The following is a 54,957-nucleotide window of genomic DNA, read 5'->3' on the forward strand; positions in this document are numbered from 1 at the left end:
CTTCGGTCAGTTCGCTGACGTCGTTCTTGACCTTCTTTTCCCGCTTCTTACCGTCGCGTTTGCCGCGCTCCCGACGTTCGCCGCGCTGCTCGTCGCGTCGATGGCCATCGTCGTCCTGCTGATCACGCGCCGGCGCGGGAGCTGGCTTTGCGCATTGCTTGGCCAGACGCTCGCGAACCGTCGTCAACCGGTCCAGCTCGTCCAGATCGCTTTTACTGAGGCTTTCTGTCTTTTCAAGGAGCAGCGTGATCCGCCGGCTGACAGCGGTCAGCGGCTCTTCGTCCGTCAGCATGTCTTCCCAGCCACCCACGCGGATCCAGTGGTAGACGATCCGGATGTTGGGCAGGTTGAGTTGCGCCTGAATTTCCTTGGCCTTGTGACGGCGCAGGAACAGGCGTTTGGCGGCTTCTTTGACTTCGGTTGAGTAGTACATGGGCCGCAGTCTATGCGGCGAAAACGCGGAAAACGTGCAGTTAAAATCCGCGTCTCTCCTAGAAGTTGAATATAGGAGAAGCGCGAAAGTAAACCGTTTGTTGGACAGGTTGCGGCTCCCTATCTTGGGGCCTCAATCAACCGATGAGCGCAGTTCTTCCCATGCCCCGTTCCCTTGTCAGCTTCTGGAAACGCGTCGCCACCAGCGGTCCTACCGTCGATGGTCGCGTCATAACGCCCCAGGAACTGCGCGACATCGCCGAGACGTACAGCACCGCCACCTACACGGCCACCATCTGGTCCGAACATGAGCGCTGGCCAGGCTCCTACGGCACCGTGTTTGCCGTGCGCCTGGTCGAAGATGTCGAGGGCCTGGCACCAGGCCAGGTCGCGCTGGAAGCGCAGTTGAAGCCCAACCAAAAGCTGCTGTGGCTCAACGACCAGGGCGAAAAGCTCTTCACCAGCATCGAGATCATGCCCGACTTTGCCAATACCGGCCGGGCCTACCTGACCGGTCTGGCCGTCACTGACGAGCCGGCGAGCCTGGGCACCCAGGAACTCTACTTCTCCCGCAAAACCGGCAAGCCCGTGCATTACGCGGCGGCTGTCCCGTTCGGGACGATCGATGAAGACGAACCGCAAGGCGAGGTGGCGAAGCTGTTCAGCATGTTCACCGGCCTGTTCAAGCGCTTTGGCATTGAAGAGGTGCCCGCCGAAACCACCCCGCAACCCCCTACCGAGAGCAAACCCCCAATGGATGAAGCTACAGCCAAAGCGCTGCAGGCCTTGATCGAACAGCAACTGATCGTCGCCGCTGGCATTCAGGCGCTGATCGACAGCTTCGCAGAAGCCGCACCGGAACCCGACCAGGCACCGATTGATGACGTGCAGGCTGCCGTCGACGGCATCGTTGCCACCGCCGAAGAAGAGAAGCAGTTGAGCCGCAAGGGCGCGACCAATGCTGCTGTGCTCGCTGGCATGACCAAGCTTCAAGCGCAGTTCAGCGCCCTGCTGGACAAGCCAGACGGCCGTCACCTGTCGCGCACCACCGGTGCTGCTGACCCTAAACCGAAGCGGGTACTCTGACATGGCCCAGTCACTGAGCGCATACGGCGCGAAAATGTTCGCGGCCCTGCAGGTTTCCCTGGCTGAGTCCTACGGCGTCGAGCTGGCCAGCAAGACGTTCAGCGTCGAGCCTTCGATTGCCCAGGAACTCAACGAGGCGATCACCCACAAATCTGATTTCCTGCAGCGCATCAACATCATCGGCGTGACCGAGATCAAGGGTCAAAAAGTGTTCCTCGGCGTGTCGGGTCCTGTGACCGGTCGCACCAACACCAAGACCACCGATCGCGAAGCCAAGGACGCCTCTGCGCTGGATGACGACCAGTACGAGCTTTATTCCACTGAATCAGACGTCAGTCTGCCTTACGCGAAGATCGACGCCTGGGCCAAGTTCCCGGACTTCCAGCAACGCTATTCCGCCGCTGTGCAGAAGCAGATCGCCCTGGACCGCTTGATGATCGGCTTCCACGGCGTCAAAGCGGCTCCGCAGACCAACCTTCTTGAATTCCCGATGCTGCAGGACGTGAACAAGGGCTGGCTGCAGATCGCTCGCGAGCAGATCCCGGAACAGGTACTGAGCCAAGGCCTGGAAGTCGGCAAGATCACGCTGGGTGAAGGTGGCGACTATGCCAACCTCGACGCCCTGGTGCATGACACCAAGCAGATGGTCGACGAGCGTGTCCGTGATGGCGGCGATCTGATCGCAATCATCGGCAGCGACCTGCTGGCTGCTGACAAGGCGAAGCTGTACGCCAAACAAGGCGACGTGCCGACTGAGAAAGAACGCATCGAAGACGCCCAGGTCATCGCGACCTATGGCGGCCTGCCAAGCTTCAGCGTCCCATATTTCCCGGTCAACGCCGTGGTGGTCACCAGCTTCGACAACCTGTCGATCTACTTCCAGGACTCCAGCTGGCGCAAGCAGACCGTTGATAACCCGAAGCGCTCCCGCGTCGAGGATTACAACAGCCGCAACGAAGGCTATGTGATCGAGCAGCTTGAAAAGTTCGCCATGGCTGAAAACGTCGAAGTGGTGAAGGCATGAGCCTGGCACTGGCGCACAAACGCCGTGTGATCGCCGAAGGCCCAGCGGCCGCGAGCGCCGGTGCCCCGATGGCCTACTCGGCGGACACCGCGCTTTCCAGTCCCGCTAATGCCCGCAAGCACCTGAAGTTGATGGAGGACGCCTTGGCGGGCGATCTGGAGCGCATCAGCGCGATCAACAGCCGCGAACAACGGCAGATGCTCAAGCGTGACGAGCTGCTGCCCAAGTACCTGGAATACGTGCAGCGCTACCGCGAGTCTGGATTGAATTTCCCGAACCCGGTGCTGGCGTACGTCCTGGTGTGGCTTTTCGACACCGAGCAGTTCACCCAAGGCCTTGAGCTGGCCGACTTCGGCATGTCCCAGGGACAGGCGCTGCCTGAGCGTTTCGACCGCGATATCCCGACGTTCGTTGCCGACGAGGTGATCGACTGGGCCGAGGCCGAATTCAAGGCCAGACGCAGCCCGGAGCCCTACGTTTCCAACCTGTTGCCCCGCGTGGATGGCGAATGGCAGCTCTTCGAGCGCATTCCGGCTCGCTATCACAAGTTGCTGGGCTTGATTGCGCTGAACCGCCAGGACTGGCCGGTCGCGATTACTCACTTCGAACGAGCCGAACAGCTCTACGAAAGCATTGGCGTAGGGACGCGCCTGAATGACTGCCGCAGGGCACTGGCCAAAGCGCAAGCCAAAGAGAACGCCGGCAACGGCACCGAATAACCGACTACCCCCCCCCCGGCGAGAAACTGTGGATGTGAGCCAACCATTTATGGCCCTGACCCACTGAAACAGTTTTCCCGCCCCTATTTGAGCGGCCAGCAATGAGCTTTTCCGGGAAACCCACCAGCTTTGTGGAACAGGCGATCGAGAACGACGGCTTTTGGCCCGACCTCTCTGTGACTGAGTTCCAGAAGGGTTACCGCCTGCCGGCGGAGTACCTGGTAGAGATGCTGGCCGCCGATCTGACCATGGCCATGGTTGAGGTGAACACCGACCTGGCCAGGAAAAAAGCGCAATGGCAGGCCGCTGGCGTGTCCAACGTTGAATCCGCAGACACCACCGTCCTGCCAGAGCGCACCTTTCAAGCGGCCACCTACAAACGTGCCGTGTACAGCCGGGCTAAAGCCAGCCTGCTGACCCAGTTCGCCACCGTCAATCGCCGCGAAAGCGCCGAAAATATCGGCAAAGAGCTGCCCGAGCGGTCCGAAACCTTCCTCGCCTTCAGCCAGGCCGCTGTGCGGTCGCTGCAGGGCCGTGGCCGAATCACGGTGGCGCTGCTGTGATCAAGCTCAAGGCGTTGACCGCCTATCTCCTGTCGCGCCAGTTGGTCGCCCCGGAGCAGCTCGACAGCTGGACCGACCAGGTGCAGGTCGAGCTGATCTGGAAGCCCGACACCGACGGTATGCACATGGGTGACATGAACTACGGCGCGACGATCACGATCGAGCGCTTCGCGGATCACCCGGCACGTCTGTTCGCCCTGGTGGGCAGTTGGCTGGAAACCCACGACCAGGACCGCGACGGCCTGCCCAATGTGGTGTTCGACGTGACCATGCTCGACAACGACCTGGCCGACGTCGACATCAAGCTGCAATTCACCGAGGCCCAGTACCTGGCCGAGGATCTGACCGGCGAAATCGAGGCCTACGGCAAGACCTGGTCGTTTGTGCCCTTCGAACTGTGGGTGGCCGAGTCGGGTGAGGTGACCAGTCATGGCGCGTAGCACGTTCGATCTGGACATTCGCGGCATGCTCGATGCGCAGGATCTGCTGGCCCTGTTGGAACTGCCAATGCCCAAGCGCAAGCGGCTGCTGAACAACGTCGCCAAGCGCGTGCGCAGCATGAGCCGGCAGCGGATCCGCAACCAGCAGAACCTGGACGGCACCCCATTCGAAGCCCGCAAGGACACGTCCAAGGGCAAGAAGAAGATGGAAGCGGGACTGGGCAAGCTGCTCGATGTCACCCGACTGACCGGTAACGAGGCCGAGCTGGGCTGGCGCAACACCCTGACCCGCTGGGTCGCTTCGCAACAACACCATGGCGTGTCGGAGCGACGTACCGCCGCGCAGATGCGCCAGTGGAACAAGGTGCCCGAGGGCACAGCCGCCACCGAAAAGCAGGCCAAGCGTCTGCGCCGTCTGGGTTTCAAGACCCGCCAGGAAGGCAAAAAGACCCTGACCCGCCCATCCGTGGCGTGGATCCAGCAACACCTGAACTACGCCAGGGCGGGATTGCTGATCCGCGTCCTGGATGACGAACGAGCCGAATCCACGGGTGCGCAAAGCTGGGACATCAAGCTGCCTGCGCGTCAGTTCCTCGGTGCCAGCGACAGCGAAACCAGCCAGCTGGTGAACCTGGTGCTGCGACAAATCCTAACTTCACCCCGCTAACGAGGCACCGCTTTATGGCACTCGGCAAAGTCAGCGTTAACAATCTCAACCTCGGCCAAGGTGCCGTAACCGAGATCGAACGCTATTTCCTGTTCATCGGTCCCGCTGCCAAAAACGTCGGCAAGCTGGTCCCGCTGGACACCCAAAGCGATCTGGACGTCCAGCTGGGCGTTCCGGACAGCGACCTGAAAACCCAGATCCTGGCAGCGCGCAGCAACGGCGGTGATCGCTGGGCCTGCGTGGCCGCTCCGATCGCAGACGACATCACCTGGCAACAGGCGCTGGAAAGCGCGACCCGCACGTATTCGTTCGAAGCGGTCGTGATCGTCAAGCCCTCGACCACCCAGGCCGAGCTGTCGACGATGCACGTCGCCGCCACCGATCTGAGCAACAAGCTGGGTCGACGCATCTTCGTCATGGCCGCCACTGCCGGCATCGCTCCCCAGCAAACCTGGAGCGCATACGTCGTCGAGCAGAAAGCCATTGTCGATGGCCTGGCCGCGCCTCGCGTGCTTCCAGTACCGCAGCTGCATGGCAACAACCTCGGCGTGCTCGCCGGCCGTCTGGCCAACGCCGCCGTCAGCGTTGCCGACACCCCCATGCGTGTGGCCTCCGGCGCGGTCGTGGGTCTAGGCGCTGAGCCCAAGGATCTGGACGGTATTCCGCTGACCACCGCTGTCCTGACGCAACTGGACGCAGCGCGCCTGTCGGTACCGCAGATCTACCCGGACTATCCAGGCACCTACTGGGGCGACGGCAGCCTGCTGGACACACCAGGCAGTGACTTCCAGGTGATCGAAAACCTGCGCGTCGTCGACAAGGCTGCGCGCCGTGTCCGGATCCTGCTGATCCGCTACGTGGGCGATCGGAGCCTGAACAGCTCGGCCAACAGCATGGCGACCACCACGTCCAAGCTGATGGCCCCGCTGCGTGCGATGGCCAAGTCCACGAAATTCGCCGGCCAGGTGTTTCCGGGCGAGATCGAGCAGCCCAAGGACGGCGACATCGTCCTGACCTGGACGAGCAAAACCTCTGTCGTGGCCTACCTCAAGCTGCGCCCCCTCAACTGCCCGAAAGACCTGACCGCGAACATCGCGCTGGACCTTTCCGTTACGGATTCGGAGTAACCCATGGCCGCAAAAATTGGCGGTAAGAACTTCGATGTGAACCTGGGCGATCTGCTCGTTCACGTCGAGGCCGGCACCCTGGACATCACGGACAACAGCACCGTGGCCCAGACCAAGGGCGTGCCCAATGGCCACGTCGACGGCGATGTGGCTGCAGCGGGCGAACTGGAGCTGGACACCACCAACTTCAATCTGCTGATCGAGCAGGCAAAAGCGTCCGGCAGCTTTCGTGAGCTGGAGCCGTTCGACATCGTGTTCTTTGCCAAGGCCGGCGAAGAGGAACTGCGCATCGAGGCATTCGGCTGCAAGGTCCGTGTTTCCAGCCTGCTGAGCATCGATCCGAAGGGCGGCGCGAAGAACACCCACAAGGTGCCGTTCGATGTCACCAGTCCGGACTTCATCAAGATCAACGGCGTGCCGTACCTGGCTGCTGCTGAAATCGAGGGCCTGACGTAATGGTCTGCCCGTTCGATCGCGCCCAGGCCCTGGAGCAGCGGCAACGCGACCAGGCCATTGCGGCCCAGTTGGCCAAGCCGCGAGCGAGCGGGCCAAGCCTCACCCACTGCCAGGACTGCGACAAGGAGATCCCATCGGCGCGCCAGGCGCTGGGCGGCATGACCCGTTGTGTGCCTTGCCAATCCCTGACCGAAAAAGGACCGCGCCGATGAGCACCAATCAGGTGGCCCAGGACACCGCCATTGCCCTGGTGAAGGCATCGCCTGCCATCGGCGTGGCTGCCACTGGAGCGACAGGGACCGTCGACTGGTCGTCTGTGGCCTACATGCTGACCGCGTTTTACATGGTGCTGCAGATCCTGCTGCTGATCCCCAAGTACCGCCAGATGCTGCGCGACTGGAGGGTCAAGCCATGAGCCTGCGCGTCAAGATCACCACCGGCGTTCTGCTGCTCTGCAGCGGCACGTTGACCGCGTTCCTGGGCACCTGGGAAGGCAACGGCCAGAACGTGGTGTACGCCGACAAGCTGGCCGGCGGATTGCCCACCGTCTGCAAGGGCATCACCCGGCACACCAGCCCAGATCCGGTGCGGGTCGGAGACTTCTGGTCCGACGCGCGCTGCACCGAGGTGGAAAGCCTGGTTATCGCCAAGGGCCAACTGAGCCTGGCCGACTGCCTGACCAACCAGGCAATCGGACAGAACACGTTCGACGCCCTGAGCAGCCATGGCCACAACTTCGGTGTGCCGACGACGTGCGCGAGCCGTGCCGTCGGCCTGATCAACGCCGGCATGATCGCCGAAGGCTGCAGGGCGCTGGCATGGGGCTCGGATGGCCGGCCGGTGTGGGCCTATGTTACCGGTGCCGATGGCCGCAAGACCTTCGTGCGTGGCTTGCACAACCGCCGGCTGGCTGAAATGAGGCTTTGCCTGAAATGACCATCAGCCCGTTGCAACTGCTATTTCGCACCCTGTTCGTCGGCCTCGTCATTTGGCTTGCTGTCGATTGGGCGCTTGGTCGTTACGAAACCGTTGTCCAGGAGCGCGACAGCGCCATAAGCGAGCGCGATGGCTTACGCGAAGCCGCACGCATCAGCGGCGAGATGCTCGCAGCGCGTGACCAGCTCGACACCCACCACACCGAGGAACTGAACCGTGCGCTTACCAAGAACAGCGATCTGCAGCGTGCTGTCGCTGCTGGGATTGAGCGGCTGCGTGTCCACGCCACCTGCCCCGCACTGTCCGGTACCACCGGCACCGCCAGCGTGGCTGCTGCAGGATCCGCCGAACTCACAACCGACGCTCGATCGGCTTATTTCACCCTCAGAGACGAGCTCGCCCGCAGCCGGCAAATGATCTTCGCCCTGCAGGACTACATCCGCCAGGTCGTGCAACGCACGCCGGCACAACCTTGACCCTTTGCAACTCAACCTTACGGAAACACTGACATGAGCGAAGTAAACCGCAGCATCACCCTGGAACGTGGCGACAAGGAATTCACCTTCAACCTGAGCCCTCAGGTGATCACCAAGTACTTCAACGCCACCACCCAGGCCAACAAGGTCGCCCCGGCCCACAACCTGCTGATGGGCACCGTCAAGGACGAGGACAAGGCCGCGCTCAAAGCGCTGCTGGAAAACCCGATCACCACCATGACCCTGGCCGGCGCGCTGCTTGAAGAGTACTCGCCGGACGTGGAAGTGATCGTAAAAAAGTCCTCGAGCACGCCGAAGGCTTGACCCAAGACGGGCTGGGCCAGCTGCTGGCCCTGACCCACCGCTGGCTGCCTGGTGCAGAGCCCACGATCGAGGTCATGGGTACCGCCAAGTGGCTTGAAGACGAACACTGGAGACGCATGGAGATCGCCGTGGCCAACGGCATCTCCACTGCCTTTAACGGATAACCCTGATGGCTGACCGTTCCGCCCGCCTGGCTTTCATCCTGAACCTGACCGACAAGGTCAGTGCGCCCCTGGGCAAGGTGAAAACCAGTTTCAGCGACCTTGCCGCCCAGAGTCAGCAGAACATCATCCAGATGGGCGCAGGCCTGGCCGGGATGGTGGGTGCGGGCACAGCCATCACCGAATCCCTGGAACCGGCGCTGGAAGTGAACCGGGCGCTGGGTGACATGCGCGCCTTGGGCACTGCCGAGGACGCATTGGCGTCCCTCAACAGCAAAGCCCTGGAATTCTCGATCACCTACGCGGCCAGCGCCGCCGAGTTCGTGGCCTCGTCCCGCGTCATCGACGGCGCGATCAAGGGACTGGTCGGTGGCCAGCTGGCCGCCATCACCAGTTCCAGCAACCTGCTGGCCAAGGTCACGAAGGCCGACGCGGAAACCACCGGCGCGTATCTGGGCACGATGTACAACCTGTTCAAAACCGAAGCCGACAAGATGGGCAAGGTCGAATGGATCGAGCAACTGACCGGGCAGACGGCGCTGGCCGTGAAGCTGTTCCGCACGGACGGTGCGCAGCTCAAGGATGCGTTCAAGGAAGTCGGGGCGATCGCCACGCAGGCCGGTGTCAGCGTGGCCGAGCAGATGGCCGTGATCGGTTCGCTGTCCAGCACCATGGAAGGCGGCGATGCCGGCGGACGCTACAAGGCGTTCTTTGAAAACATGGGTGCATCTGCCGAGAAAACCGGGATCAAACTCACCGATGCCAGCGGCAAAGCGCTGCCGATGATCGAGATCCTGGACAAGCTGACGGCCAAGTACGGCGACCTGACCAGCGCTTCTGCCGGCACCAAGCTGATGGAAGCATTCGGCGGTGAAGGTGCCCAGGTGATCGGTGCGCTGGCCAAGGACACGGACCGGCTGCGTAACGGCATCAGCGAGCTGGGCAAGGTCCGCGGTCTGGAGAACGCCGAAAAGATGGCCAAGGCCATGGTCGATCCGTGGCAGCAGTTCGGCAAGGCCGTCGAAGCGCTGCGCATTGCGTTCGGCCAGTCGTTGATCCCGACCCTGACGCCGCTGATGGACCGCCTGGTGGGCATTGCGCAGACGCTGACCCGCTGGACGCAGCTGTTCCCGAATATCACGCGGGTGATCGGCATCACGTCACTGGTGGTCTTGGGCTTCATTGCCGCGATGTCGCTGCTGACCCTGGTGGTCGGTGTCAGCAAAATGGTCTGGCTGGGCATGCTCACGGTCTGGAAGCTGCTCAACTGGCAGGGCTTCAAGTCGATTGCCATGTTCCTGTTCCACACCGTGCTGGTCACAGCATTCGCGGCCGGTCTGGTGGTCCTGTACACCTGGATGGGCCTGGTGCGGGTCGGCATGCTGCTGTGGCAAGGCGCGATCTGGCTGGTGAACGCCGCCATGCTGGCCAACCCGGTGCTGCTGATCGTTGCCGGCATCGTCCTGCTGGCCGCTGCCGTGGTCGCGGCGGTCGTGTACTGGGACGAGCTGTGCGCGGCGCTGATGAACACCACCGCGTTTCAGTGGATCAGCGACCAGCTGGCCAGCTTGTCCAACTGGTTCGGCTCAATGGGCGGCTGGTCCGGGATGGCCAAGACCGCCTGGGACAGCATTCTGGCGACGGTAAAAGGCGCGATCAACGGCCTGATCCAGATGGCCAACAAGATCCCAGGCGTCAACATCGAGACGACGTTTGCAGATCTGCCGGAGCCGCCGAAGGTGCCGGAAGTGCCTGGTCCTGTCGTGACCCCCGTTCCGCAATTGCCGGCTGCAGTGGCTACACCTCCAGCAGGCCCAGCGTCTGGACCCAAGATGGCCTCGGCCGCACCGGTACCGGCCAGCCAGCCGCCCAAGCCGCTGGCTCTGGTGCCGGCTGCCGTCACCCGAGCGGCGCCGGCGCAGATCCCGGCGCCGAAGGTCCAGGTCTTGCCTGCGCCGCCGATCAGTGTGCCGCAACCCAACGTCCTGCCGTTCAAGCCACTGCAGATGCCGGTCCCGCAGATCCAGCAGGGTGAGCCGATCAAGCTGCCGCCGGCACCGGCCGGCCTGGCACTGCCGACCCCGGCCGCAACCGCATTGCCGGCGCGTGTCGAGAAGGTCATCCAGTTGCCTGCCCAGGCAGAGAAAGGCATCGAAGCCCGCAAGGCAGTTTCGGCCAACACCTCGATCAGTCCCACCAAACCCAGCGCCGTCCCGAAAGGAGGACTGATGCAAACGTTCCAAAACCAGAACAACGCCTTGAACCCGCATGAGCGCCAAGGCATCCGCGTGGAAAAGGTCGAGATCCACACGTCCAAACCCATGACCCCGCTGGAAATGGAAAACATGATGGCCATGGCGGTGGGCGGCTGATGAGCGAATATGTGGATCTGTTGATCATGAACAACGACCTGGTGCTCGATCCGGCCCGTCAGCCGCTATTGGTAGATGATCGCGCCTCGATCGCTCAGGACATCGCGCACCTGATCCGCGAAAGCGGCCTGCTGATCACGCTGGTGGCAGAGCGCGACCGGCTGCGTCAGCGCGACTGCATCCAGCAGATGGAGCTGCTCGTCGAGGATGACGAACGCCTGGTGCCAGGCACTGCGCAGATCGAGCAGACGCAGCCGGGTATGTACCTGGTGACCGCCACGACCGTGAAGTTCGGTCAGGTGGAGATCGCCCTATGACCGTCGACTTCAAGAAAGCCCTGGGCGATTCCGGCATTCCGACGACCGAGGCCCAGCTCAAGCAGGCCTGGGAAAAGCTCGCCGTCGAACAGGGCAGCACGCTGACCAACACCAGCGCGTACAGCCCGTTCTGGCGGATCATCACCGCCCTGGTCACCAAGCCGGTGCTGTGGCTGCTGGAGTTCGTCAGTGGCACGGTGCTGCCGAACTTTTTCGTGAAGACGGCCGGCAACCAGTGGCTGGACATGTTGGCCTGGGCGGTGAACGTCGAGCGCAAGGCGGCGACGGTGGCCACTGGTGAACTGCTGTTCACCCGCGCCAATACCGGCGGCGAACTGGAAGTACCGATCGGCACCCTGGTCCAGTCTCCGACCCTCAACGGCCATATCTATCAGCTGGTCACCACCGAGCCGCGCAGCTTTGAAGAAGGCCAGAGCCAACTGGTCGTGCCGGTCAGGGCCGTGGGTGCCGGGAGTGGCTACAACCTGGCCCCGGGTTACTACGCCGTCCTGCCTCAGTCGGTGCCTGGCATCGTCCAGGTGGTGAACGCTGCAGAGTGGCTGCAGACGCCTGGCGCGGATGCCGAGCATGACGACCAGCTGCGCCTGCGGGTTCGTAACCAGTTCTCGGCGGTCAACCAATGGCACACCGATGCGGTGTACCGGGCGATCATCACCGGGTTTCCGGGCGTGGCGGCGGATGGCGTGTACTTCGAACACGGCGCACCGCGTGGCCCAGGTAGCGCGAATGCGTTCGTGTTATTCGACGCCGGCGTGCCAGCCGACACCTTCCTTGAGCAGATCAACACCCATATCCGCGACGGCGGCAACCATGGCCATGGCGACGATCTGCTGGCCATGGCCATGCCCGAAACCCTGCACGCGATCAGCGTCAACGTCTGGCCGGTGGCCAACCTCACGGCGCTGCAGCTGCAGACGCTGCAGACTGAAGTCGGGTTGTTCATCCGTGCCGCGTTTCGCGAAAGCACGCAGAGCGATTACGCACCGACCCGCACCTTCCCCCAGTCGCGTTTTAGCTTCAGCCGGCTGACCGAAGAGCTGCACGTCCAGTTTCCCAACATCAGCTCGTTGCGTTTCGCCAATGCTGACATCGTGTCAGCGCTGACCATCCCCCGGATTCAGAGCCTGGCGGTGGTGCTGCAATGATCAAGCTCAAGCTGCCGTTCTGGCTCGAAGGCGTGGAGCTGACCAAGCTGGTCACTACCGCGCAGACCTGGTGGGAGCAGGCCACCGAATGGCTGCGCTGGCCGTACCTGCAGTTCGACGCAGACACCTGCCACCTGTCCATCCTGGAAATGTGGGCCTGGCAGCGTGACGTCACCCGTTTTACCGCCGAGCCCGAAAGCCTGTTCCGGTTGCGGGTCAAGTACGCCTTCATCAACTCCGTGGACGCCGGCAGCACTGCCGGTTTGAAACGCATCCTGGAGCGCCTCGGCGTCGGTTACGTCGAGATTCAGGAACGCATGCCTGAGCGCGACTGGGACGTCGTGCTGCTCACCCTGAGCGATTCCCAACTGTCCGAGAACCCCGACCTGTTGCGGGTGCTGATCCGTCAGTACGGCCGCACCTGCAGGCGGTACGACTTCATGACAATCACACCCGTGCGGCTTGCTGTCGCCCTGGTCGATTTCAATGACGATCAGCAAACGCTGGTCGCCAGCCTTTAGGAGCCCTCATGGCTGCAAGCATCACACTCGCCGGCGAAAAGCTGATTGCCCAGAAGCAAGCGGCAAACCTGCCACTGACCGTTGCCCGGTTCGTCCTGGCAAACGTGCCAGGCCTCAACGTCACCGGTCCGGTCAACCGCGCAGGCCTCAAGCCCCCAGCGGCGCAGATCGTCTACACCGCAAGTGTCACCCAGCAGGGCTACGTCAACCCGAACCAGGTGGTGTACAGCCTGCTGATGGGCACCGATATCGGTGACTTCGACTGGAACTGGATCGGGCTGGAGACCAGCGACGACGTGCTGCTGTCGGTCGCTTACGTGCCGGTCCAGCAGAAGCGCAAGAACATCCTGCCCGACCAGGTCGGCAACAACGTCACCCGCAATTTCCTGGTGGTGTTCGACGGTGCCCAGCAGCTGACCAACATCAAGATCGATGCGAGCACCTGGCAGTTCGACTACACCGCCCGGATGAAGGGGATCGACGAGCGCGAGCGTCTGAGCAACCGTGACATGTTCGGTCGTGCCTGCTTCTTCGGCAGCGGCCTGCAGTTGCAGCGCGTTGGCAACACGTACCAGGTCAGCCCCGGCACCGCGTATGTCGAAGGTGTGCGCCTGCAGTTGAGCGAAGCGCTGCCCGTCACCGTGCCGACCATACCCAACAAAGCGTGGCTGGACGTGGTGCTGCAGCGTGAGCTGAACGACGTCGTGGCATCCTTCAAGGTCATGTTCGGCCAGGACGCGAAGGCCGACTACACCGACAGCGCCTCGGCTCGTCACTACCTGGTACCGCTGGCTGACATCATCGGTACCAGCACCCTGGTCGACCTGCGCTCGATCGAGGCGATCGATCGCGAGCTGGTGAAGCACTTCGCGGCGCGTGTCGGTGACTATCCGGATCTGCGTGCACGCGCGACGACCAAAGATGACGTCGACCTGGGCAACCTGCCCAACGCGATCAGCGACGACCCAACTAGCAACAGCAGTGCTGTGCTGGCCACCACCCGTCTGGTCAATGCCGTGCGTACAGCGATCAACCAGGCGCTGGCGGCGATTGTCGATGGCACCACCGTTGTTGGCAGGGCTGCGCGCCTGGCGACGGCCCGAGCCATTCGGTTCAACGGCGCGGCAAGTGGCGTTGGTACCTATGACGGTGCCGGGGATACCAGCATCACGCTGACCCTGGCTGACAGCGGTGCGGCGGCCGGCACCTACACAAAGGTGGCCGTTAACGTGAAAGGTCTGGTCACCGGTGGAAGCAATCCCACGACGTTGGCCGGGTACGGCATTACCGACGCGTACAGCAAGGATGATGCGAACAGCAGCTTTGTAAAACAGGGTGGCGGGCCTGATCAACGAGGCAACCGGATCAATATTGGCTGGACCGGCACGATGCTCAAAGTCAGCGTTGACGGCACGGACATGGGCCGGATCTGGACGGAAGCTACGTTCAACCCGAACGACAAGGCCAACAGGGCAACGTCGCTGGCGGGCTACGGCATCACTGACGGCTATACCATTACCCAGGTCAACGCGTTGGTGGGTACGCGTGTCGAAGCGGACTTTATCAGCGGTGCAGGATTCGCAGCTGACAACCTCGACTTGCCGTATTTTCGTCGTCGATCTGACTCCAGCGTCCAGTATCTGCAGCGCCGTCTCGGCTACACCCCTGTCCAGCAAGGCGGCGGGCCTAGTCAGCTGGATAACAAATTGATGTTTGGCTGGTCCAGCAACGGCCTGAGGGCCTCAGTGGATGGCTCCGATCTGGGCCGGATCTGGAATGAGAGCAATTTCAATCCGAACGATAAGGCCAACCGAACCAGTTCGCTGGGCGGCTACGGCATCACTGACGCGTACACCATTTCCCAGGTCAACGCGTTGGTCGGTACGCGGGTCGAAGCGGACTTTATCAGCGGCGCAGGCTTCGCCGGCGACAACCTGGATCTGCCTTACTTCCGTCGCCGATCGGACTCCAGCGTCAATTACCTGCAGCGCCGTCTTGGCTTCAATCCCGTCCAACAGGGCGGCGGCTCGAATCAGAACGGCAACACCATCAGGCTCGGCTGGGCCAACAATGGCGCAGGCCTGCGCTTTCAAGTCGACAGCTCCGACCAGGGCCTGCTTTGGGGTGAACAGAACTTCTACCGGCCCGACAACAGCAATTTTCTGGCTGTCTCCATCACCGGCACTGAAGTGCGACTGCCTGCAGGCGGCACCTGGTGCTACTCACTGATGCACTACTACTCAGGCGGTGCCGGTGTAGTGGGCCGTAGCGGCCAGGCGGCGGGAGGAACAGTCATTTCATTCAGCGGTGGAACCACCATTTACGGCTTTGCCTGGAGATACGCAGCATGACAGATCTGAACCTTGAACTTCCCGAACAGGTTCTGCTTCCCCAAGACGAGGTTGTTGAGCAAGTGTCTGTTGTCGCGACGGTCACGTTCTCCGACGTTGCTGTGAAAAACGACGGGACCTTTGTGATAACCGTTGCTGGCAACCGTTGCCACGTAACAAAGGACTACAACCCGGCTTTGTACCAAGCCGTGCGTGACTATCTGGAGGATGGTGGACTCTCGACCGAATACGCCGAAGACATCGTCGTCCAGTCCGACCCTGCGTTGCTGGCCAGGCTGTGGATCGAGGCCAGCCTCAAAACCTCGGAGACACTGGTGTCCGAATACCGTGATGCGCGGGATCTGGGCGGTGCGCTGCCGGTCACTGCCAAACAGTTCAGCGAGCTGCTGACCTGGCGTCAGGGGGTCCGCGAGTGGCCGCAGGTCGCGGGCTATCCGATCGAGGCGACCCGGCCCGATGTCCCGGCCTGGATTCAAACGGTGCTGACCGATGGCGAATGAATGGGCACCGATCAAGCTGCAGTGGCCTGATCAGGCCACGCAGTGGATGGACCAGATGACGGCCGCTCGCGACCTGATCCAGGCCGAAATGGTGAACACCGGCCAGCGCGTCTCGATGCTGGCCGATATCGCCACGACCAGCCCTGGCCTGATTGCCGGCGCGGCCGAGTCGGTGATCAGCGCGGGACGCAGCGCGCTGGCCAGCCAGTTCGAAAACGTACCGTCCTGCATCGTCGTGACGCCGTTCCAGCACGGCATTGGCCAAGGCAGCGGCGGTCACCAGCGTTTCCTGTCCGCGCCGAACCTGCTGCAGCTGCTGGCCGACAAGTTGACCGACACGACAGACGCGGTCCGTCCGCAGGGCCAGCAGAGCGCGTTGATGCTGATCTTCCTGGCCACCCGCCTGGATCAACTGGCTGAAACGCTGGGTCGTTTCAATCTTGTTCTTCCCATGCCTGACCTCGTGCGCGCCGAACGGCGGGCCGAACACCTGGCGCGCCTGGAGCTGGAAAAGTGGGAAATGCCCAGCGCAGGACAGATGCCCCTGTGGGGCCAGTTACCGCTGCAGCGTTGCCCGATCACGAAGCTGGCCAGCCAGTCCATGGCCGGCCAACTGGCTGTGCTTGAGGGGTATGCGGCTGACAGCTCGCCCATGGCGGACCTTGCAGATCTGCAGGCGCGTAAAAAGGCGCAGGCCGAAGAGCGCAACCAGCAACTGGCCGACCTCAAAGCCCAGTTCAGCAACAGCGCCGATGACGTCTCGATCCAGTCACGCACACTCGGACCGGGTGACGCTGGCCAGCTGCGCCGCGAGCTGCTCGAGGGCGAAGCACCTGGTCACGAATGGCCGCTGTGCGCCGGCGCACTTTTGGTGGGCTCTGCAGAGGGCCTGAGCTTCGTTCGTGAACTGGTGGGCCTATGACGCTGCTGCTCAATGGCGAACAGATTATCGGTCACCGCATGAAGCTGACGGCCAACCTCAAGATCGAGGCCGATGACTTGGGCGGGCAAACCTCGGGCACCGCCAAGTCGCACAAGGGCTTCAAGCCCAAAACGCTGACTGTTGCGCTGACGATCCCCTACAAGAACCTGGATAACCTGCGCACGATCATGCGCCTGGCCGAGTCGACCGAAGGCGGTGGCCAACTGCGCACCTACCGGATCGTGAACGATACGGCCAAGGCGTTCGGGATCCGTCAGGTAACGTTCTCGGACGGCGTCAGCGCCCGTGAAGACGACACCCTGGCGCAGTGGATCGTCCAGTTCACCCTGAGTGAGAAGCTGTCGAACCCGGAAAAGGTCGAGAACCGTCGCGCCGGCAACGGCGTAACGTCTCAGTCAGCACCTGGTGACGGTGTGGCAGGCAGCGGATCGGGCACGCCCGAAGAGCTGACAGGGTTTGAAGCGGTTCTGAAGAAGGTCGACAACTACCTGGGCGGCACGCCATGAGCATGAAGCTGCATAAGGTGCTGTCGATCGGCGGCGTAGTCGTACCCCTGGTCACGGACGATGTTCGGCTGGACCTCAAAAGTCCAGGCCGTGCCACGTTCACGATCAAGGCCGGTGCCACCGTCAAAGGGCTGGTGACGCTTGATATCGGCTACAACGAATCGGCCCTGCAGCGTCACTTCATTGGCTACGTGGAGCGCTGCACGGCCACCAACGGCGTCGAGCAGGTCGTGCTGTGCCGTGAAGTAGCCGCGGTACTGGCCCAGCCCCTGCCGTTGAACTTGCGTCATGTGGATCTGCGCGCCGTGCTGGCCGACATCAGCACCAAGACCGGTCTGCGCTTCCGTGTTCCGGACCAAGCTTACACCCGCGTCCGGACACCATTTTTTTACAACCTTGCAGCCGGCTATCAGGCGATGGACAGCATGGCGCGGGTGTTCGGCATCGAGGACTTCGTCTGGCAACAGCAGGGGGACGGCGAAGTCTTCGTCGGTGCCTGGCCCGACAGCTTCTTTGGCGCTCGATCGCCGCTGCAGCTGCCGGTCAACCTGTTCGACGGCTACCAGGGCAACCAGAGCGCGATGATCGCAGCCTTACCAGGCCTACGACCCGGCGCATCGATCAACCAGGGCGAGCGGATCACGAACGTGACGCTGTCCGGCACACAGATGGCCATCAAATGGATGACGCAATAAAACGCAGTGTAGAGCGCCAGTTTCCCGAGATTTCCGGTGGTTACCACCTGCCGCGTTTCGCCAAGGTCATGGCCGTGGCCGATGCCCCGGCTAGTGCCGGCGTGTGCGACGACTTCCGGCCGCGCTTCTCGGTGGATCTGCAGGTGATGGGGCCAGACGGCGAGATCGATCCGGTATTGCCGGTCCTGGCAGGCGTACCCCTGCCCATGCCGGTGGGTGGGGATGAAATGGGGTTCTTTGCCTTTCCAGAGGAAGGCACCCAGGTGGTGGTGTGCTTCGCCTATGGCCTACCGAACAAGCCCTACATCCAAACCATACTGCCGCATGGTCTGACTTTGCCGAAGGTGCCCAAGGGCGACCAGGTGTGGCAGCACAGTGATGCGGTGCAACAACGCGTTGACGCGGACGGTAACTGGCTGCGCAAGACCGACGGAAAGATCCAGGATCAGGCGATCGAACGCGAGGTCGACGCGATGACCAACGCCGAGCGCTTCCAGAGCCACACCAGAACTGTGGATGACCACTCAACCGAGTCAGTGGGTGGGGTGAAGAAGATCGAGGCCTTGGGCGCGCTCAAGCTGCTGTCAGGCGGATCTGCCAGCCTGGCCGCCGTCGATGACCTGCACCAGGCGACCGGGCGCGATCTGAACCTGGTAGTCGGCCAGAAACATAACGCCACGGTGGGTGGCGACATGGTAGAGCGAATTCAGGGATTGCGGGAAAGCATAACCAGCGAGAGCCAGCGCCTGCAGGCACCGAAAAACTGGATTGGCTCCAGCAGTGTCAATCTTTTTCAAGCTGTTTGGGAGCTAATGGATCTTGTCCAACACATGAACAACGAGCTTGCTGCTCACACTCACGGTCCTACACCAGTGCCAAGTAATGCATCTAGATTCACAGTGGATGCCGCGAAGGCAGCGCAGCTTTCCTCACAAATTAGCTCGATAACACTTAATATCTAAAAGTGTTCAGAGATGAAACTATACAGAAATCGAAAAAGCGTAAGAGTATTCATGCATATTGAGCTTGAAGGTCCTCTGATGTAATAGAGAAGAATTCTATTCTTAAATTTGCCGCAAAATATCCAGCCTTCAAGGATGCGCCATAATTTGGCCATTCGTTGTGTATGGCTCGAACGACGTCCCCAGGGTTTGGATGGCGGCTTTTTAAGCTGGTGATCTCGATATTTTTCAGTGACTTTGAAATTTTTTCGCAAATTGCCACTACCATTTCATAAATATTATGACCTCTAATGAAAAGATAAGCATTTGCTGTATTTATTCCAGCGAAACGCACGCTTTGCTCAAAGCTACTGTATTGGTTGTCGGGAATCTTTGCTATTTCGTCAAGGATTTGCTCTGTTAGCTCGGAGATCTTTAGTTTGAACTTATCATATATGGCTGAATTTGTTAGTGGTACATCAATTTCGATGGCTTTTAAATCAGCTATTTCTTTTAAAAGATCCTGGTTAAATTTAATACCTGTCTCAGGATCGTGAATCAACGAGAATGAAATAAGCTTTATGAGTTCCAGAGTGTCGCGACCGATAGCTATTATAATCTCCGAAGGCTTTAATATTAGGTCGGCCAGTCTGCAGGCTGTTACGTTTGAGAGTGTTTTATCTGTGTGGGGAGGATGTAGGAAAGCGTTTTCGATAGAGTGAATATTTGTGTAGTAAATATGATCGCAAGGCATATCTTTCATTGGCTGGTGAAGCGAAGCTAAAAAATTGTAGTCACTGTCAAGACAGAAAATGTTGTTCTTGCCAAGCACTATCTCTCCTCTATCTTTCAGGGCTAGAAGGCGTTTGCAACCTGTTGCGATTAGACCGTCACGTGAGTCGTGATCAAAACCAATCTTCAAGTGAAATTTATATTTTTCATTGTCCTTCAGATATAAGCCCCAAAATTTCTTGTCTGCCAAGGACTCTACCCAAGCAATGACCGTTTGACGCTCGGAAGCATCGGAGTTAAACAATCTTAATTTTTCAATGTCGTGGGAGCTTATAACAAAGCCTAATTCCCTGTTTTCATCCATGTTTTTTAGCACCCATGCTAAATTTTGCCATGTTGATTACTTGTTCTGAATCTGTATTCATTACCAAAAATGGCGAATGGGTTGCAATAATGAACTGGGAGTTTGGCGCCATCTTCATTAAAGCAGGAAAAAGCATTCTTTGCCATTCAACGTGTAATGAGGACTCGGGTTCATCCATCAAAAATACGGAAGTATCTCTATAAAGATAAACCATCAGAAATAGAGATAGAAGAGTTTTCTCTCCTTTTGAAAAATTGTACCAGTCTATAATTGTGCCGTCAGCAAGCTCTAAGCATATCCTATTATTGTTCCAGATCATTTTACGGTTTGTAGACTTAAAAAATAGATTTATATCTCGGAAAAGTTCATTTTGGGAAAATAATTCTGCAGAGTTGTTGATGATGAATTGTTTGTCTATTCTTTCATGGATGTAACTTAATGCAGCTTCTTCGGTCGGTACGGCATTTTTATTTTTTTTAGAGCCTTTGAGGAACTCTTTCATCAGTTTTTTAACTGTATCTTCGACTTTTTCAACTACTGTTGCTTTTACGAAGTCTGAAGAAATAAGTTCGGAGATTAGGATGAAAAGCGTCTTGTTTAAGTTTGGCTCTTTTTCATAAACTATTTTTTCCAACTTTCTTTCGTAGTTGAAATGAATTTGGTCGTCAATGTATGCAACTACGCTAGTGGACTCTAGAAATAAATCTTCAGGTTCGCTAAGGTCATAAAGAGTTGCACCACAAAAGTTGCGGTTGTTACCACTATCGTCATTCAATGAGCCGGACTTTAGTGTTTGCTCTGTCTCCGACGAGATAAGGTTCGACGCTTTTTTGAACGTGTCCTTAAGCGAGAAGCGCTCCACCATCAGTTCGCCAATTCTTGAGGTGATTTTTCCTGCTGGAACGTTGCCTCGGTTCATTTTCAATGCACGAGCTTCCCCTCCACCTTCAAAAGCTATGTTTAGAACCCAGTCGGACGCGCTCGACACATAGTCATGATCGCGAACCAATGCAAGAGTTTCTAGGATTGATGTGATTACACGTGACTTTCCGGAGCCATTGAATCCAGTTAAGACCAAAAATGCCTTACCTTTTTCAAAGTTGATTTTTATTTCTCCTCCGATATGAGGGATGTTATATACGTTTATACTACTCAGCTTCTTCAAAGCTCTATCCTCGAGCGTAAATTAAGCAATGTTTCTAGTTACGCAATACAGCTAGCGAAAAGCGCCAACGTGAAAGTCCTGAGCATCTTACCTGCTCTCAGCGCAGCAGGAGAGTCAAATTTCCGCACCAAAGCTGCATCTGAAGCTGGCGGTGGCTAGAAAGCTCATAACGCGACACTCTCATGCCTGAGCGCATAGCGTTTATCTAGTATCTTTCCGAGCAAAAATCCGCCCTACCCCAAGGGCGGAAAATCGGCGAGGCGAAATAAAAGTAGATCAAAAAGCACTTATCCCCCTCCCGCCGACGGGCCTTGTGTCCCTTTTTTGTGCAAACCAGCGTTGGGGTGCAATCAGGGCTCCAGCCCAGGCTGGCTGTGGGCTTCCGTAGGCGTTCTTCAATTTCACAGAGCGCAAGGTTTTGAAAGGAAATGCAGCGCGTTTGCACAGCGGTGCATGGGACGGTCACGGATGGAGGATCGTTGGAGTGCCCGGTTTCATTAGGCTAAAACTCTTAAAACCTGACCTTTGGCGTATTTTAAAAAACGTGCAGGATGATTTATAGGCCCAAGACGAAACCAGCCACAACGACTGCGTGGCTGGCTGAAGCTCAACAAAGGCGGGGCTGTGTGTGACAGAACGGCTCGTTGCGCTTTTCAAATAGCTACAGATCTGCTTTGGCGAGATTGAACACAAAGCAGCGTACCGACTTGCCATCCAGCACGCTGTCGACAGGCTTGTTTGCAACGAAATCGGGGCACAAGCTCAGTTTGGTTTCTTGTTTCAACTGGTTATCCACCTTCAAACGAATGCCATGCGACTTGAAGAGCACCTGCAAACTCTTCCAGTGCAGCGCAAGCAGAGTATCTGCCTTGTGCGAATGGTTGTACGTGATACCCAGCTCATCGAGTCTGCGTAATGCTTCCCATAGCATCTCAACCTTATCCGTGGGTAATGGGTCGGCCCGGCCAACGGCGTCCAGGGCTGGAATTTGAAGCCCGAGTTGCTGCGACACCTGGGTGATCTGTTCGTGAAGTGCGGCCCGCAGCCCTCGATCTCGAGCCTTAAGTAGCTTCTCCAAAAGAGAGACCCTATGGCTTGATAGTGCTATCTGATCGCCGATGCTCAGTTGCTTGGGATAAATTTGATCTTGCATGGTGATCCTTGCCTTTGCAGTTTTGATTGAGTGATCAGCGAGTGGTGAATGTTGTTCCGACGGCCTGCAGTACGACAGCCATGTCTTCCTCAGCCATATCCAGATATGCGGCCAACATCTTCGGCGTCAGTGTACTGGTACGCTGATGCTCCTCAAGCAGCGCCACCAGGCCCTTCATCGATACCTGGACGCGCTGCAGCTTGTAAAAATCATCTTCGGTGAGGCGATAACTACTGGTCATTGAGCACCGCCTGCACTTCTAGGGCGCGGACCAGAGCCATGTGATGGTTGTAGCGTTTGAGTCTTACGGGAAGGGATGAGTCAGCATGTAGAGCGGCCAGCGCCATGCGGCGGTGCACTAGGGCTCGAATCTTGGGCGGAATGAGTGCGGTCATATGCAGTTCCTTTCTGATGGAGCTGCGGCCTCGTCGCCAAACGAGGGTGGCAGCTGTACGCAGGTTGGCGAACCGGGGAAAGGTACCCGGCAGACCCGAAGGTCTCCCACGCACAGCCGCCATAGCACGAAACTGCGGGCACAAAAAAAGCGCCTGCTGTCGTGATGGGGCGCTTGTGCGCCTTTCTATCCGGGTCGCCAAACCCGTTCGCTGAATTTGCAGCGACGCCGCAACACTACGCTTTTATCCCCGGAGAAATCAATAGCGGGCCAGCTGTATGCCATCGGTTAAGTGGAGGTTGAGAGTGCCGCATCGAGGTTCAGAAAAGGTCTTTTCCCGGTAACCCCCTCCAGACGCGTATGTGTTGTCGAAAGTGTCGGGAAACGGCCAGAACCCCCGTGTTTGCTGGGGGGCGTCACATACGGTCGGACTGTATGTGAGTGTCGGATAAGAATGCTTAAAGAAAAAATCCTTTAAAAACAGTGGGTTGCATTGGCTCTCACTTACAGTCTGAAACTGTTCGGTCTCGACACTGATCTGGCAGTCGACTTACGGTTTAGGATCTATTCTAAGATATTGATTTATAAGCGTTTTAGAGAAATTAAAATTCTCACTTACACTTCTGACGCACTTTTTAGGTATGCACCGGAAAATTTTTTTCCGTGTGTAGGGTGTGTGGCAGACATGTGCGCACACATCCTCGTGAGGCTCAATTTTTGAGGCTATCACTACCTGTAACTGGTCGAATTCAGGATGCCCGCTGGCCCTGGGAAGCGTCGTTCTGGACGGCTTATTACGTGCGTTGTTACGTGCGGGACAAAAAACAAGGGCCTGCATCGCTGCAAGCCCTTGATTTATATGGTGCCGGCACCAGGAGTCGAACCCGGGACCTACTGATTACAAGTCAGTTGCTCTACCAACTGAGCTATACCGGCGTAATGGGCTGCGAGTATATAGAGTCTGATGCGCTTGTAAACCCTAGCTGACTGATTCAGTTGAAAAAAATTGACCGCCGGTGCGGCTCGGGGTCGGGGTGCAGGACGGGGGCGGTGGTGGATGCAGGACGTTTCTCTGTGGTTTGGCGGATTAGACTGCCTGATGGCGGGTAGAAGGGCGTTTCAGCGTGCCGGTTTGAGCGTGTGACGGTGAGAGCGATTCGGCTATAACCTGCGTCGATTTTTAACCTGTTCATGCGAATCAATGACTTAGACGGTGGTGGCTATCTGGCGCCGTTCAGCGTTCAGGACGAGCTGGACGCTTTTGCGCCGTTTGCACGCTTGGGGCGCTTTGCATAGGCTTGTTCTCAACGGCCCAAGCCACTGAGTCAGGCGGCGAGGGACGTTCACTTTTCAGTCAGGGATAAAGGATTATCCGTTGAATGACACGAAGGATCGTTGCGGGACTTCGGGGATGCAGTACACCGTAGGCCGGCCATTCACTGAGAAGCGGTTTGGAGATATTGGTAACGACGTTTTGTCCGCTTGGACAGGCGTCAGGTGACAGAGAGGCTGTGCATTGCCGTCTGAATCGCATGAATGTGCGTCTGGACGCTGATGAAGTCGTCACCGAGTCGGGTACGGTCAAGGTCGCTTCGGCGGGTCTTTGATGGTCTCGATGCTTTAAAAGGATGCCCGGATCTCAGGATCCGGGCATTTTTTTGCGTTTGTATCGGGTCTGTAGCATTGCGATTGGAGTTCGGGCGGTTCTGGCCGATACAGCTGTATCAAAATGGCAGTCGGCCATGGACAGCAAGTGCAATGCAGAGAACGCCCACGCATTACGAGCTGCTGAATGTCGCTCGCGATGCCTCTCCTGACCAGATCAAGAAGGCTTATCGCAAGATCGCTCAGAAGCTGCACCCGGACAGGAATTCCGACCCTTACGCTTCGGACATGATGAGTGTCGTCAACGCGTCTCACGATGTGCTGGCCGATGCTGGCAGACGCGCGGCGTATGACGCGCAGTTGGTGGCCGATGAGCAACGGGCTCGCGAAGACGCTGCACGCCGCAGGCAGGTGCAGGCGATGCGTGGGCGTGCCGTTCATGTCTATGCCAGTGCGTCGGGCTCGGCGTCTGCTGCATCGCAGCACTCCGCCTATACCGGCCCTGAGCGTCGGGCCAATGCTTCTCCCCCACCGTCCAGAAGTCAGCGCCACGGCAGTGTGTGGCGTTGGGCGGCGGTGTTTGTGATTTTCTGCGCGGGCGGCGCGTGGATGGGGTACGACCCCAATGCTGGCAAGTCCTTCGTGCCGACCGAATCGGTGCCTGTGGTTCAGCCGTGGGTCAAGCCTGCTGTTGCGCCCGAACCTGTGGTTGAGCCTGTCAGCGTGCCTGAGAAGGCGGCAGACGTGGCTGCGTCCGAGTGTGAGGTGCCGACGGTTGATCCGATGGGCGCGCCCTGGCCGCAGAAGGCGGGCTATGTGAAAGACATGCCGACACTCAAGGACAATGGCTGGTCGCAGATCACTGTCGATAACACGGCAGGTGGTTCTGCGGTGTACGCCAAGGTCACCGACGCGGTGGGGCGTAAGGCGTTCCGGCATGCGTACATTCCGGTGGGGGCTTCGTTCTCGTTCGCCAAGATGGACGCAGGTTTGTACCTGCTCAAGTACAAGATGCTGGATACGGGCTGTGCGTTTGTCTCGGGTCGGATTCTGTTGGAAGAGACGCCAATGGGCAGCCAGATCAAGTCCAGTGCGTACAAGCTGACGTTGCGCAAGTTGCAGGGGCGCAGTGTGCCGTTTACGCGGTTGAAGGATGATCAGTTTTAGGGGCGCTTCACATTTCAGGCGTCCATCATCAGTTCGAATCGGACTCGGAGTCTCTTGGGCGGCATTCCCACGCGAAGCGTGAAGAACGATCGGCAGCAGGCGTAACTCACGCTTTGCAACGCTTTCAGGCGTGTTTTTGAAGGCTTCGTCTCTTTCTTTTGCGGGACATTTCCGAGAGAATCCCGGCCCGCTTGTGCCTTCCCGTCTGTGCTTCTACTCTCCCGTCCGTCGCTGCCCATCAGCGATGGGGTTTAGTCGCCCGTCTTCGAGTTAAGGCGCATTGCGCTGCTGTAGATCAGGTCGTTGGCCTGTTCTTTATGGCGGCTGTGCCTAGGGCACCTTCGGGTGCGCCGGTTCTTAGCTCCCGGTCGACTAACCTTCGTACAGCCGCCACCTTCATTCGTTTAGTCGCGACTCGGTGGTGGTTTCATTGATGAGAGCTAAGCATGGTCAAAGTCACCCCCGATCCACCCTCTAACACTTCCACTGGCGCACCGGCCTTCGATCAGGCCGTCGTCAAACGTGCGATGGCGTATTACCTGCCTACCCGTCGCTCCAACAACGACGCTCAAGACAACAATACCGATTACATGAATCTGGAAGCGACGTTACTGCATGCACTGGACTTTCTGCGCTGCGCCTCGGCAACCGCTTATGAACTGGGCGATGAGTTGATCGGGTCGAAACGGGATCTGGCGTTTGCTGCAATGCACATGGCCGAGATGGCCAAGGTGATGGTCGAGCGATCCTTGGAATGTGTTGAAGGATGATCAGTTGAGTCGGACGCGGAGCGTCCTGAGCGGCATGCGAACGCGAAGCGTGAAGAACCATCGGCAGCAGGCGTAACTCACGCTTTGCAACGCTTTCAGCGTGTTTTTGAAGGCTTCGTCTCTTTCCTTTGCGGGACATTTCCGAGAGAATCCCGGCCCGCTTGTGCCTTGCCGTCTGTGCTTCTACTCTCCCGTCCGTCGCTGCCCATCAGCGATGGGGTTTAGTAGCCCGCAATGAGCAAGGCATCACAACCGTGTTTCATCAGGTCCGTCCCGATGCTATGGCGGCTGTGCGCTTGGCGCCTTCGGGTGCGCCGGTTGCCTGGCTCACCGGTCTACTAACTCGTGCACAGTCGCCGCCCTTTCGTTTAGTAGCGAGAGGACAGCGATCTCATCGAAGGAGCCAGAACATGGTCAAAGTCACCCCCGATCCACCCTCCAGAGCATCCAGCGGCGCACCGGCCTTCGATCAGGCCGTCGTCAAACGTGCGATGGCGTATTACCTGCCTACCCGTCGCTCCAACAACGACGCTCAAGACGACAGTGCCGATTACATGAACCTGGAAGCGACGTTACTGCATGCACTGGACTTTCTGCGCTGCGCCTCGGCAACCGCTTATGAACTGGGCGATGAGTTGGTCGGGTCGAAACGGGATCTGGCGTTTGCTGCGATGCACATGGCTGAAATGGCCAAGGTCATGGTCGAACGATCTTTGGAGTGTGTCGAAGAAGTCTGAAATCCGCTTGCAGACCGGATCGTTTACGGCGTGTTACCCGCACGCGATCCGGTACCGCAACAGGCCCGTTTCAGAGCCCTTACTAAATCTTTATGCACAATCGCTACATAAATATTTGCGTACATGCCAATAAATGTGCAGATACCCGAACTGTGTCGCAAACCACTGTTTTTGTGGCTTCCTGACGGAGCAGGCAGGAAAAATCAGGGACTTCAGTTACTGGTGTACCAAGCTTTAACGCGCCATTCAGAATTTTCATCAACAGACTTATCCACAGGATATTCTGCGGTTTTACAGCCTCATTTGTGACCCAGTATCAGCAGGTTGCGAGGCGTAAGCGGGCGCTGACAGAACGTCCCCACGCTGACGTTATAACCCTGCTCCTGAAGATACAGCGCTCTATCGAGCACCAGCCACATCTCCAGCGGGCGTCGGAACAGGTTCCGGACCAGTTCCAGGTTGCGCACCTGAGCCAGTCGCTGCCAGCCCGCTGCCTCCCAATGCGCCCAGTTCTGTTCACCCGATAACGGCAGGTTTTTCAGTCGGGCCAGATGACGGCAGTAATCTTCATAGGGAACGTCGAGCCACGAGACGGGCAATGACGGGGTGGGCAGGTATGCATCAATGCCGCGCAGGGTGCGCTGCAGCAGATCGAAGCCCAAGCGGCGTGCCATCGAGGTGTCCCGCTGGCGGCGGACACGGGCGCCGGCGGTCACGGTCTCACTCAACGGCAATCCGAGTTCGTCACGCGACAACGCAAGCCCCGAGGCTTGGCCTTCGCGGGACAGCGGCTGGTAGTGATCGAAGCGGGTGCGGTTGTAACAGCAGGGCGCAATCGCCATGCGCTGGCAGCCGGTGTGGCTGGCCACTTGCATCAGTTGTACATGCAGGTCGCCGCAGGCATGCAGCGCGACGGGCGTGTGGTGCGGTTGCAGACAGCGCCACGCGTCATCGGCCATGACGTCCTGTTGCACATGCTCGGCATTAAGGCCTTGGCGGGCACTCAGCGTAAGGCCTGCCTCGATCAGTGCCGGGTCGCGCTCGATGCAGGTGAGTTGCTGACCGCGGCCGGTCAGGCGACGACCCAGATGGCCCTTGCCTGCGCACCAGTCCAGCCAGTGCGTGCCTGACTGCCCGGTGTCCACATGACGGGCGAAAGCTTCGATCTGCTGCCATTTACGCCCCGGCACATCGACGCTCATGCGCGGCTCGGCGGGGGCGAGTGGGTAGACGGGCAATTCGGCAACCTGACTCAGTGCAACGGCTTCGGACGCCAGTGCCGAAAACGGGAAGGGTGCGTCGAGCTGGTCCGGGTCCAGGTGCGCCGCTTCAGCCTGTTCGAGCGTACGTTGGCGCAGCCAGAGGGCCATTTCCGGGTATTGGCCTTCCCACGGCAGGTGCAGGTGGGTGAAGGGCTTGGGTCGCCATAATCCCTGATGCGCGAACAGGAAGCTGTCCAGCGCACCAAAGTGGCTGCGAAGCGTGTCGTTCTGCAGGCTGGGTTCAGAAATCATGGTCGGCGGCTTCACTTGGGAGACTGGTCGGATGAAAGCCAGCCCCCTTCATATCAGCGACCTTGGCTCGCGTCTACGCGTAACAGCTTTTCCAGCAGGCGGAAGCCCTGTACCAGCACGAACGCCATGACAAGGTAGAACATACCGGCGGCGAAGAAAATCTCGACCGGCATGTAGGTGCGCGCAATGATCGTACGAGCCATGCCTGTCAGTTCCAGCAGCGTGACGGTGCTGGCCAGGGCGCTGGCCTTGAGCATCAGGATCACTTCATTGCTATAGGCAGGCAGGCCGATACGGGCGGCGCGTGGCAGGACGATGTAGAACAGTGCTTTCCACTTCGACATGCCCAACGCCCTTGCCGCCTCGACTTCGCCGGGCGGTACAGCCTGGATTGCGCCGCGCAGGATTTCTGCGATGTAGGCGGCGGTGTGCAGGGTCATGGTGATGACCGCACACCAGAACGGATCACGCAGATATGGCCACAGCGAGCTTTGGCGCACGGCATCGAACTGCGCCAGGCCGTAGTAGACCAGAAACAATTGAACCAGCAGCGGCGTGCCGCGGAAGAAGAAAATGTAGGCGTAGGGCAGGGCGCGTACCGGCCAGTGCCGTGAGGCGCGGGCGATGCCCAGCGGGATGGCGAGAATCAGGCCCGCAATGACCGCAATGGCTACCAGTTCCAGCGTCAGGGTGGCGCCCTGTGCCAGGCGTGGCAGCCATTTGATGATGACGTCCCAGTTCATGATGCGCTCCTCGCAAAGCCGCGGGCGGCGCGTTTTTCCAGGAAGTACATGCCAATCATCGCCAGCACGGTCAGGCCCAGGTACATGATGGCCGCGACCATATAGAAGGTAAACGCTTCCTTGGTGAAGCCGACGGCGATCTGCGCATGGCGCATGATTTCCTCTAGGCCGATCACCGAGACCAGCGCGGTGTCTTTCATCAGGATCATGAACAGGTTGCCCAGGCCCGGCAGGGCGATACGCCACATCTGCGGCAGGATCAGCTTGTAGAGGATGCGCGTGCGCGACATGCCCAGCGCAAGGCCTGCCTCACGATGACCTTTGGGAATGGCCAGAATGGCACCGCGAAACACTTCGGTGGCGTACGCGCCGAAGCACAGGCCCAGCGCGATGACGCCCGCTGCGAACGCGCTCAGCGCCAGGTCCGGTTTGCCGAACACTTCACCCAGCGCGCGCATGCCGTTGACGGTGCCGAAATAGATCAGCAATACCCAGAGCAGTTCGGGAACGCCGCGCACGATGGTTGAGTAAGTACCGCCCAGCCATTGCAGGGGCTTGTAGGGCGAGGTTTTGGCCAAGGCACCGAGCAGGCCGAGTATCAGGCCCAGGCACAGGGCCGAAAGGGCCAGTTGGACGGTCATCAGCGCACCAGCCGCAAGGGCCGGGCCGAATCCGTGGAGATCAATGTTCATGGGCAGGCTTATTCAGGACAGGTCGCCGGGCCTCGAGTCGAGGCCGCGGCGGCGCTGTCGGGTGAATCAGAGAATGCTGAAAGGGAAATACTTGTCGTTGATCTTCTTGTAAGTGCCGTCAGCGATGATTTCTTTCAGGGCGGTGTTCAGGCGCTCACGCAGCGGGTCGCCCTTGCGCACGGCGATGCCGATCTTGTCGTTCTGCTCGACAGGCTCGCCCTTGAACTCGAAGTTCTTGCCCGCATCGCTTTTCAGCCATTCATAGCTGACGTACTTGTCGGCCAGCATGGCGTCAACACGGCCGGACACCAGATCAAGGAAGGCGTTTTCCTGAGTGTCATACAGCTTGGCATCAAGGATGCCCAACTTGTCTTCCAGCCACGTGGCGGCCAGTGTCGAGCGCTGTGCGCCCACGGCTTTGCCTTCAAGGCTTTCCTTGGCCTTGTCGATCGACGAGACGTCGATGGACGTGGTCTTCGGCGCAATGAATTGCAGCTTGTTCGAGTAGTACGGATCAGTGAAGTCCACGACCTGCTTACGCTCGTCGGTGATCGACAGCGACGAGATCAGGAAGTCGAACTTCTGCGCGTTGAGGGCCGGGATGATGCCGTCCCAGTCAGAGGTCACCACCTGGCATTCCGCCTTGAGCTTGGCGCACAGTGCCTGGCCAATCTCATAGTCGAACCCCACGACCTGACCGCTGGCGTCCTTGTTGTTGAACGGCGGGTAGGCCGCTTCGATACCCATCTTCAAGGTTTCGGCAAAAGCACTGGTCGTGAAAGCCAGGGTGGCCGCTGCGACCAGCAGGATCTTCTTGTACGTCTGCATGGGTGTTGCTCCGTTAGCGGTGACTCGACATGAATTGTTTGCACCTTACCGACAGCGGGTTCTCGAACACTTGCTGTGGTGTGCCCTGTTCTTCGACCATTCCTTGATGCAAAAACACGATTTCACTTGAAACCTGGCGTGCAAAATTCATTTCGTGGGTCACCAGCAGCATGGTTCGGCCTTCTTCGGCCAGCGCGCGGATAACGTTGAGCACTTCCTGAACCATTTCCGGATCGAGTGCCGAGGTCGGCTCGTCGAACAGAATGACTTTGGGTTGCATGGCCAGCGTGCGCGCAATGGCCGCGCGCTGTTGCTGACCGCCCGAGAGCTGGGCCGGGTAGGCGTGGCGCTTGTCGGCGATACCGACCTTGGCCAGCAGCGCTTCGGCAACTTCGATGGCTTCGGCCTTGCTCTGGCCCAGCACGCGGCGCGGCGCTTCGATGATGTTATCGAGCACGCTCATGTGCGGCCACAGGTTGAAGTTCTGGAACACGAAACCGATCTCGCTGCGCAGACGATTGATCTGCTTATTGTCGGCAGCAACCAGTTCGCCATTGCGCGCGGTCTTGAGCTTGAGTTCTTCGCCTGCGACCAGAATCTGACCCTGATGCGGGTTTTCCAGAAGATTGATGCAGCGCAGCAAGGTGGACTTGCCGGAGCCGGATGAACCCAGAATCGAGATGACGTCACCTTCACGCGCTGTCAGCGAGATGCCCTTGAGCACCTCCAGCTGATCGTAGCGTTTGTGCAGGTTGCGGATTTCCAGGGCGGGCGTGGCCTCAGCCATGTGGGGTCCTCATAGTGTTGTGCGCTCTTCTGCGAGGCGAGCGCCAAGCTAGCACAGCGTTCAAAAGACAACCAACTGCGCCGAACGGTGAATGTGACCGCGTTTTACGGTTTGTCGAATCGCCGCAGCAGACGGTCGCCAAATAGCAGGCGAGCGTATGAATCGAGTACCCGTTGGAGGTGGGCGTGCGCGAAAAAGGCGCGATGTTGCCATTTTTGGCCGGGTGTTGGAAGCAGCTTTTGCCGAGCGGCGACTGTCCTCATGCACCATTGATGGGCTTTTCGGTGTGATGTGTGCATTTTCGGTGCGGTAGCGTGAGTAGGTTTTGGGGCGTCAGGTAACAAATCCTACGCTATAGACCCTATTTTCAATTTGTCCACTCATGGACTGCCCGGCTACAGCCCTTGTGTTTCGTGAGCGACGTCGTTTTTGAAATATTTTGGCGTAATTCTTGCGTCAATAATAAAGAACGGCACCGTTGGTTTCTTTTTACGAGACGCATCGGTGTGCCTCGCTCGTCTTGCACAGGTGGTTTTATGAGCAGTACCGCTAACTCTTCCGAGCTCGAACAAGGGCTGAAACCTCGACACATCACCATGCTGTCGATCGCTGGCGTCATCGGCGCCGGCCTGTTCGTCGGTTCCGGCCACGCCATTGCCGAGGCCGGACCTGCCGTGCTGCTGGCTTATGCTGCAGCGGGGACGCTCGTGGTGCTGGTGATGCGCATGCTGGCCGAAATGGCTGTCGCCTCGCCTGACACCGGTTCATTCTCGACGTACGCCGACCGAGCCATCGGGCATTGGGCCGGTTTCACCATCGGCTATCTGTACTGGTGGTTCTGGGTGTTGGTGATTCCGCTGGAAGCCAACGCGGCGGCGACCATCCTGCACGCCTGGTTTCCGAACATCGCCATCTGGATGTTTACGCTGGTCATCACCTTGCTGCTGACGGCCACCAACCTGTTCAGTGTGAAGAACTACGGCGAGTTCGAGTTCTGGTTCGCGCTGATCAAGGTCGTGGCGATCATTGCGTTCGTGGTGCTGGGTGTGGCGGCGATCTTCGGCCTGCTGCCGACCAGCCAGGTCAGCGGTGTCAGCCATCTGTTCGACACGGGCGGCTTCCTGCCCAATGGCATGGGTGCCGTGCTGGCGGCGATGCTGACCACCATGTTTTCGTTCATGGGCACCGAGATCGTCACGATTGCGGCGGCGGAATCCAAGAATCCGGGCAAGCAGATTACCAAGGCCACCAATTCGGTGATCTGGCGGATCTTCCTGTTCTATCTGGTTTCGATTTTCATCGTTGTGTCGCTGGTGCCGTGGAACGACCCGCGTCTGGCGGAAGTGGGCTCGTACCAGACTGTGCTGGATGCCATGGGCATTCCCAACGCGAAGCTGATTGTCGATCTGGTGGTGTTGGTTGCGGTGACCAGTTGCCTCAACTCGGCGCTGTACACCGCGTCGCGCATGCTGTTCTCGCTGGGCAAGCGTGGTGACGCGCCTGCACTGTCCAAGCGCACCAGCAAGGGTGGCACGCCTTACTGGGCGGTTCTGCTGTCGACAGCTGCTGCTTTCCTGACCGTATTCGCCAACTACATCGCGCCTGCCGCTGTGTTCGACTTCCTGCTGGCCAGCTCCGGCGCCATCGCGTTGCTGGTGTATCTGGTGATCGCCGTGTCGCAACTGCGTATGCGTCAGAAGCGTATTGCGGCGGGTGAGCCCATCGACTTCAAGATGTGGCTGTTCCCTTGGCTGACCTGGATGGTAATTGTGTTCATCGTCGCGGTGTTGACGATCATGCTGATCCAGGAAGAGCACCGCATCGAAATCGTCGCGACCGGCCTGCTCAGCCTGCTGGTGGTCAGTGCCGGCCTGATCGTCTCCCGCCGCCGCAAGGCTTCGCGGGTCGGGGCGGCTGCGCTGGGGTGATGTGACCTGTATCTGATGGTGCCAACGCCCCGCGTTGGCACTCTGTCCAGCAAGCACCGCTGTCTCGCTGCAAACACAGTACCGTGGAAGGCAGCTTGTCGGCGATGGCGTCAGCTCGGTCGCTGATCGGTCGCATGAGAGACCCAATCCCCGGCAAGCCGCCTCCCACTATGCCCCGCGTTTGCTTCGCGACAGCGGTACTTCGAAGGCTTGGTGATCATGGGTGATCGCAAGCCCTGGTTCCCTCAGCGCATCGCCCTGGTGTCGCGCTTCATCAGCAGGTCCGACGCCATCTGGAAGTCTGCCTGGAATGCCTTGCCCTCGACCCACTCCACGGCGGTGTCTTCGTCTTCGTTGTGATGGATGGCGCGGTAGGTGATGAGCAGGCCCATCATGAAGTCGGTCGCTTCCTCTTCATCTTCTTCCGAAACCACCAGCGCCAGCACCGGGTATTGCAGGAACACCAGACACATCGCCAGTTGGCTGATGGCCTCGGCGGTCTTCATGGTGTCGAACAGGTCTTCGTAGTCGGCTGGGTCGAAACCGTTTTCAACGATGTCCTTGAAGTCGAACGTGCTCATGTCCAGTTGCACATCGTCGAACGGCTGGTTGACCAGCGCAGAGGCGAACACTGGATGCACGACATTGGTCGGTGACTTGCCCGAGCGGTTCTGCTTGGCCTTGATCTTTGCGCGCTTGGCACGTTTTTGTTGCTTGTCTGGCGAGGCCATGAGGCGGTCCTTTGTCAGGCGGTAAGGGCAATGGCGGCTATTGAAGCGCACAGAGGCCGAATAGCCAAGGCCGGGATGTTGGCAAGGCGGTTCGCCGGGCGTGTTCGGAAGGCGAAAACATAAAAGCCCGCAGGGCGCGGGCTTTCAGTGTTGTGGCAAAGCCAACAGTCATTTTTTGCCGGTTTTGGCGAAAGCTTCTGCCTCGTCCATGCGGTTGGCAAACATGTTGACCGCTTCGACGGCATCGCTCGCACCGTCACGAATCTGCACGATCACCTGTCCGGCCTGATCCGCCAGCGTGACGCCGCGGTTTGCGCCTTCCTGAGTCGCGCTCATGCTCGCGACTGCCTCGCGCGTCTCGGCCAGAATCTTGCCGATCATCTCGGCGATTTCTGTGGTCGAGCCGCTGGTGCGTCCCGCCAGTTGCCGGACTTCATCGGCCACAACCGCAAAGCCACGACCCTGATCGCCAGCCCTTGCAGCCTCGATGGCCGCGTTGAGCGCCAGCAGGTTGGTCTGGTCGGCAATGCCGCGGATGGTGTTGACGATGGCCGTGATCTGTTCCGATCGATCACCCAACTGGCCGACCAGTCTGGCGGATACGCCGATGTTTTCGGCAATCTGCCGCATCTCGCGTGCCGTTTCCTGGATCACCAGCGTGCCCTGTTCGGCCACTTTCTCGGTTTCGGCCGAGATGTGATAGGCCTTGGATGCGCCGTGTGCGTCGGCTTCCTGCTTTTCCACGCGGTCAGTGATGTCGCTGGCGAACTTCACGATCTTGTACAGCTTGCCCTCGACGTCATAGACCGGGTTGTAGGTCGCTTCCAGCCAGACGACCCGGCCATGCTTGCCCAGACGCTTGAACTGACCACCCACGAACTCACCGTGGTTCAGCTTGCGCCAGAACTCGGTGTACTCCGAGCTGTTGACGAACGTCGGTTCACAGAAGGTCTTGTGGTGTTTGCCTTTGATGTCCGTCAGTGAAAAACCCATCACATGCAGGAAGTTATCGTTGGCTGTCAGTACGTTGCCAGCAGGGTCGAACTCGCACACCGCCATGGCCCGATCCACTGCATTGAGTTTGCTGTGGGTTTCGTTTTCGAGCATGACCTTTTGGGTGACGTCGAGCGCGTACTTGACCACCTTGATCACTTTGCCCTGAGTATCGACCACAGGGTTGTAGCTGGCTTCAAGCCAGACGCTCTTTGCGTTCTTGCCTACACGTTTGAAGGTGCCGGAAATGAATTTGCCTGCCCGCAGTGATGCCCATAGATCGGCATATTCGCGACTGCGCGCCACTTCAGGTTCACAGAAGTCGCGGTGGGTCTTGCCGGGAAGCTCTTCCGCGCGATAACCCATCGCTGTTAGAAAGTTGTCGTTGGCGCGCAGAATCCTGCCATCAAGATCCAGCTCGACCACCGCCATCGATTTTTCAAGTGCGCCCATCAGTCCTTTTGCGCTATCTACTTCTGCCTTCATGGCTGCCAGTTCGTTTTTGCTTTTATTTCCGAACATAAACTGCCCCTGCTGTGGTTTTGCGTAACCCTCGTTGTCAGGCTATCGACAACACGCCATAAGGCATTAGCGGCTGTAACAGCATTTTGGACGGAAGGATGCACGCGGGATCAGCGGGGGATCCCGGTAAGACGCGGTCAGTGCCAAACGCCGGACAAAGAAAAGCCCGCGATGGGGGGAGCGGGCTTAAGGATTCACACTTGGGAGCAGCTCTACAATGGCTTATCGGCTGTGAAAACTTTGTGAAGAAAACAGGCCGTTTTTACTTTTTTTCAGGTGTTTGAACGGTGTTCGTCACTTCGGAGGTCGGCACGAAGGTTTTGGACTCTTCGGCAGCCGCTTCCTTGGACGCAGCCTTGTCTTTGGCGGCTTCGGCATTCTCTTTCGCCGCGTCGTTCACTTTGGCCTGAGCCGATTCCATCTTCTGCTGAGCGTTTTCCTGATGCGCCTGAGCATCCTGCGCTTTCTGCTCGGATTTGCTGTCACAGGCGGCGAGGCCAAGGGTGGCGGCGATGATGAGGGCGGAGGCGGTAAACTTGAGCACAGGATTTTTCCCTTTGAAAACAAATGTATGAGTTTCGAGGGGATGGGTGGGGGATTAGTTCAATGGGGTTGAGGATGGGGGCGTTTTCAGAAGCGGTGAGGGGGAACCGTTAATAAGTGGGCCGGGTTACTGACTTGGCCCTGATTCAGGCTGTTTTGATCAGGCGCTGGGCGTCGTCGATGAGTTAAGCCGCTGTCGCTTGGGCCCGGTCGGGGCAGTGTCCAGGAGAAGGGGAAATTGCAGGCAACAAATTGCAGACAACAAAAAGCCCGCACGAGGCGGGCTTCTTGTGTGTTTTCAGGTGTGCCTGGCAACACCTGAAAACGAAAGGTGGTGCCCAGAGACGGAATCGAACCGCCGACACGGGGATTTTCAATCCCCTGCTCTACCGACTGAGCTATCTGGGCAACGGGGCGCATTAAACGTGTTTTTCAGGAGGTCGTCAAGCGCGTTCTCAAAAAATATTGAATTATTACCGACGCTTACGACCTTCACTGCGTGAAACGCTTTATTTCTCGGGCGGAACGTAGCCTTCAGCCTGAGCGTATTCCTCGCCGGACAGGTACTTGTCCATTTCGGCCTGAAGGAACTTGCGGTCTTCGGCGTTCATCATGTTCAGGCGGCGTTCGTTGATCAGCAGGGTCTGGTGTTTCTGCCAGTCGGCCCAGGCTTTTTTCGAGACGTGGTTGAAGATGTCTTCGCCCTTGGCACCCGGATAAGGGGCGCGCTCGAGGCCTTCCAGTTCTTCTTTGTACTTGCGGCACATTACGGTGCGGGTCATGACGACTCTCCTGCGTTCAATACGTCGGCTGCGCGTTTGAGCAGCTTTTTCACCGGGGCGGCAAGGCCCAGGCGCGGCGGGGTGGCGAGGTTATACCAGAGCCAGTCGGCCTCGGCCACGTGATGGGCGGTCTCCTGGACCTGTACCAGCCAGGGTTCGATGCTCAACTGGAAGTGGCTGAAGGTGTGGATCAGGCCGGGCAGTTCGTGGTGCTTGCCCAATTCCAGAGCGTGTTGCGTTGCCAGATGCTGCACATCGTCGAAATGGTCGAGTTCCGGCAGGCTCCACAAGCCGCCCCACAGTCCGCTGGACGGGCGGCGGTATAGCAGAATCGCGCCGTCGCCGTTGGCGAAGATGGGCATGAGGGTACGTTTTTGCGGCACAGTCTTGCGCGGCTTGGGAATCGGGTAACGCGTTTCAAGGCCCAGCATGTGTGCCTGACAGCCGCGCTCCAGCGGGCAGAGCAGGCAACTGGGTTTGCTGCGGGTGCAGAGGGTGGCGCCCAGGTCCATCATCGCCTGTGTGTAGTTATTCACCCGTGTGTGGGGCGTGAAGCGCTCTGCCGTGGCCCACAACTGTTTGGCAACCTTGGGCTCGCCCGGATAGCCTTCCTGAGCCGTGAAGCGCGCCAGAACGCGTTTGACGTTGCCGTCCAGGATCGATGCGCGGATGCCCATGCTCAGGCTGGCGATGGCGCCAGCAGTGGACAGGCCGATGCCGGGCAGTTCAGTCAGTTTTTCGACATCCCGGGGAAATTCGCCGCCGTGTTCGGCCACGACAATGCGCGCGGTCTTTTGCAGGTTGCGGGCGCGGGTGTAGTAACCCAGGCCGGTCCACAGGTGCAGTACCTCGTCTTCCGGCGCTTCGGCCAGGGCCTGCACGGTGGGCAGGGCGTCCATGAAGCGGTCGAAGTAGTTCAGCACGGTGCTGACTTGCGTCTGTTGCAACATGATTTCCGACACCCAGACCCGATACGGCGTGATGCCCTGCTGCCAAGGCAAATCGTGTCGGCCGTGGCGGTCATACCAATCCAGAACTGCGCTGGAAAATTGCTCGGGTTGCATCGCCTGCTGGGCTCCTGTGAAACCACTCATGACCTGATGAAAGGCGCGTATCAAATGTGGGAGGCGGCTTGCCGGCGATCGGATCGACACGGTCTGTCAGGCTGATCGCGTCATCGTTTATCGCCGGCAGGCCGCCTCCCACAATGTGTTATGTGCTCACTAGCGCTTGAACAACCCTTTGAGCGCGTCCTTGAGTTCCGGGCTGACCTTGTCGCCCAGTTTCTCGTTGAGCTTGTCCTCGAGTTTTTCGCTGATCCGGTCGCCTGCCAGTTTTGCGGCGATCTGGCCGACGCCTTCGCGGTCCAGACGGCAGGCCTTGGCGCCCAGTTCCAGCGGGCCTCGGCATTGCACTGGCCACTCGATGCCGACGTAGCGCGGATTGACCTCGCAGGCCGGATCCGGCATGTCGCTCTTGTCGCCTTCGATGATGATGCCGACGCGATAGTTCATGCCCAGCACGCGCAAGTCCACATCGCCGTTGCCGTTGACGGTCAGACCGGGGATGCGCACTTTCAGGTCCGGGTTGCTCGCCACGCCGTTGCGGATGACCAGATTACCGTCCAGTTGCTGGAAGGGCGTGTCCTTGGCGCGGGGCTCGCCGGTCAGCGGTTTGCGGTTCAGCGTTGAAATACCTTTGCACAGTTGCTGCTCGAGGTTGGCGTTGACCAGCACACCGTTGTTGAGCGCGAAACTGGCGGTGCCATTGAGGCTGTCAATCAGCGCTTTCTCGCTGTTGCCCTGGCCGGTCAGGCTGCTGTTCAGCGTCAGCAGACCGCGTACCGGCGGCGTCTGGCCCTGACTTTCCAGAACGCGCTCCACCGGCAGTTTTGCAGTACGCGTTTGCACACTGATGGTCGGCAGGTCGGGACGTGCATCCAGATTGCCTTTGACCTCGAAGTTGCCGTTGTAGAGATTGCCGCTGAGTGTATCGAGCTTGATGACACCGCCCGATGCCTGAGTCTTGAACACCGCATTGTCGATGGGCAGTTTGTTCAGGGTCAGTTTGCCCAGGCTGATGTCGGCCTCGACATCCAGCGTACGCAGGCGCTCCAGCGGCAACAGCTTGGCGGTGCTCCAGGCAGCCTTGGTCGGCTGCTCGGGCAGCGGCGAGTCCCCGGCGACAGCTGCGGCTTCGCCGCTTTGCACCTCGGCTTTGCGCGCGGCCTTGGTGCCCTTGCTTTCTTCGCTTTCGGCCGGGCGGTAGCGGTCGGCGTCGAAGGTGTCGCCCTTGAGTTGCACACGCAGGGCCTGTTTGGCGAAGTCGTCTATCGCGACACGGCCAGTGAAGGTGCTGTCGTCCACTTTCAGGTTCAGGCCGTCCAGCACCACGCTGGTAGGCGTGCCGCTGAGGCGGGTGACCATTTCGACCTTGCTGAGGGCGCCATTGGCCATCGGTGGCAGTGGCTGGCCGATGTTTTCAAAGAAGGTGCGCACATCGAGCTGAGCGATGGACAGGCCGCCACTGAGCTGAGGTGTCTTGTCCAGCTCGCGGGCACGCAGTTCGCCGAGCGCGCGTAGCTGGTTGGCCGAGATTTTCAGGCTGTTCCATTCGGCGATATTGGCCGCCAGATCTACCAGCAGTTGACCTTGTGCCGAGAAGGTCACGGTCTTGCCCTTGAGCGGCTCGCCAGCGACTTCACCGGACAGGCGCATGTCTTCGAATTGATAGCGCTTGAGCACGCGGTCCATGCGCAGCTCGCCGACCAGTTCGGTCTTGGCGCGCACCACGGGCTGGTTGGTACTCAGGAAGGCGGTCAGCTTGATCGGAATGTCGGACGCTTCGCGAATCGGGCCGGTGCTCAACTGGATACTTTCTGCCGTGAAGGTCTGGCCTTTTCTGGCGTCGCTGTAGTCCACACGGGCGTTGTTGACGGTCAGGCTGTCGATGTCCAGCTTCAGAGGCTGAGAAGAACGTTCCGGCTTCGGTGCTTGCGGCGCGGGTGTCGGCGTGGCGTCCGGTGTTGCATCGGTGGACGCGACAGCGGGCGGTTTGCCGATGTCTTCCCAGTTGCCGTGACCCTGCTCATCGCGATGCAGCATCAGGTTCAGGCCTTCGACACGGATGTCGCTCATCTGCACCTGTTTGCGCAGCAAAGGCAGGACGCGGACGGACAAACCCAGCATTTGAACATCGGCAAAGGGCTGGTCGGGTGCGGTCAGCGTTGCCACATGGGTGTCGTGCAGTTCCAGTCCGAGCCACGGAAACAGGCTCCAGCCGATATCGCCATTGAGGGTCAGCTCGACGTTGGCCTTTTCACGTGCCAGTTGCCGAATCTCGTCTTTGTAGTCGTTGGGATCAAACAGATGGGTCAAGGCGAAGCCAAGAGCCACGATGATCAGCAACAACCCGAGAATAAACAGCCCCAGGATTTTGCCGAACGCTTTCATGGGCGAGTCCTTGTGTCGATGTTCAAAAATAGCCCACGAGTATACCGCTCTGAGGAGGGTCTCGGGCTTCGGATGCCTTCATGGCTGGATCACGCCCGGTGATTCAGGGCGTTGCGACGTCCAGTTGCACAGAAAGCCTGGCCGCCAGGGCGAGGACTTCGGGACACTCGGCGGTTGCCAGCAAGCGTAGTTCGCAACCCGCTTTTCGGGCCAGTTTCTGCCCTTCGCAGACTATGCGCTCGGCCACACCGCGTCGACGTGTCGGTTTGCGCACGCACAGGTGAGACAGGTGCCAGACAGTCTTGCCGCGTTCAAGTCGGGCCGCGCCCATCAGCCGGTCATTGAAGCGTCCGACCAGCAGGGCATCGTCACGCAGTGTCCTTTCAATCAACTGTGCTGCATTGGAGAAAGGCGGCAGCATATCCGCCGGTGCGTCGAGATATATCTTTTGCAGGTCTTCCTGATCCTGAAAAGTGGGCGAACTTAATAGCCCAACTAAGACCGGCATGCGTCTTCTCCCGATGTTTAATTGACTGTATCTATGGGGTCATAGATAACGTGGATTAAGTGGGTGATATTAATAACAAAAACACTGTAACAAGATGCTTATTGGCCATCAGTAAGTGATAGTCTCCGCATCTGCTGGTTCAGGTGCGTCTTTTTGTCACGTATCTGAACAACCTGCCGATAAAACAGATATGGCCGCTCGGCATGGAGTCTGTGGCGGATCAGCGGGACCATCTGCAAGCTTCACACATTGGGGTAATTATAATGAGCACAAGCACAGCATTGGGCGGCGCAGCCGCTCAGCCTGCGTTCTTGTCCAAAGAGCGCATTATCGCCAAGCCCGGTTTCAACCGCTGGCTTGTTCCACCAGCCGCACTGGCCATCCATCTTTGTATTGGTATGGCGTACGGTTTTTCGGTTTTCTGGTTGCCGTTGTCGAAAGCTGTCGGTGTTTCGGCACCCGTGGCTTGCACACCGGACATGGGCTTCTTTGCACAGATGTTTGCATCGACCTGTGACTGGCAGATTTCCATGCTGGGCTGGATCTACACCCTGTTCTTTATCTTCCTGGGCTGTTCGGCTGCCATCTGGGGTGGCTGGCTCGAGCACGCAGGTCCACGCAAGGCCGGTGTCGTTTCGGCACTGTGCTGGTGTGGCGGTCTGCTGATTTCCGCGTTGGGTATTTATACCCACCAGATCTGGCTCATGTGGCTGGGCTCGGGGGTTATCGGCGGTATCGGTCTGGGGCTTGGCTATATCTCCCCGGTGTCGACCCTGATCAAGTGGTTCCCGGACAAGCGCGGCATGGCGACCGGCATGGCGATCATGGGCTTCGGCGGCGGCGCAATGGTGGGTGCACCTCTGGCGACCTTCCTGATGGGCCACTTCGCGTCGGCTGACGGCGTGGGCGTGTGGCAGAGCTTTGTCGTGATGGCGGTGATCTACTTCATCTTCATGATCGGCGGCGCACTGGGCTACCGCGTTCCACCGACCGGCTGGAAGCCTGAAGGCTGGACCGCTCCGGCTGCCAAGGCCAAGAACGCGATGATCACCAACCGTCACGTGCACGTCAGCGTGGCCTGGAAGACGCCGCAGTTCCGTCTGGTCTGGCTGGTGCTGTGCCTGAACGTTTCGGCCGGTATCGGCATCCTGGGCATGGCTTCGCCGCTGCTGCAGGAAGTGTTCGCCGGCAAGCTGCTGGGCAACGATCTGACCTTCAGCCAGCTCAGCGCTGACCAGTTGAAAGCCATCGCCGCCATCGCTGCGGGCTTCACCGGTCTGTTGAGCCTGTTCAACATCGGTGGCCGCTTCTTCTGGGCTTCGTGCTCGGACTACATCGGTCGCAAGGCCACTTACTTCGTTTTCTTCGCACTGGGCTTCGTGCTCTACGCATCGGTTCCGACGCTGGGCCACATGGGCAGCATCGCGCTGTTCGTCGCCGCGTTCTGTGTCGTGCTGTCGATGTACGGCGGTGGTTTCGCAACCGTACCTGCCTATCTGGCCGACCTGTTCGGTACACAGATGGTCGGTGCCATCCACGGTCGTCTGCTGACTGCCTGGGCTGCAGCCGGTGTACTGGGTCCGGTACTGGTCAATTACCTGCGTGAGTATCAACTCAGCCACGGTGTTGCACGTGCCGATGCCTACGACATCACGCTGTACATCCTTGCCGGTCTGCTGGTGTTGGGCTTCCTCTGCAACCTGATGATTCGTCCGGTGGCCGACAAGTACTTCATGACCGACGCGGAGCTGGCGGCTGAACAAGCCATCGGCCACGACAAGGGTGCGAATGCGACCACTTCGCTGGAGTGGAAAGCCTCTGCGGGCAGCAAGCCGCTGGTGATCGCCGCCTGGCTGGCAGTGGGCATTCCACTGGCGTGGGGCGTCTGGGTGACCCTGCAAAAGACCGCCGTACTGTTCCACTGACAGTCTGCGAGTCCTGAAAAAGCGCGTGCACTTCGGTGCATGCGCTTTTTTTTGCCCGATTTTCGGCTTGGTGTGGCAAGACGAGAGAGGCGGGCAGGGTTAATATCCCGCAGCAGAACCACAGACCTGATCCTTGTCCGGCCTGATTTTCATTTTTAAGGAGTTGTTTGCATGCTAGCCCATGTGGAGTCGTACGCCGGTGATCCGATCCTTTCGTTGATGGAAACCTTCGGCAAGGATCCTCGCGCCGACAAGGTCAACCTGAGCATCGGTCTGTATTACGACGCACAGGGCCGCATTCCTCGTCTCGACGCGGCAGTCAGCGCGCAGCAGCAACTGGCCGAGGGCGAGCAGACCGCTTCGTTGTACCTGCCAATGGAAGGCCTCGCGCCCTACCGTCAGGCGGTGCAGACCCTGCTGTTCGGCGAGAACAACCCGGCCGTGCTGGCGGGTCGTGTCGCCACGATCCAGACTGTTGGCGGTTCCGGCGCGTTGAAAGTCGGTGCCGACTTCCTGAAGTATGCGTTCCCGGATTCGCAAGTCTGGGTCAGTGATCCGACCTGGGAAAACCATAACGCGTTGTTTGGCGGCGCGGGTTTCAAGGTCAACACCTATCCCTACTTCGATGCTCAGACTGGCGGAGTGAAGTTCGATGCCATGCTGGATGCGCTGCAGCAATTGCCTGCCCGCAGCATCGTGTTGCTGCATCCGTGCTGCCACAACCCGACTGGCGCGGATCTGTCCGTTGCGCAGTGGGATCAGGTGGTCGCAGTGGTCAAAGACCGTCAGCTGATTCCATTTCTCGACATCGCCTATCAGGGCTTCGGCAATGGCATGGACGAAGACGCGTACGCGATTCGTGCGATGACGGATGCCGGCGTCACGGCGTTCATCAGCAATTCGTTCTCGAAGATTTTCTCGCTGTACGGCGAGCGCGTGGGCGGACTATCGGTGGTCTGCGAAGACAGTGCCTCGGCCGTCAACGTGCTGGGTCAGCTCAAGGCGACCGTGCGCCGCAACTACTCCAGCCCGCCTGCTCATGGCGCGCAAGTGGTTTCCCGCGTGCTCAACTCGCCGCAGTTGCGTGACCAGTGGCTGACCGAGGTCGAGGTCATGCGTCAACGTATCCTCGACATGCGGACTCGTCTGGTCGCGGTACTGGCGCAGAAGGTGCCGCAGCACGATTTCAGCTTCATCCTCCGGCAGAACGGCATGTTCAGCTACACCGGTCTGACTCCGGCGCAGGTCGATGAGCTGAAGGACACCCACGGTGTCTACCTGATCCGCAGCGGCCGCATGTGCCTGGCCGGGCTGAACGAGGGGAATATCGACAAGGTGTGCGACGCAATCGCCAGCCTGTTCACCTGATTTCTCCCGAGCGCGGTGTCACTCTGCTCCTGACGCGATGACGTCTCGCAGCAGCGCAGAATGTGAGAGGCGGCTTGCTGGCGATTCGATTTTTCAGGTGCGGCATCAGCGACTGAACCGACGCTTTCGCCGGCAAGCCGCCTCTCACGGTCCAGCGTCTGCCGCGAGGTGTGAGAGGAGGATGCGCAGTAAATCCCCTGTCTGTCGTCTGTTTGCTTCATGCGCAGCCGTTCTGGGCCTATAATGATCGCCTTTTTCGCCCAATGATTTTGCGGAGCTGGTGATGGCCGAACGTAAGGCTTACGTCGAGCGCAATACTCTGGAAACCCAGATCAAAGCCTCGATCAACCTGGATGGCACCGGAAAGGCCCGATTCGATATCGGTGTGCCTTTCCTTGAGCACATGCTCGACCAGATCGCCCGGCACGGGCTGATCGACCTGGACATCGAGTGCAAGGGCGACCTGGAAATCGACGATCACCATACGGTGGAAGACGTCGGTATCACGGTGGGTCAGGCATTCAGCCAAGCCATTGGCGACAAGAAAGGCATTCGCCGTTATGGCCATGCCTATGTGCCGCTCGATGAAGCGCTGTCGCGTGTGGTTATCGACTTCTCGGGTCGTCCCGGCCTGCAAATGCATGTGCCGTACACCCGTGCGACCGTCGGTGGCTTCGACGTTGACCTGTTCCAGGAGTTTTTCCAGGGCTTCGTCAACCACGCCAACGTGACGCTGCACATCGACAACCTGCGTGGCCACAACACCCATCACCAGATCGAAACGGTCTTCAAGGCCTTCGGCCGTGCCCTGCGCATGGCGGTCGAGCTGGATGAGCGCATGGCCGGGCAGATGCCTTCCACCAAAGGTGTTCTCTGATGCAGACAGTTGCGGTCATCGATTACGGCATGGGCAACCTGCACTCGGTCGCCAAGGCCCTGGAGCACGTTGGCGCAGGCCGTGTGCTGATCACCAGCGACGCCGATGTGATTCGTGAGGCCGACCGTGTGGTGTTTCCGGGCGTGGGCGCGATTCGCGACTGCATGGCCGAAATCCGCCGTCTGGGTTTTGATTCGCTGGTGCAGGAAGTCAGCAAGGACCGCCCGTTTCTGGGTATCTGCGTCGGCATGCAGGCCTTGCTCGACAGCAGCGAAGAGAGCGATGGGGTGGACTGCATCGGTATGTTTCCCGGCCAGGTGAGGTTCTTCGGCAAGGACCTGCATGAAGACGGCGAGCATTTGAAAGTGCCGCACATGGGCTGGAATCAGGTCACTCAGTCGGTCGATCACCCGCTGTGGCACGACATCCCTGATCTGGCGCGTTTCTACTTCGTCCACAGCTACTACATCGACGCCGTCAACCAGCGTCAGGTGGTGGGCCGTGGTCGTTACGGCATCGATTTCGCGGCAGCGCTGGCCGACGGCTCGCGCTTTGCCGTGCAGTTCCACCCGGAGAAGAGCCACACCCATGGCCTGCAGTTGTTGCAGAACTTCGCGGCGTGGGACGGTCGCTGGTAACCGACATGAGCAAAGCCAAGGCCAAGCCACCCATCCTGACCCTCTCGCCCGAGCATGAGCAGCAGGCGATCGACAAGCTCAAGCGTCTGTTCGCGGACCGCTTCGAGCTGGAGCTGGGGTCGTTCGAGGTGGCTGAGGTGCTTGAGCTGTTCACGCGAGAGATTGCCCCGCATTACTACAATCGAGCCATTTTCGATGTTCAGCAGCACCTCAAGGAGAGGTTCGAGAGCATCGAAAGTGACCTGTGGGCGCTCGAGAAAAACTAATTTCCGGACAAGTAGGTTCCCCGATGCTGATTATCCCCGCTATCGACCTTAAAGACGGCGCCTGCGTGCGCCTGCGTCAGGGCCGCATGGAAGATTCCACGGTGTTCTCCGATGACCCGGTGGCCATGGCTGCCAAATGGGTCGAAGGCGGCTGCCGCCGTCTGCATCTGGTTGACCTCAACGGCGCGTTCGAAGGTCAGCCGGTCAACGGTGACGTGGTTACCGCCATCGCGCGGCGCTACCCGAATCTGCCGATCCAGATCGGCGGCGGCATCCGTTCGCTGGAAACCATTGAGCACTACGTCAAGGCAGGCGTGAGCTACGTCATCATCGGCACCAAGGCGGTCAAGGAGCCTGAGTTCGTGGCTGAAGCCTGCCGTGCGTTCCCCGGCAAGGTGATTGTCGGTCTGGACGCCAAGGACGGTTTCGTCGCGACTGACGGCTGGGCTGAAGTCAGCTCGGTGCAGGTCATCGACCTGGCCAAGCGTTTTGAAGCCGATGGCGTGTCGGCCATCGTGTACACCGACATCGCCAAAGACGGCATGATGCAGGGCTGCAACATCCCGTTCACCGCTGCGCTGGCGGCGGCAACGCGGATTCCGGTCATCGCGTCCGGCGGCATCCATAACCTGGGCGACATCAAGGCGCTGCTCGATGCCAAGGTACCGGGCATCATCGGTGCCATCACCGGTCGCGCCATCTACGAAGGCACGCTGGATGTCGCCGAGGCTCAGGCCTTGTGTGATCTGGAGCAGCGCTAAGCCTGCGCTGGTTCAATTAACCGGAGATTGATCCTGTGGCCCTAGCCAAACGCATCATCCCTTGCCTGGACGTCGACAACGGTCGAGTGGTCAAGGGCGTCAAGTTCGAGAACATCCGCGACGCGGGTGATCCGGTGGAAATCGCGCGTCGCTACGATGAGCAGGGCGCCGACGAAATCACCTTTCTGGACATCACCGCCAGTGTCGACGGCCGTGACACCACGCTGCACACCGTCGAGCGCATGGCCAGCCAGGTGTTCATCCCGCTGACCGTGGGCGGCGGCGTGCGTACCGTGCAGGACATCCGCAACCTGCTCAACGCCGGTGCCGACAAGGTGTCGATCAACACCGCTGCCGTGTTCAATCCGGAATTCGTCGGCGAAGCCGCGGCCCGTTTCGGTTCGCAGTGCATTGTGGTCGCCATCGACGCCAAGAAGGTTTCCGGGCCCGGCGAAACCCCGCGCTGGGAAATCTTCACCCATGGCGGGCGCAAGCCTACCGGGCTGGACGCTGTGGTCTGGGCGAAGAAGATGGAAGAGCTGGGTGCGGGCGAAATCCTGCTGACCAGCATGGATCAGGACGGCATGAAGAGCGGCTTCGATCTGGGCGTTACCCGCGCCATCAGTGACGCGCTGGGCATTCCGGTGATCGCCTCGGGCGGTGTCGGCAACCTGGAGCATCTGGCCGCCGGCGTGCTGGAAGGCCACGCCAGTGCCGTACTGGCCGCGAGTATTTTCCACTTCGGTGAATACACGGTGCCGGAAGCCAAGGCTTACATGGCCAGTCGCGGAATCGTGATGCGCTGAGCCAGCGTCGAAAAACAGACGAGCGCGCTGACCCGGTCAGCGCGCTCGTTTTCGTTTCAGTTATCGGTTGCGGGTGCGATCAGGCTGTCGACACGAGGCTCGGAAGCCTGTCCCGACGCATCTTTGGCCACAGTACACAGCGTGGCCGGAAGCAACCGGGTGCTGATGTTGAAGTTGTAGTAGACCGTCTTGTAGCCCTTCGGATCCGCGCAATCGGTCGAGTCTGGCGCGCCGAACTTGAAGGCATGGCTGGCGTGCGTTGGCAGGCTGCGGGTGAAGGCGACATGGTACTTGCCGGTGTCCAGTTGCGTGACCGTGACAGCAGGCGCAGGTGTTGCACCGGAATCCACCAGTTCCACACTGTGAATGAAGGCGTTTTCCCGCACGCCAGGCAGATCGCCTTCGTTGCCGTTGTGGCCGACGATACACAGCGAATACAAGCCGGGCTCGGTGCCGATCACTGAATTGATGTGCGCGGTGCGTGCGTCCCGTGAGCTGCGATAACCCTCCGGTTCGCGGCATTGGCTGGGGTTGCGGGTGGTCTTGAATTTGAACTGTGAGGTGTTGATGGTGAACTTCATGTCCCAGCGTGGCGCAATCACTGCGCCTTGCGCGTCGCGTTCCAGCCTCATCATGTGCTTCTGATAATACGGGTTGGGCAGTGTCACCCGGGCGTCGGTCTGCAGTCTGCAGGCCGGGAGCGAACGCTCGAAAACACCCTCGACGAAGCAGGCGTGCAATACGTCGATCGGGCTGGCGTAGGTCGTGTCGGCTGACCAGGTGGCCTTGCCATCGCTGACTTCACAAGGCGAATCGGCAAAGCAGCGGCTCTGCTCGGTGGCGCCCCGGGTGCCGGTGCCCATGATGCCGATGATCGTGTTGGTATGACGATCAATCAGAGGACTGCCGGAGCTGCCCGGCAATACGTCTTCACAGCGGTTGCGCAGGTTCGCGTTCCACGCATAGGGATGCTCGATGATGTTCACGACAGCGTCCACCTCGCAGGCAGAAAGCCGCAGCGTGTGGCCGTTGGGCGCCAGCGGAGCGCTGACCGACAGGACTTCGCTGCCCGTCTGCGCCGCAGTCCCGGACAGTTTCATGGGCGTGATGCCATCTTCCAGCAGACGCGACAGCGGTGCCTGCAACTCCAGCAAGGCGAGGTCGACGCCGCGCATGCTGCTCCAGTGGATGTTCTTCAATGGATAAACCGGACGTTTACCCGGCGGGATGTCCTTGAAGTAATTGAATTCCACATGACCTTCGATTTCCAGGTCCGTGGCCGCCTGACCGGGCTGGACATAGGTGCAATGGCCGCTGCTCAGCACATAGGCAGGTGCATCGGCATTGGCATCAGTTCGGGTATCGATCAGTACTGCGGTGCACATCCGGTTTTCCATGCTTTCCATGCGACCGATACCGTTCCAGTGATTGAAACGGCCATCCTTGTTTTCCAGCAGCACGGAAGGTGCGAACGCAGCGATGCCGTTGCCGTAATCGCCTGGCTGGGCCAGCGCAATGCTGCATACGCAGGCCGAGAGCAGGGCCAGGTACGGTTTCTTTTTTAGGCTCATTTATCATTCCTTTGATAGGCGAGGGTGTTGGGTCAGTTGTGCTGACGCGGCCTATCAAAATGCTTTTCGAATCGGTCTGTGCCGTAAATAGTTAACGGGGCCGGTTTTTGTGAGGGCGTCGATGGGATAGGTCATCGGCGGAATGTGCTTGAAAGCGACATCCACAAGTCGCGGGCTAGACAGTGCGGCAGGTTCACGGCACTCTGCCTCAGTCGTTCAAGATCGAGTGCCGGAACATGCTCAAACGTCTTTTTCTCGCACTGGTCGGAGCAGGGGTTCTGCTCAGCGAGGTCGCCCATGCTGACGTTTCGCCGGGCTACTCAATGGTTCTGCTGACCGAAAACTACCCACCCTACAACATGGCAGCGGATGGCAAGAATTTCGCTCAGGACAGCAACATCAATGGCATTGCCGTGGATGTGGTTCGCGAGATGTTCAAGCGTGCCGGTGTAGGCTACAACCTGACCCTGCGTTTTCCCTGGGAGCGGGTATACAAGCTTGCACTGGAAAAGCACGGCTATGGTGTTTTCTCCACGGTGCGTACGCCGGAGCGGGAAAAACTCTTCAAGTGGGTAGGGCCGATCGGGCCGGTTGACTGGGTACTGCTGGCATCGGCAAACAGCACGATTGCCCTGTCGAGTCTGGAGCAGGCCAAGGGTTACCAGATCGGCGCCTACAAGGGCGATGCGGTAGCCGAGCATCTCGCGCTCAAGGGCCTCGATCCGGTGGTCATGCTGCGCGATCAGGACAATGCTCGAAAACTGGTCAACGGGCAGATCGATCTCTGGGCAACGGCCGATCCTGTGGGCCTTTACCTGGCCAGGCAGGAAGGCATCACTGGTCTCAGGATCGTGCTGCGTTTCCACACCGCCGAGCTGTATCTGGCTTTGAACAAGGACACACCGCAGGACGTGGTGGATCGCCTGCAGGCTGCGCTGGATACGATGCGTGACGAAGGGCAGTTGAAGAAGATCAGCGACCGTTACTTGTAAAACCTAGCGATAGGTCCCGTCCTTGCCATGACCGGCCATGGCCTTGTTGCCACGCTGGCTGATCATTTCACGTAGTTCGATCCACTCGATACCCTGCGCTTTCAGTTTGGGCAGTTCGCGCTCAAGCACATCCAGCGTGACAGGGTAGGGGTGGCCGATGACCACGGCCGAGCCCTGCTTTTGTGCCAGTCTGATCGCGGTCTGAAGCTGCCGGGTAATGGCTTCGGCATTACGCTCATCGTCGAGAAACACATCGCGGGACACGCTGGCCAGACCGATACGTTGCGCCTGGGCGGCGGCAACTGTCTTGGCACTGGTGCGACTGTCGACGAAGAACATGTGCCGACGCTGCAACTCTTCCATCAACCACGCCATGGCAACCGGCTCTGCGGTCATGCGGCTGCCCATGTGGTTGTTGATGCCTGCTGCGTACGGCACTTTGAGCAGTGCGGCATTCAGGCGGCTTTCAAGTTCCGGCAACGGCAGTTCAGGGTGCCACGCATAGGGACCGGTTGCCGGGTCCATGGGCATGTGCAGCATGACGGTCTTGTGCGCACGGTGCGCCTGTCTGGCAAAGTCGGTGGCGTGGGGTGTGTCGGGCATGATCGCCAGGGTGACCGGGCCGGGAAGCGCCAGCGTACGGCTGTCGCGTTCGGGGTTCTGGCCCAGGTCATCGATGATCAGGCTGAGGTAGGCTTTGGCCGGTTTTGTGCTGGTCTCGACTGACGCTGCGTGGGCAGCGCCAGTGATCGAGAATCCCAACAGCAGAAGGCAGAGAATACGCATCCGTCAGTTGCCGCGCGTAATACTCAACCCCTTGAGCAGGCTGAGGGCCTGGCTGAGCTGGAAGTCGTCGTCCTGCGGACGCGCCTTGGCTGCCGCGCCGCCCTTGAGGGTCGGTTTGTCCGCGCCGCCGTTGCCGTTACCCAGGTGACCGAGCAGGTCGGCTTCCTTGTAGTTTTCGCCATCGACTTCGTTGGTGACCTTGGCGCGGCGCACCACGATGTCAGGGTTGATGCCCTGTGCCTGAATCGAGCGACCGTTTGGCGTGTAATACAACGCCGTGGTGATCTTCAGTGCGCGATCATTGTTCAGCGGCAGTACGGTTTGCACCGAGCCTTTGCCGAAACTGTCGGTGCCCATCAGGATGCCGCGTTTCTGGTCCTGCAACGCACCGGCGACGATTTCCGACGCCGAGGCGCTGCCGCCGTTGATCAGCACGACCAGAGGCACGCCTTCACTGGCGTCTGCCGGGTCTGCCGAGAAACGCAACTCGGAGTTGGCGATACGGCCCTTGGTGTAGACGATCAGGCCTTTGGTAAGGAAGTGGTCCGCCACCTGCACCGCCGACTGCAATACGCCGCCAGGGTTGTTGCGCAGGTCCAGAATCAGGCCGCTCATTTTCTTGCCGTTGTCCTTGCGCAACTTGGCCAGCGCCTTGCCGACCTCGTCGCCGGTCTTGACCTGGAACTGGGTGATGCGGATGTAGCCGTAGCCGTTCTCCAGCATCTGCGCTTTCACGCTCTTGACCTGAATGGTCGCGCGCGCCAGCGTCACGTCGAACGGGGTGCCGCCGTCGCGTACCAGCGTCAGGGTAATTTTTTCGCCGATCTTGCCGCGCATTTTGTCGACCGCTTCCTGCATGGTCTGGCCCTGCGTCGGCGCGCCGTTGATCTTCACGATCAGGTCGCCGGCTTCGATGCCAGCCTTGGAGGCCGGCGTATCGTCGATGGGCGAAACGACTTTGACGAGGCCGTCTTCCACCCCGACTTCAATGCCCAGGCCGCCGAATTCACCGCTGGTGCTTTCCTGCAGCTCCTGGAAATCTTCCGGGCCAAGGTAGGCAGAGTGCGGATCAAGGTTGCTGAGCATGCCCTTGATGGCGTTTTCCAGCAGGGTCTTGTCGTCCACCGGCTCTACGTAGGCGGCCTTGACCCGATCCATGACCTCGGCAAACGTGCGCAGCTCTTCGAGCGGCAGCGGCGGTTTGGCGTTGGCATTGGCCGGAGCGACTGCTGCTGTCGGGGCTGGCGTGGTTTTTTCGGCAGCTTGCGCCAGCGGCGCGCCGATAACGATGGCAATCGCCATGGCCAGCGAGGTGAGGCGGGACAAATGCAGCATGTCTGACGAGCTCCTACTGATATTGGTGCCGACTTATCCTTGAGTGCGGCACCATTGGGCTGGATCGCTTGGGCGACCCTGCTGACGAATAGCAAAGTACAACGCTGATGTGTCCTGACCGCCGCTGTTGCCTACGGTGGAAATCGCTTCACCGGCTTTTACGATATCGCCTGCCGACTTGAGCAGGCTCTGATTGTGTCCGTACAGGCTCAAATAGCCATTACCGTGGTCGAGAATGACCAGAAGCCCGGCGCCGCGCAACCAGTCAGCGAAAACCACTCGCCCTCCGTGTACGGCATGTACCTGACTTCCGGCCGAGGCACTGATCATGACGCCGTCCCATTTGGTCCGCTCATCATCACCGCGCGCTTCACCGAAACGTGCAAGCAATCGACCATCGATCGGCCATGGAAGTTTTCCCTTGGCCTCGGCAAAAGGTCCGCCATACGAAACACCGGCGCTGGAAACCAGCGCGCCGGGGCTTTTGACCGGGCGGCGCGGAGCGGGTTCATCGTCAGTTTTGCCACTGTTACGGGCGACGGCCTGGGCTTCACGCTGGCGTTTCTCTTCGGCTTCCTTTGCCGCCAACAGCGCTTTCTGGCGCGCCTCTTCGGCTTCGCGGGCCTGTCGGGCCAGCGTCTCCTCGATGGTCTTCAGGACCTTGGCCAGATCGGCCTGATCCTGCTGACGGGCCTGCAACTTCTGGTCGCGGGCCTTGTAGTCCTGGTTGAGTTTAGCCAAAGCCTGCTGACGCTCCTGGCGAACCTTGGCCAATTCTTCTGTCTGGCTGTCGAGGTTGCTCTTCTGAACCAGCAGTTGGGCCTGTTGCAGGTCGATGTCTTTACCGACATTGGCCAGCTGACGCAGGGTTTCATTGAAGTTGCGCAGCTGCTCCAGACGCGCCTGGCTCAGGTAGTCGTAATAAGTGAGAGTGCGGGCAAATTTTTCGGGGTGCTGCTGGTTGAGCAGCAACTTGAGGTATTCCTGGCGACCACTCTGGTAGGCGGCGCGGGCCTGAATGGCAATCAGGCGTTGTTGCTCGACCTTGGCGCTATTCAGTTTTTTTTTCTCACCGTCGAGCTTCGTCAGCTCGGCTTCGGTCTTTTTTAGTTCCTTTTGCAGGACCTCGACCTGCTTTTCCAGCTTGCCCATTTCCGTTTCGGTGGTGCGCAGGTCCTTCTGGACGCCTGTGCGTTCTTCCTGAACCTGTTTCAGGGCTTTCTGCAGCTCAGCCACATCCTGACGCGCAGCGTCTATCTGTTTTTGGGTTTGCGCACGCTCGTCTTCGGCGAACGCCGGATTGAGCAGGCAGATCAGAACAAGGGCGATCAAGGCGCGAAGCATGAGGGTGGGCGATACCGAGGAATTGTGAGAAAAAATGTCAGGCCTAGTATGCCCGGCATGGGGTACAAAAAAAACGCCCCGGTCGTACTGCTTTGGGGCCTGTAACACAAAAAACCGGCACTGCCTGATGGCCTTGTGCCGGTTTTCAGCCGGTTACTCGTTCACGAGGATCGAGTGGCCGGTCATTTCCTGCGGTTTTTCCATGCCCAGCAAGTGCAGCATGGTTGGCGCAACGTCTGCCAGAACACCGCCTTCGCGGACTTTCAGCTGGCGCTTGCCGACGTATACGAAAGGTACGGGCTCGGAGGTGTGCGCGGTGTGAGCCTGGCCGGTGTGATCATCGGTCATCTGCTCGACGTTACCGTGGTCAGCGGTAATCAGCGCTTCGCCACCGACTTTTTCCAGTGCCTCGGTGATACGGCCGACGCAGACGTCCAGGCATTCAACGGCCTTGATCGCTGCTTCCATGATGCCGCTGTGGCCGACCATGTCGCCGTTGGCGTAGTTGACGACGATCACGTCATAGCGCTGATGCTCGATGGCATCGACGATTTTGTCGGTCACTTCCGGCGCGCTCATTTCCGGCTGCAGATCGTAGGTGGCAACTTTCGGCGAAGGAATCAGGATGCGTTCTTCACCCGGGAACGGTTCTTCACGACCGCCAGAGAAGAAGAAGGTGACGTGAGCGTATTTCTCGGTCTCGGCGATGCGCAATTGCGTCTTGCCGTTGTTGGCCAGGTATTCGCCCAGCACGTTCTTCAGGCTGCCTGCTGCAAACGCGGACGGTGCAGGAATGCTGGCGGCGTACTGGGTCAGCATGACGTAGTTGACCTTTGGCTGACGAGCGCGCTCGAAGTCCTTGAAATCGTCCTCAACGAACACGCGGGTCAGTTCGCGGGCGCGGTCGGCACGGAAGTTCATGAACACCACGGCATCGCCGTCTTCGACTTTTGCGGGATCACCGATGCGCGTGGCTTTGACGAACTCGTCGTTTTCATCACGGGCGTAGGCGGCCTCAAGCCCGGCCACGCCACTGTCAGCGTGGAATTCGGCGGTGCTGTCGACGATCAGGTTATAAGCGCTGGAAACGCGGTCCCAGCGGTTGTCACGGTCCATGGCGAAATAGCGGCCGATGATCGTGGCGGTGCGACCCTTGCCCAGGCGGGCAAAGGTTTCATCCATCAGTTCCAGGGATTTCTTCGCGCTGCGCGGTGGCGTGTCGCGACCATCGAGGAAGGCGTGCAGGTAGATATTTTCAGCGCCACGTTTTACGGCCAGTTCGGCCATGGCGACCAGATGGTCCTGATGGCTGTGAACGCCGCCATCGGACAGCAGGCCCATGATGTGCACGGCTTTGCCTGCAGCAACAGCTTTGTCCACGGCGGCGCAGATGGTCGGGTTCTCGAAGAACTCGCCGTCGCGAATCGCCTTGGTCACTCGAGTGAAATCCTGATA

At 59.3% G+C, this 54,957-nt stretch carries 58 protein-coding genes, 2 tRNA genes and 2 pseudogenes (2 of these 62 only partly in view); 36 read left to right on the forward strand and 26 right to left on the reverse strand.

Features of this window, described 5'->3' with window-relative positions; genetic code table 11:
* Nucleotides 1-433 carry the start of a terminase large subunit domain-containing protein gene (locus KDX39_RS08135; protein ID WP_231659979.1) on the reverse strand. Its footprint begins 1,622 nt before the window's first position, so 433 of the gene's 2,055 nt are visible here — the first part of the coding sequence; the start codon lies at nt 431-433; its stop codon lies beyond the left edge, outside the window.
* A gap of 161 nt (nt 434-594) precedes the next feature.
* Between KDX39_RS08135 and KDX39_RS08140 the strand changes: the two genes are divergently transcribed.
* The 24 genes from KDX39_RS08140 (at nt 595) to KDX39_RS08255 (ending at nt 18,744) form a co-directional block, all read left to right on the forward strand.
* Nucleotides 595-1,518, forward strand: a complete 924-nt coding sequence (locus KDX39_RS08140) for a GPO family capsid scaffolding protein (protein ID WP_231659980.1) — start codon at nt 595-597, stop codon at nt 1,516-1,518.
* A gap of 1 nt (nt 1,519) precedes the next feature.
* Nucleotides 1,520-2,542 carry a phage major capsid protein, P2 family gene (locus tag KDX39_RS08145; protein ID WP_231659981.1) on the forward strand — a complete coding sequence of 341 codons (1,023 nt, stop codon included), beginning with the start codon at nt 1,520-1,522 and terminating at the stop codon, nt 2,540-2,542.
* Nucleotides 2,539-3,261, forward strand: coding sequence for a phage terminase small subunit (gene gpM / locus KDX39_RS08150; RefSeq protein ID WP_231659982.1), 723 nt, complete (start codon nt 2,539-2,541; stop codon nt 3,259-3,261). The genes KDX39_RS08145 and gpM overlap by 4 nt, the downstream gene beginning before the upstream one ends.
* A gap of 101 nt (nt 3,262-3,362) precedes the next feature.
* Complete coding sequence (locus KDX39_RS08155) at nt 3,363-3,824, forward strand: head completion/stabilization protein (protein WP_231659983.1); 462 nt, start codon at nt 3,363-3,365, stop codon at nt 3,822-3,824.
* Complete coding sequence (locus KDX39_RS08160; RefSeq protein WP_231659984.1) at nt 3,821-4,264, forward strand: phage tail protein; 444 nt, start codon at nt 3,821-3,823, stop codon at nt 4,262-4,264. Before KDX39_RS08155 ends, KDX39_RS08160 begins: the two co-directional genes overlap by 4 nt.
* Nucleotides 4,254-4,931 carry a phage virion morphogenesis protein gene (locus KDX39_RS08165; protein WP_231659985.1) on the forward strand — a complete coding sequence of 226 codons (678 nt, stop codon included), beginning with the start codon at nt 4,254-4,256 and terminating at the stop codon, nt 4,929-4,931. Before KDX39_RS08160 ends, KDX39_RS08165 begins: the two co-directional genes overlap by 11 nt.
* A 14-nt stretch (nt 4,932-4,945) precedes the next feature.
* Nucleotides 4,946-6,058 (forward strand): DUF2586 domain-containing protein, encoded by a 1,113-nt coding sequence (locus KDX39_RS08170; RefSeq protein ID WP_231659986.1) that lies wholly within the window; start codon nt 4,946-4,948, stop codon nt 6,056-6,058.
* Nucleotides 6,059-6,061: 3 nt separating this feature from the next.
* Nucleotides 6,062-6,514, forward strand: a complete 453-nt coding sequence (locus KDX39_RS08175) for a phage protein (protein WP_025994408.1) — start codon at nt 6,062-6,064, stop codon at nt 6,512-6,514.
* Entirely contained in the window at nt 6,514-6,726 is a 213-nt protein-coding gene (locus KDX39_RS08180) for a TraR/DksA family transcriptional regulator (RefSeq protein WP_217662020.1), read from the forward strand. The genes KDX39_RS08175 and KDX39_RS08180 overlap by 1 nt, the downstream gene beginning before the upstream one ends.
* On the forward strand, nt 6,723-6,929 hold the full coding sequence (locus tag KDX39_RS08185; protein WP_231659987.1) for a hypothetical protein: 207 nt from the start codon (nt 6,723-6,725) through the stop codon (nt 6,927-6,929). Before KDX39_RS08180 ends, KDX39_RS08185 begins: the two co-directional genes overlap by 4 nt.
* Nucleotides 6,926-7,450: a lysozyme gene (locus tag KDX39_RS08190; protein WP_231659988.1), complete on the forward strand. Its 525-nt coding sequence runs from the start codon at nt 6,926-6,928 to the stop codon at nt 7,448-7,450. Before KDX39_RS08185 ends, KDX39_RS08190 begins: the two co-directional genes overlap by 4 nt.
* Complete coding sequence (locus tag KDX39_RS08195) at nt 7,447-7,926, forward strand: lysis system i-spanin subunit Rz (protein ID WP_231659989.1); 480 nt, start codon at nt 7,447-7,449, stop codon at nt 7,924-7,926. Before KDX39_RS08190 ends, KDX39_RS08195 begins: the two co-directional genes overlap by 4 nt.
* 33 nt (nt 7,927-7,959) lie before the next feature.
* Nucleotides 7,960-8,250, forward strand: a complete 291-nt coding sequence (locus tag KDX39_RS08200; RefSeq protein ID WP_029242415.1) for a putative phage tail assembly chaperone — start codon at nt 7,960-7,962, stop codon at nt 8,248-8,250.
* Between the two features lie 20 nt (nt 8,251-8,270).
* Entirely contained in the window at nt 8,271-8,414 is a 144-nt protein-coding gene (locus tag KDX39_RS08205) for a DUF6890 family protein (protein ID WP_371411891.1), read from the forward strand.
* A 5-nt stretch (nt 8,415-8,419) separates the two neighbouring features.
* The gene (locus KDX39_RS08210; RefSeq protein WP_231659990.1) at nt 8,420-10,783 is read left to right on the forward strand and encodes a phage tail tape measure protein; all 2,364 of its coding nucleotides are present in this window, start codon (nt 8,420-8,422) and stop codon (nt 10,781-10,783) included.
* A complete protein-coding gene (locus tag KDX39_RS08215) occupies nt 10,783-11,100 on the forward strand; it encodes a DUF2590 family protein (protein ID WP_231659991.1) in 318 nt (105 codons plus the stop codon). Before KDX39_RS08210 ends, KDX39_RS08215 begins: the two co-directional genes overlap by 1 nt.
* On the forward strand, nt 11,097-12,266 hold the full coding sequence (locus tag KDX39_RS08220; RefSeq protein WP_025994400.1) for a baseplate J/gp47 family protein: 1,170 nt from the start codon (nt 11,097-11,099) through the stop codon (nt 12,264-12,266). The genes KDX39_RS08215 and KDX39_RS08220 overlap by 4 nt, the downstream gene beginning before the upstream one ends.
* Nucleotides 12,263-12,787: a phage tail protein gene (locus tag KDX39_RS08225; protein ID WP_231659992.1), complete on the forward strand. Its 525-nt coding sequence runs from the start codon at nt 12,263-12,265 to the stop codon at nt 12,785-12,787. Before KDX39_RS08220 ends, KDX39_RS08225 begins: the two co-directional genes overlap by 4 nt.
* Before the next feature lie 8 nt (nt 12,788-12,795).
* Nucleotides 12,796-15,138 (forward strand): phage tail protein, encoded by a 2,343-nt coding sequence (locus KDX39_RS08230; protein WP_231659993.1) that lies wholly within the window; start codon nt 12,796-12,798, stop codon nt 15,136-15,138.
* Nucleotides 15,135-15,638 carry a hypothetical protein gene (locus KDX39_RS08235; RefSeq protein ID WP_231659994.1) on the forward strand — a complete coding sequence of 168 codons (504 nt, stop codon included), beginning with the start codon at nt 15,135-15,137 and terminating at the stop codon, nt 15,636-15,638. Before KDX39_RS08230 ends, KDX39_RS08235 begins: the two co-directional genes overlap by 4 nt.
* Entirely contained in the window at nt 15,628-16,560 is a 933-nt protein-coding gene (locus KDX39_RS08240) for a hypothetical protein (protein ID WP_231659995.1), read from the forward strand. Before KDX39_RS08235 ends, KDX39_RS08240 begins: the two co-directional genes overlap by 11 nt.
* The gene (locus KDX39_RS08245; RefSeq protein WP_231659996.1) at nt 16,557-17,087 is read left to right on the forward strand and encodes a baseplate complex protein; all 531 of its coding nucleotides are present in this window, start codon (nt 16,557-16,559) and stop codon (nt 17,085-17,087) included. The genes KDX39_RS08240 and KDX39_RS08245 overlap by 4 nt, the downstream gene beginning before the upstream one ends.
* Complete coding sequence (locus tag KDX39_RS08250; RefSeq protein ID WP_231659997.1) at nt 17,084-17,782, forward strand: hypothetical protein; 699 nt, start codon at nt 17,084-17,086, stop codon at nt 17,780-17,782. Before KDX39_RS08245 ends, KDX39_RS08250 begins: the two co-directional genes overlap by 4 nt.
* Entirely contained in the window at nt 17,767-18,744 is a 978-nt protein-coding gene (locus KDX39_RS08255) for a phage baseplate assembly protein V (RefSeq protein ID WP_231659998.1), read from the forward strand. The genes KDX39_RS08250 and KDX39_RS08255 overlap by 16 nt, the downstream gene beginning before the upstream one ends.
* A gap of 49 nt (nt 18,745-18,793) precedes the next feature.
* On the opposite strand, the gene KDX39_RS08260 is transcribed toward KDX39_RS08255, so the two are convergent.
* The 6 genes from KDX39_RS08260 to KDX39_RS08285 all read right to left on the reverse strand — a co-directional run bounded on the left by KDX39_RS08260 (nt 18,794) and on the right by KDX39_RS08285 (nt 23,467).
* Nucleotides 18,794-19,819 carry a DUF4435 domain-containing protein gene (locus KDX39_RS08260; protein WP_231659999.1) on the reverse strand — a complete coding sequence of 342 codons (1,026 nt, stop codon included), beginning with the start codon at nt 19,817-19,819 and terminating at the stop codon, nt 18,794-18,796.
* Nucleotides 19,812-20,984, reverse strand: coding sequence for an AAA family ATPase (locus KDX39_RS08265; protein ID WP_231660000.1), 1,173 nt, complete (start codon nt 20,982-20,984; stop codon nt 19,812-19,814). Before KDX39_RS08265 ends, KDX39_RS08260 begins: the two co-directional genes overlap by 8 nt.
* 661 nt (nt 20,985-21,645) lie before the next feature.
* Nucleotides 21,646-22,137: a hypothetical protein gene (locus KDX39_RS08270; protein ID WP_231660001.1), complete on the reverse strand. Its 492-nt coding sequence runs from the start codon at nt 22,135-22,137 to the stop codon at nt 21,646-21,648.
* A 34-nt stretch (nt 22,138-22,171) separates the two neighbouring features.
* Complete coding sequence (locus KDX39_RS08275; RefSeq protein ID WP_231660002.1) at nt 22,172-22,378, reverse strand: hypothetical protein; 207 nt, start codon at nt 22,376-22,378, stop codon at nt 22,172-22,174.
* Nucleotides 22,368-22,532: a hypothetical protein gene (locus KDX39_RS08280; RefSeq protein ID WP_231660003.1), complete on the reverse strand. Its 165-nt coding sequence runs from the start codon at nt 22,530-22,532 to the stop codon at nt 22,368-22,370. The genes KDX39_RS08275 and KDX39_RS08280 overlap by 11 nt, the downstream gene beginning before the upstream one ends.
* An 859-nt stretch (nt 22,533-23,391) precedes the next feature.
* Nucleotides 23,392-23,467: transfer RNA gene (locus KDX39_RS08285), tRNA-Thr, on the reverse strand.
* A gap of 822 nt (nt 23,468-24,289) precedes the next feature.
* On the opposite strand from KDX39_RS08285, the gene KDX39_RS08290 reads away from it, so the two are divergent.
* The 3 genes from KDX39_RS08290 (at nt 24,290) to KDX39_RS08300 (ending at nt 26,810) form a co-directional block, all read left to right on the forward strand.
* On the forward strand, nt 24,290-25,303 hold the full coding sequence (locus KDX39_RS08290; protein ID WP_231660004.1) for a J domain-containing protein: 1,014 nt from the start codon (nt 24,290-24,292) through the stop codon (nt 25,301-25,303).
* Between the two features lie 446 nt (nt 25,304-25,749).
* A complete protein-coding gene (locus tag KDX39_RS08295; RefSeq protein WP_231660005.1) occupies nt 25,750-26,073 on the forward strand; it encodes a DUF6124 family protein in 324 nt (107 codons plus the stop codon).
* A gap of 410 nt (nt 26,074-26,483) precedes the next feature.
* Entirely contained in the window at nt 26,484-26,810 is a 327-nt protein-coding gene (locus tag KDX39_RS08300) for a DUF6124 family protein (RefSeq protein WP_231660006.1), read from the forward strand.
* A 299-nt stretch (nt 26,811-27,109) separates the two neighbouring features.
* On the opposite strand, the pseudogene KDX39_RS08305 reads toward KDX39_RS08300, so the two are convergent.
* From KDX39_RS08305 to KDX39_RS08325, 5 genes and pseudogenes are all read right to left on the reverse strand, one after another.
* Nucleotides 27,110-28,376, reverse strand: a pseudogene (locus tag KDX39_RS08305) (methyltransferase).
* A 1-nt stretch (nt 28,377) separates the two neighbouring features.
* Nucleotides 28,378-29,067 carry an ABC transporter permease gene (locus tag KDX39_RS08310; protein ID WP_210042523.1) on the reverse strand — a complete coding sequence of 230 codons (690 nt, stop codon included), beginning with the start codon at nt 29,065-29,067 and terminating at the stop codon, nt 28,378-28,380.
* Nucleotides 29,064-29,759: an ABC transporter permease gene (locus KDX39_RS08315; protein ID WP_099227279.1), complete on the reverse strand. Its 696-nt coding sequence runs from the start codon at nt 29,757-29,759 to the stop codon at nt 29,064-29,066. Before KDX39_RS08315 ends, KDX39_RS08310 begins: the two co-directional genes overlap by 4 nt.
* A 66-nt stretch (nt 29,760-29,825) precedes the next feature.
* Nucleotides 29,826-30,587, reverse strand: a complete 762-nt coding sequence (locus KDX39_RS08320) for an ABC transporter substrate-binding protein (RefSeq protein ID WP_099227280.1) — start codon at nt 30,585-30,587, stop codon at nt 29,826-29,828.
* A 13-nt stretch (nt 30,588-30,600) separates the two neighbouring features.
* A complete protein-coding gene (locus tag KDX39_RS08325; RefSeq protein WP_024685593.1) occupies nt 30,601-31,374 on the reverse strand; it encodes an ABC transporter ATP-binding protein in 774 nt (257 codons plus the stop codon).
* 536 nt (nt 31,375-31,910) lie between these two features.
* Here KDX39_RS08325 and gabP point away from each other — a divergent pair.
* Nucleotides 31,911-33,302, forward strand: a complete 1,392-nt coding sequence (gabP, locus tag KDX39_RS08330; protein ID WP_099227281.1) for a GABA permease — start codon at nt 31,911-31,913, stop codon at nt 33,300-33,302.
* A 245-nt stretch (nt 33,303-33,547) separates the two neighbouring features.
* On the opposite strand, the gene KDX39_RS08335 is transcribed toward gabP, so the two are convergent.
* The 9 genes and pseudogenes from KDX39_RS08335 to KDX39_RS08375 all read right to left on the reverse strand — a co-directional run bounded on the left by KDX39_RS08335 (nt 33,548) and on the right by KDX39_RS08375 (nt 40,833).
* Complete coding sequence (locus tag KDX39_RS08335) at nt 33,548-34,033, reverse strand: hypothetical protein (protein ID WP_231660007.1); 486 nt, start codon at nt 34,031-34,033, stop codon at nt 33,548-33,550.
* 168 nt (nt 34,034-34,201) lie between these two features.
* Nucleotides 34,202-34,807, reverse strand: a complete 606-nt coding sequence (locus KDX39_RS26550; RefSeq protein ID WP_231660206.1) for a methyl-accepting chemotaxis protein — start codon at nt 34,805-34,807, stop codon at nt 34,202-34,204.
* A gap of 12 nt (nt 34,808-34,819) precedes the next feature.
* A pseudogene (locus KDX39_RS26555) lies at nt 34,820-35,548 on the reverse strand (PAS domain-containing protein); the annotation flags it as partial.
* Between the two features lie 262 nt (nt 35,549-35,810).
* Nucleotides 35,811-36,092, reverse strand: coding sequence for a hypothetical protein (locus KDX39_RS08350; RefSeq protein WP_029244073.1), 282 nt, complete (start codon nt 36,090-36,092; stop codon nt 35,811-35,813).
* Nucleotides 36,093-36,423: 331 nt separating this feature from the next.
* Nucleotides 36,424-36,499, reverse strand: a tRNA-Phe gene (locus KDX39_RS08355).
* Nucleotides 36,500-36,600: 101 nt separating this feature from the next.
* On the reverse strand, nt 36,601-36,873 hold the full coding sequence (locus tag KDX39_RS08360) for an oxidative damage protection protein (protein WP_004883065.1): 273 nt from the start codon (nt 36,871-36,873) through the stop codon (nt 36,601-36,603).
* The gene (mutY, locus tag KDX39_RS08365; RefSeq protein WP_210042525.1) at nt 36,870-37,937 is read right to left on the reverse strand and encodes an A/G-specific adenine glycosylase; all 1,068 of its coding nucleotides are present in this window, start codon (nt 37,935-37,937) and stop codon (nt 36,870-36,872) included. Before mutY ends, KDX39_RS08360 begins: the two co-directional genes overlap by 4 nt.
* Before the next feature lie 159 nt (nt 37,938-38,096).
* Complete coding sequence (locus KDX39_RS08370) at nt 38,097-40,325, reverse strand: AsmA family protein (RefSeq protein WP_231660008.1); 2,229 nt, start codon at nt 40,323-40,325, stop codon at nt 38,097-38,099.
* A gap of 103 nt (nt 40,326-40,428) precedes the next feature.
* Nucleotides 40,429-40,833: an acetyl-CoA sensor PanZ family protein gene (locus KDX39_RS08375; RefSeq protein WP_231660009.1), complete on the reverse strand. Its 405-nt coding sequence runs from the start codon at nt 40,831-40,833 to the stop codon at nt 40,429-40,431.
* A 263-nt stretch (nt 40,834-41,096) separates the two neighbouring features.
* Between KDX39_RS08375 and KDX39_RS08380 the strand changes: the two genes are divergently transcribed.
* The 7 genes from KDX39_RS08380 to hisF all read left to right on the forward strand — a co-directional run bounded on the left by KDX39_RS08380 (nt 41,097) and on the right by hisF (nt 47,474).
* A complete protein-coding gene (locus KDX39_RS08380) occupies nt 41,097-42,758 on the forward strand; it encodes an OFA family MFS transporter (RefSeq protein WP_210073530.1) in 1,662 nt (553 codons plus the stop codon).
* Between the two features lie 171 nt (nt 42,759-42,929).
* Nucleotides 42,930-44,126, forward strand: a complete 1,197-nt coding sequence (locus tag KDX39_RS08385; RefSeq protein WP_231660010.1) for an amino acid aminotransferase — start codon at nt 42,930-42,932, stop codon at nt 44,124-44,126.
* A 283-nt stretch (nt 44,127-44,409) separates the two neighbouring features.
* Entirely contained in the window at nt 44,410-45,003 is a 594-nt protein-coding gene (gene hisB, locus KDX39_RS08390; protein WP_004883084.1) for an imidazoleglycerol-phosphate dehydratase HisB, read from the forward strand.
* Entirely contained in the window at nt 45,003-45,641 is a 639-nt protein-coding gene (gene hisH / locus KDX39_RS08395) for an imidazole glycerol phosphate synthase subunit HisH (protein WP_231660011.1), read from the forward strand. Before hisB ends, hisH begins: the two co-directional genes overlap by 1 nt.
* 5 nt (nt 45,642-45,646) lie before the next feature.
* The gene (locus KDX39_RS08400; protein WP_004883087.1) at nt 45,647-45,907 is read left to right on the forward strand and encodes a DUF2164 domain-containing protein; all 261 of its coding nucleotides are present in this window, start codon (nt 45,647-45,649) and stop codon (nt 45,905-45,907) included.
* A gap of 23 nt (nt 45,908-45,930) precedes the next feature.
* Complete coding sequence (gene hisA, locus KDX39_RS08405; protein WP_231660012.1) at nt 45,931-46,668, forward strand: 1-(5-phosphoribosyl)-5-[(5-phosphoribosylamino)methylideneamino]imidazole-4-carboxamide isomerase; 738 nt, start codon at nt 45,931-45,933, stop codon at nt 46,666-46,668.
* Between the two features lie 35 nt (nt 46,669-46,703).
* The gene (hisF, locus tag KDX39_RS08410) at nt 46,704-47,474 is read left to right on the forward strand and encodes an imidazole glycerol phosphate synthase subunit HisF (protein WP_024685354.1); all 771 of its coding nucleotides are present in this window, start codon (nt 46,704-46,706) and stop codon (nt 47,472-47,474) included.
* Between the two features lie 56 nt (nt 47,475-47,530).
* Here the strand turns inward: hisF and KDX39_RS08415 are convergent, their stop codons facing one another.
* Nucleotides 47,531-49,045, reverse strand: a complete 1,515-nt coding sequence (locus tag KDX39_RS08415) for a trypsin-like serine peptidase (RefSeq protein ID WP_231660013.1) — start codon at nt 49,043-49,045, stop codon at nt 47,531-47,533.
* Between the two features lie 236 nt (nt 49,046-49,281).
* Here KDX39_RS08415 and KDX39_RS08420 point away from each other — a divergent pair, with 236 nt between their 5' ends.
* Nucleotides 49,282-50,037, forward strand: coding sequence for a substrate-binding periplasmic protein (locus KDX39_RS08420; RefSeq protein ID WP_231660014.1), 756 nt, complete (start codon nt 49,282-49,284; stop codon nt 50,035-50,037).
* A gap of 3 nt (nt 50,038-50,040) precedes the next feature.
* Here KDX39_RS08420 and KDX39_RS08425 read toward each other — a convergent pair whose 3' ends face one another.
* The 4 genes from KDX39_RS08425 to gpmI form a co-directional block, all read right to left on the reverse strand.
* A complete protein-coding gene (locus KDX39_RS08425; protein ID WP_231660015.1) occupies nt 50,041-50,823 on the reverse strand; it encodes a divergent polysaccharide deacetylase family protein in 783 nt (260 codons plus the stop codon).
* A 3-nt stretch (nt 50,824-50,826) separates the two neighbouring features.
* Entirely contained in the window at nt 50,827-52,158 is a 1,332-nt protein-coding gene (locus KDX39_RS08430) for a S41 family peptidase (RefSeq protein ID WP_025993337.1), read from the reverse strand.
* Nucleotides 52,159-52,191: 33 nt separating this feature from the next.
* A complete protein-coding gene (locus KDX39_RS08435; RefSeq protein WP_231660016.1) occupies nt 52,192-53,502 on the reverse strand; it encodes a murein hydrolase activator EnvC family protein in 1,311 nt (436 codons plus the stop codon).
* A gap of 153 nt (nt 53,503-53,655) precedes the next feature.
* A protein-coding gene (gpmI, locus tag KDX39_RS08440; RefSeq protein ID WP_231660017.1) for a 2,3-bisphosphoglycerate-independent phosphoglycerate mutase crosses the window boundary here: on the reverse strand, nt 53,656-54,957 show its 3' portion. The gene runs 231 nt beyond the window's last position; only the last 1,302 of its 1,533 coding nucleotides appear in the window; the start codon falls outside the window, past its right edge; the stop codon is at nt 53,656-53,658.

It is taken from the genome of Pseudomonas sp. CDFA 610 (genome assembly GCF_021147865.1).
GTDB classification, from domain to species: Bacteria; Pseudomonadota; Gammaproteobacteria; order Pseudomonadales; family Pseudomonadaceae; genus Aquipseudomonas; species Aquipseudomonas alliivorans.

Coding starts and splice junctions, on each gene's coding strand:
- KDX39_RS08400 (WP_004883087.1), top strand. CDS start 45,647: ATGAGCAAAGCCAAGGCCAAGCCACCCATCCTGACCCTCTCGCCCGAG.
- KDX39_RS08165 (WP_231659985.1), top strand. CDS start 4,254: ATGGCGCGTAGCACGTTCGATCTGGACATTCGCGGCATGCTCGATGCG.
- KDX39_RS08295 (WP_231660005.1), top strand. CDS start 25,750: ATGGTCAAAGTCACCCCCGATCCACCCTCTAACACTTCCACTGGCGCA.
- KDX39_RS08225 (WP_231659992.1), top strand. CDS start 12,263: ATGATCAAGCTCAAGCTGCCGTTCTGGCTCGAAGGCGTGGAGCTGACC.
- KDX39_RS08435 (WP_231660016.1), bottom strand. CDS start 53,502: ATGCTTCGCGCCTTGATCGCCCTTGTTCTGATCTGCCTGCTCAATCCG.
- hisA (WP_231660012.1), top strand. CDS start 45,931: ATGCTGATTATCCCCGCTATCGACCTTAAAGACGGCGCCTGCGTGCGC.
- KDX39_RS08275 (WP_231660002.1), bottom strand. CDS start 22,378: ATGACCAGTAGTTATCGCCTCACCGAAGATGATTTTTACAAGCTGCAG.
- KDX39_RS08250 (WP_231659997.1), top strand. CDS start 17,084: ATGAGCATGAAGCTGCATAAGGTGCTGTCGATCGGCGGCGTAGTCGTA.
- KDX39_RS08235 (WP_231659994.1), top strand. CDS start 15,135: ATGACAGATCTGAACCTTGAACTTCCCGAACAGGTTCTGCTTCCCCAA.
- KDX39_RS08145 (WP_231659981.1), top strand. CDS start 1,520: ATGGCCCAGTCACTGAGCGCATACGGCGCGAAAATGTTCGCGGCCCTG.
- KDX39_RS08375 (WP_231660009.1), bottom strand. CDS start 40,833: ATGCCGGTCTTAGTTGGGCTATTAAGTTCGCCCACTTTTCAGGATCAG.
- hisB (WP_004883084.1), top strand. CDS start 44,410: ATGGCCGAACGTAAGGCTTACGTCGAGCGCAATACTCTGGAAACCCAG.
- KDX39_RS08210 (WP_231659990.1), top strand. CDS start 8,420: ATGGCTGACCGTTCCGCCCGCCTGGCTTTCATCCTGAACCTGACCGAC.
- KDX39_RS08420 (WP_231660014.1), top strand. CDS start 49,282: ATGCTCAAACGTCTTTTTCTCGCACTGGTCGGAGCAGGGGTTCTGCTC.
- KDX39_RS08175 (WP_025994408.1), top strand. CDS start 6,062: ATGGCCGCAAAAATTGGCGGTAAGAACTTCGATGTGAACCTGGGCGAT.
- KDX39_RS08240 (WP_231659995.1), top strand. CDS start 15,628: ATGGCGAATGAATGGGCACCGATCAAGCTGCAGTGGCCTGATCAGGCC.
- KDX39_RS08430 (WP_025993337.1), bottom strand. CDS start 52,158: ATGCTGCATTTGTCCCGCCTCACCTCGCTGGCCATGGCGATTGCCATC.
- gabP (WP_099227281.1), top strand. CDS start 31,911: ATGAGCAGTACCGCTAACTCTTCCGAGCTCGAACAAGGGCTGAAACCT.
- KDX39_RS08325 (WP_024685593.1), bottom strand. CDS start 31,374: ATGGCTGAGGCCACGCCCGCCCTGGAAATCCGCAACCTGCACAAACGC.
- KDX39_RS08195 (WP_231659989.1), top strand. CDS start 7,447: ATGACCATCAGCCCGTTGCAACTGCTATTTCGCACCCTGTTCGTCGGC.
- KDX39_RS08300 (WP_231660006.1), top strand. CDS start 26,484: ATGGTCAAAGTCACCCCCGATCCACCCTCCAGAGCATCCAGCGGCGCA.
- KDX39_RS08380 (WP_210073530.1), top strand. CDS start 41,097: ATGAGCACAAGCACAGCATTGGGCGGCGCAGCCGCTCAGCCTGCGTTC.
- KDX39_RS08260 (WP_231659999.1), bottom strand. CDS start 19,819: ATGGATGAAAACAGGGAATTAGGCTTTGTTATAAGCTCCCACGACATT.
- KDX39_RS08335 (WP_231660007.1), bottom strand. CDS start 34,033: ATGGCCTCGCCAGACAAGCAACAAAAACGTGCCAAGCGCGCAAAGATC.
- KDX39_RS08320 (WP_099227280.1), bottom strand. CDS start 30,587: ATGCAGACGTACAAGAAGATCCTGCTGGTCGCAGCGGCCACCCTGGCT.
- KDX39_RS08270 (WP_231660001.1), bottom strand. CDS start 22,137: ATGCAAGATCAAATTTATCCCAAGCAACTGAGCATCGGCGATCAGATA.
- KDX39_RS08290 (WP_231660004.1), top strand. CDS start 24,290: ATGCAGAGAACGCCCACGCATTACGAGCTGCTGAATGTCGCTCGCGAT.
- KDX39_RS08425 (WP_231660015.1), bottom strand. CDS start 50,823: ATGCGTATTCTCTGCCTTCTGCTGTTGGGATTCTCGATCACTGGCGCT.
- mutY (WP_210042525.1), bottom strand. CDS start 37,937: ATGCAACCCGAGCAATTTTCCAGCGCAGTTCTGGATTGGTATGACCGC.
- KDX39_RS08310 (WP_210042523.1), bottom strand. CDS start 29,067: ATGAACTGGGACGTCATCATCAAATGGCTGCCACGCCTGGCACAGGGC.
- KDX39_RS08140 (WP_231659980.1), top strand. CDS start 595: ATGCCCCGTTCCCTTGTCAGCTTCTGGAAACGCGTCGCCACCAGCGGT.
- KDX39_RS08190 (WP_231659988.1), top strand. CDS start 6,926: ATGAGCCTGCGCGTCAAGATCACCACCGGCGTTCTGCTGCTCTGCAGC.
- KDX39_RS08415 (WP_231660013.1), bottom strand. CDS start 49,045: ATGAGCCTAAAAAAGAAACCGTACCTGGCCCTGCTCTCGGCCTGCGTA.
- gpM (WP_231659982.1), top strand. CDS start 2,539: ATGAGCCTGGCACTGGCGCACAAACGCCGTGTGATCGCCGAAGGCCCA.
- KDX39_RS08280 (WP_231660003.1), bottom strand. CDS start 22,532: ATGACCGCACTCATTCCGCCCAAGATTCGAGCCCTAGTGCACCGCCGC.
- KDX39_RS08245 (WP_231659996.1), top strand. CDS start 16,557: ATGACGCTGCTGCTCAATGGCGAACAGATTATCGGTCACCGCATGAAG.
- KDX39_RS08360 (WP_004883065.1), bottom strand. CDS start 36,873: ATGACCCGCACCGTAATGTGCCGCAAGTACAAAGAAGAACTGGAAGGC.
- KDX39_RS08220 (WP_025994400.1), top strand. CDS start 11,097: ATGACCGTCGACTTCAAGAAAGCCCTGGGCGATTCCGGCATTCCGACG.
- KDX39_RS08170 (WP_231659986.1), top strand. CDS start 4,946: ATGGCACTCGGCAAAGTCAGCGTTAACAATCTCAACCTCGGCCAAGGT.
- hisH (WP_231660011.1), top strand. CDS start 45,003: ATGCAGACAGTTGCGGTCATCGATTACGGCATGGGCAACCTGCACTCG.
- KDX39_RS08185 (WP_231659987.1), top strand. CDS start 6,723: ATGAGCACCAATCAGGTGGCCCAGGACACCGCCATTGCCCTGGTGAAG.
- KDX39_RS08370 (WP_231660008.1), bottom strand. CDS start 40,325: ATGAAAGCGTTCGGCAAAATCCTGGGGCTGTTTATTCTCGGGTTGTTG.
- KDX39_RS08255 (WP_231659998.1), top strand. CDS start 17,767: ATGGATGACGCAATAAAACGCAGTGTAGAGCGCCAGTTTCCCGAGATT.
- KDX39_RS08385 (WP_231660010.1), top strand. CDS start 42,930: ATGCTAGCCCATGTGGAGTCGTACGCCGGTGATCCGATCCTTTCGTTG.
- KDX39_RS08155 (WP_231659983.1), top strand. CDS start 3,363: ATGAGCTTTTCCGGGAAACCCACCAGCTTTGTGGAACAGGCGATCGAG.
- KDX39_RS08200 (WP_029242415.1), top strand. CDS start 7,960: ATGAGCGAAGTAAACCGCAGCATCACCCTGGAACGTGGCGACAAGGAA.
- KDX39_RS08215 (WP_231659991.1), top strand. CDS start 10,783: ATGAGCGAATATGTGGATCTGTTGATCATGAACAACGACCTGGTGCTC.
- KDX39_RS08315 (WP_099227279.1), bottom strand. CDS start 29,759: ATGAACATTGATCTCCACGGATTCGGCCCGGCCCTTGCGGCTGGTGCG.
- KDX39_RS08180 (WP_217662020.1), top strand. CDS start 6,514: ATGGTCTGCCCGTTCGATCGCGCCCAGGCCCTGGAGCAGCGGCAACGC.
- KDX39_RS08230 (WP_231659993.1), top strand. CDS start 12,796: ATGGCTGCAAGCATCACACTCGCCGGCGAAAAGCTGATTGCCCAGAAG.